Source organism: Aminobacter sp. P9b, from assembly GCF_045345995.1.
Lineage (GTDB): Bacteria > Pseudomonadota > Alphaproteobacteria > Rhizobiales > Rhizobiaceae > Aminobacter > Aminobacter niigataensis.
Window position 1 is genome coordinate 972,635 of the sequence record NZ_CP150082.1, and the last position, 57,076, is coordinate 1,029,710.

The 57,076-nt window shown below is 65.6% G+C and carries 52 protein-coding genes, 1 pseudogene and 1 riboswitch (2 of these 54 cut by a window edge); of the genes and pseudogenes, 24 read left to right on the forward strand and 29 right to left on the reverse strand.

What is annotated here, in order from left to right; genetic code table 11:
* From catA to WHT83_RS04925, 14 genes and pseudogenes are all read left to right on the forward strand, one after another.
* Positions 1-86, forward strand: the 3' end of a protein-coding gene (catA, locus tag WHT83_RS04860; RefSeq protein ID WP_406873123.1) for a catechol 1,2-dioxygenase. 841 nt of this gene lie to the left of the window's left edge; 86 of the gene's 927 nt are visible here — the last part of the coding sequence; its start codon lies beyond the left edge, outside the window; it ends in the stop codon at positions 84-86.
* 57 nt (positions 87-143) lie between these two features.
* A complete protein-coding gene (gene benA / locus WHT83_RS04865) occupies positions 144-1,514 on the forward strand; it encodes a benzoate 1,2-dioxygenase large subunit (protein WP_406873124.1) in 1,371 nt (456 codons plus the stop codon).
* An 89-nt stretch (positions 1,515-1,603) separates the two neighbouring features.
* Positions 1,604-2,095: a benzoate 1,2-dioxygenase small subunit gene (gene benB / locus WHT83_RS04870; protein WP_108605947.1), complete on the forward strand. Its 492-nt coding sequence runs from the start codon at positions 1,604-1,606 to the stop codon at positions 2,093-2,095.
* A gap of 22 nt (positions 2,096-2,117) precedes the next feature.
* Complete coding sequence (gene benC, locus WHT83_RS04875; protein ID WP_406873125.1) at positions 2,118-3,137, forward strand: benzoate 1,2-dioxygenase electron transfer component BenC; 1,020 nt, start codon at positions 2,118-2,120, stop codon at positions 3,135-3,137.
* On the forward strand, positions 3,134-3,922 hold the full coding sequence (gene benD, locus WHT83_RS04880) for a benzoate diol dehydrogenase BenD (protein WP_406873126.1): 789 nt from the start codon (positions 3,134-3,136) through the stop codon (positions 3,920-3,922). Before benC ends, benD begins: the two co-directional genes overlap by 4 nt.
* Positions 3,923-4,017: 95 nt before the next feature.
* On the forward strand, positions 4,018-5,358 hold the full coding sequence (locus WHT83_RS04885; RefSeq protein WP_406873127.1) for an MFS transporter: 1,341 nt from the start codon (positions 4,018-4,020) through the stop codon (positions 5,356-5,358).
* Between the two features lie 122 nt (positions 5,359-5,480).
* The gene (locus WHT83_RS04890) at positions 5,481-6,695 is read left to right on the forward strand and encodes an ABC transporter substrate-binding protein (protein WP_108605943.1); all 1,215 of its coding nucleotides are present in this window, start codon (positions 5,481-5,483) and stop codon (positions 6,693-6,695) included.
* Between the two features lie 50 nt (positions 6,696-6,745).
* The gene (locus WHT83_RS04895; RefSeq protein WP_108609603.1) at positions 6,746-7,618 is read left to right on the forward strand and encodes a branched-chain amino acid ABC transporter permease; all 873 of its coding nucleotides are present in this window, start codon (positions 6,746-6,748) and stop codon (positions 7,616-7,618) included.
* A gap of 1 nt (position 7,619) precedes the next feature.
* Entirely contained in the window at positions 7,620-8,621 is a 1,002-nt protein-coding gene (locus tag WHT83_RS04900; RefSeq protein ID WP_406873128.1) for a branched-chain amino acid ABC transporter permease, read from the forward strand.
* A complete protein-coding gene (locus tag WHT83_RS04905; protein WP_108605941.1) occupies positions 8,611-9,369 on the forward strand; it encodes an ABC transporter ATP-binding protein in 759 nt (252 codons plus the stop codon). Before WHT83_RS04900 ends, WHT83_RS04905 begins: the two co-directional genes overlap by 11 nt.
* Positions 9,366-10,079 carry an ABC transporter ATP-binding protein gene (locus WHT83_RS04910; RefSeq protein ID WP_108605940.1) on the forward strand — a complete coding sequence of 238 codons (714 nt, stop codon included), beginning with the start codon at positions 9,366-9,368 and terminating at the stop codon, positions 10,077-10,079. Before WHT83_RS04905 ends, WHT83_RS04910 begins: the two co-directional genes overlap by 4 nt.
* Positions 10,080-10,089: 10 nt before the next feature.
* The gene (gene pcaD, locus WHT83_RS04915) at positions 10,090-10,926 is read left to right on the forward strand and encodes a 3-oxoadipate enol-lactonase (RefSeq protein WP_406873129.1); all 837 of its coding nucleotides are present in this window, start codon (positions 10,090-10,092) and stop codon (positions 10,924-10,926) included.
* A gap of 151 nt (positions 10,927-11,077) precedes the next feature.
* Positions 11,078-11,962 (forward strand): annotated as a pseudogene (locus tag WHT83_RS04920) (aldehyde dehydrogenase family protein); the annotation flags it as partial.
* Positions 11,963-12,074: 112 nt separating this feature from the next.
* Entirely contained in the window at positions 12,075-12,413 is a 339-nt protein-coding gene (locus WHT83_RS04925; protein WP_406873930.1) for an aldehyde dehydrogenase family protein, read from the forward strand.
* A 64-nt stretch (positions 12,414-12,477) separates the two neighbouring features.
* Here WHT83_RS04925 and WHT83_RS04930 read toward each other — a convergent pair whose 3' ends face one another.
* The 23 genes from WHT83_RS04930 to WHT83_RS05040 form a co-directional block, all read right to left on the reverse strand.
* Entirely contained in the window at positions 12,478-13,236 is a 759-nt protein-coding gene (locus WHT83_RS04930) for an ABC transporter ATP-binding protein (protein ID WP_406873130.1), read from the reverse strand.
* Positions 13,233-14,174, reverse strand: a complete 942-nt coding sequence (locus WHT83_RS04935) for an iron chelate uptake ABC transporter family permease subunit (RefSeq protein ID WP_406873131.1) — start codon at positions 14,172-14,174, stop codon at positions 13,233-13,235. Before WHT83_RS04935 ends, WHT83_RS04930 begins: the two co-directional genes overlap by 4 nt.
* A complete protein-coding gene (locus WHT83_RS04940) occupies positions 14,167-15,132 on the reverse strand; it encodes an ABC transporter permease (RefSeq protein WP_406873132.1) in 966 nt (321 codons plus the stop codon). The genes WHT83_RS04935 and WHT83_RS04940 overlap by 8 nt, the downstream gene beginning before the upstream one ends.
* Positions 15,132-16,037, reverse strand: a complete 906-nt coding sequence (locus WHT83_RS04945; protein WP_406873133.1) for a siderophore ABC transporter substrate-binding protein — start codon at positions 16,035-16,037, stop codon at positions 15,132-15,134. The genes WHT83_RS04940 and WHT83_RS04945 overlap by 1 nt, the downstream gene beginning before the upstream one ends.
* 72 nt (positions 16,038-16,109) lie before the next feature.
* Complete coding sequence (locus WHT83_RS04950; RefSeq protein ID WP_406873134.1) at positions 16,110-16,955, reverse strand: sugar phosphate isomerase/epimerase family protein; 846 nt, start codon at positions 16,953-16,955, stop codon at positions 16,110-16,112.
* Positions 16,952-18,253, reverse strand: coding sequence for a DUF6005 family protein (locus tag WHT83_RS04955; RefSeq protein WP_406873135.1), 1,302 nt, complete (start codon positions 18,251-18,253; stop codon positions 16,952-16,954). The genes WHT83_RS04950 and WHT83_RS04955 overlap by 4 nt, the downstream gene beginning before the upstream one ends.
* Positions 18,250-19,521 (reverse strand): AMP-binding protein, encoded by a 1,272-nt coding sequence (locus tag WHT83_RS04960; protein ID WP_406873136.1) that lies wholly within the window; start codon positions 19,519-19,521, stop codon positions 18,250-18,252. Before WHT83_RS04960 ends, WHT83_RS04955 begins: the two co-directional genes overlap by 4 nt.
* A gap of 11 nt (positions 19,522-19,532) precedes the next feature.
* A complete protein-coding gene (locus WHT83_RS04965; RefSeq protein WP_406873137.1) occupies positions 19,533-21,245 on the reverse strand; it encodes an IucA/IucC family protein in 1,713 nt (570 codons plus the stop codon).
* Positions 21,229-23,010, reverse strand: a complete 1,782-nt coding sequence (locus WHT83_RS04970) for an IucA/IucC family protein (protein WP_406873138.1) — start codon at positions 23,008-23,010, stop codon at positions 21,229-21,231. The genes WHT83_RS04965 and WHT83_RS04970 overlap by 17 nt, the downstream gene beginning before the upstream one ends.
* A gap of 89 nt (positions 23,011-23,099) precedes the next feature.
* Positions 23,100-23,384, reverse strand: coding sequence for a DUF2218 domain-containing protein (locus WHT83_RS04975; RefSeq protein ID WP_406873139.1), 285 nt, complete (start codon positions 23,382-23,384; stop codon positions 23,100-23,102).
* A gap of 67 nt (positions 23,385-23,451) precedes the next feature.
* Positions 23,452-25,755, reverse strand: a complete 2,304-nt coding sequence (locus WHT83_RS04980) for a TonB-dependent receptor (protein WP_406873140.1) — start codon at positions 25,753-25,755, stop codon at positions 23,452-23,454.
* A 128-nt stretch (positions 25,756-25,883) separates the two neighbouring features.
* The gene (locus tag WHT83_RS04985; protein ID WP_406873141.1) at positions 25,884-26,855 is read right to left on the reverse strand and encodes a FecR family protein; all 972 of its coding nucleotides are present in this window, start codon (positions 26,853-26,855) and stop codon (positions 25,884-25,886) included.
* A gap of 114 nt (positions 26,856-26,969) precedes the next feature.
* Positions 26,970-27,473, reverse strand: coding sequence for an RNA polymerase sigma factor (locus tag WHT83_RS04990; RefSeq protein ID WP_406873142.1), 504 nt, complete (start codon positions 27,471-27,473; stop codon positions 26,970-26,972).
* A 387-nt stretch (positions 27,474-27,860) separates the two neighbouring features.
* Positions 27,861-28,769, reverse strand: a complete 909-nt coding sequence (locus WHT83_RS04995) for a TonB family protein (protein ID WP_406873143.1) — start codon at positions 28,767-28,769, stop codon at positions 27,861-27,863.
* Positions 28,766-29,227 carry a TonB system transport protein ExbD gene (exbD, locus tag WHT83_RS05000; protein ID WP_406873144.1) on the reverse strand — a complete coding sequence of 154 codons (462 nt, stop codon included), beginning with the start codon at positions 29,225-29,227 and terminating at the stop codon, positions 28,766-28,768. The genes WHT83_RS04995 and exbD overlap by 4 nt, the downstream gene beginning before the upstream one ends.
* 11 nt (positions 29,228-29,238) lie before the next feature.
* The gene (gene exbB, locus WHT83_RS05005) at positions 29,239-30,327 is read right to left on the reverse strand and encodes a tonB-system energizer ExbB (RefSeq protein WP_406873145.1); all 1,089 of its coding nucleotides are present in this window, start codon (positions 30,325-30,327) and stop codon (positions 29,239-29,241) included.
* Between the two features lie 219 nt (positions 30,328-30,546).
* Positions 30,547-31,578 carry a DUF6925 family protein gene (locus WHT83_RS05010; RefSeq protein WP_406873146.1) on the reverse strand — a complete coding sequence of 344 codons (1,032 nt, stop codon included), beginning with the start codon at positions 31,576-31,578 and terminating at the stop codon, positions 30,547-30,549.
* A complete protein-coding gene (locus tag WHT83_RS05015) occupies positions 31,575-32,363 on the reverse strand; it encodes an ABC transporter ATP-binding protein (RefSeq protein WP_406873147.1) in 789 nt (262 codons plus the stop codon). The genes WHT83_RS05010 and WHT83_RS05015 overlap by 4 nt, the downstream gene beginning before the upstream one ends.
* Entirely contained in the window at positions 32,363-33,364 is a 1,002-nt protein-coding gene (locus tag WHT83_RS05020; RefSeq protein WP_406873148.1) for a FecCD family ABC transporter permease, read from the reverse strand. The genes WHT83_RS05015 and WHT83_RS05020 overlap by 1 nt, the downstream gene beginning before the upstream one ends.
* Complete coding sequence (locus WHT83_RS05025; protein ID WP_406873149.1) at positions 33,361-34,209, reverse strand: ABC transporter substrate-binding protein; 849 nt, start codon at positions 34,207-34,209, stop codon at positions 33,361-33,363. The genes WHT83_RS05020 and WHT83_RS05025 overlap by 4 nt, the downstream gene beginning before the upstream one ends.
* An 11-nt stretch (positions 34,210-34,220) precedes the next feature.
* The gene (locus WHT83_RS05030; protein ID WP_406873150.1) at positions 34,221-36,266 is read right to left on the reverse strand and encodes a TonB-dependent receptor domain-containing protein; all 2,046 of its coding nucleotides are present in this window, start codon (positions 36,264-36,266) and stop codon (positions 34,221-34,223) included.
* Positions 36,263-36,465, reverse strand: a riboswitch (cobalamin riboswitch). It overlaps the preceding gene by 4 nt.
* A gap of 190 nt (positions 36,466-36,655) precedes the next feature.
* Entirely contained in the window at positions 36,656-37,459 is an 804-nt protein-coding gene (locus WHT83_RS05035; RefSeq protein ID WP_406873151.1) for a dimethylarginine dimethylaminohydrolase family protein, read from the reverse strand.
* A 103-nt stretch (positions 37,460-37,562) separates the two neighbouring features.
* Positions 37,563-38,408, reverse strand: coding sequence for an AraC family transcriptional regulator (locus WHT83_RS05040; RefSeq protein ID WP_406873152.1), 846 nt, complete (start codon positions 38,406-38,408; stop codon positions 37,563-37,565).
* A gap of 172 nt (positions 38,409-38,580) precedes the next feature.
* Here WHT83_RS05040 and WHT83_RS05045 point away from each other — a divergent pair, with 172 nt between their 5' ends.
* Positions 38,581-39,834 carry a cytochrome P450 gene (locus WHT83_RS05045; RefSeq protein WP_108605917.1) on the forward strand — a complete coding sequence of 418 codons (1,254 nt, stop codon included), beginning with the start codon at positions 38,581-38,583 and terminating at the stop codon, positions 39,832-39,834.
* A 15-nt stretch (positions 39,835-39,849) separates the two neighbouring features.
* The gene (locus tag WHT83_RS05050) at positions 39,850-40,170 is read left to right on the forward strand and encodes a 2Fe-2S iron-sulfur cluster-binding protein (protein WP_406873153.1); all 321 of its coding nucleotides are present in this window, start codon (positions 39,850-39,852) and stop codon (positions 40,168-40,170) included.
* A 39-nt stretch (positions 40,171-40,209) separates the two neighbouring features.
* On the opposite strand, the gene WHT83_RS05055 is transcribed toward WHT83_RS05050, so the two are convergent.
* Together WHT83_RS05055 and WHT83_RS05060 are read right to left on the reverse strand one after the other, a co-directional pair.
* Entirely contained in the window at positions 40,210-41,763 is a 1,554-nt protein-coding gene (locus WHT83_RS05055) for an alpha/beta fold hydrolase (RefSeq protein WP_406873154.1), read from the reverse strand.
* Between the two features lie 135 nt (positions 41,764-41,898).
* Positions 41,899-44,076 (reverse strand): malate synthase G, encoded by a 2,178-nt coding sequence (locus WHT83_RS05060; protein ID WP_406873155.1) that lies wholly within the window; start codon positions 44,074-44,076, stop codon positions 41,899-41,901.
* A 186-nt stretch (positions 44,077-44,262) separates the two neighbouring features.
* Here WHT83_RS05060 and WHT83_RS05065 point away from each other — a divergent pair, with 186 nt between their 5' ends.
* Positions 44,263-45,195, forward strand: a complete 933-nt coding sequence (locus WHT83_RS05065) for a sugar phosphate isomerase/epimerase (protein ID WP_183263198.1) — start codon at positions 44,263-44,265, stop codon at positions 45,193-45,195.
* Between the two features lie 129 nt (positions 45,196-45,324).
* On the forward strand, positions 45,325-46,731 hold the full coding sequence (gene puuE, locus WHT83_RS05070; protein WP_406873156.1) for an allantoinase PuuE: 1,407 nt from the start codon (positions 45,325-45,327) through the stop codon (positions 46,729-46,731).
* A gap of 202 nt (positions 46,732-46,933) precedes the next feature.
* Here the strand turns inward: puuE and WHT83_RS05075 are convergent, their stop codons facing one another.
* Entirely contained in the window at positions 46,934-47,644 is a 711-nt protein-coding gene (locus tag WHT83_RS05075) for a GntR family transcriptional regulator (protein WP_055982286.1), read from the reverse strand.
* A 346-nt stretch (positions 47,645-47,990) separates the two neighbouring features.
* Positions 47,991-48,758 carry an aspartate/glutamate racemase family protein gene (locus WHT83_RS05080; RefSeq protein ID WP_406873157.1) on the reverse strand — a complete coding sequence of 256 codons (768 nt, stop codon included), beginning with the start codon at positions 48,756-48,758 and terminating at the stop codon, positions 47,991-47,993.
* A 487-nt stretch (positions 48,759-49,245) separates the two neighbouring features.
* Here WHT83_RS05080 and WHT83_RS05085 point away from each other — a divergent pair, with 487 nt between their 5' ends.
* Genes WHT83_RS05085 through WHT83_RS05110 form a run of 6 tightly spaced genes read left to right on the forward strand, consistent with a single transcriptional unit; the run spans position 49,246 to position 55,678 of the window.
* Entirely contained in the window at positions 49,246-50,823 is a 1,578-nt protein-coding gene (locus tag WHT83_RS05085) for an ABC transporter substrate-binding protein (protein ID WP_406873158.1), read from the forward strand.
* A 12-nt stretch (positions 50,824-50,835) separates the two neighbouring features.
* Complete coding sequence (locus tag WHT83_RS05090; RefSeq protein ID WP_183263194.1) at positions 50,836-51,879, forward strand: ABC transporter permease; 1,044 nt, start codon at positions 50,836-50,838, stop codon at positions 51,877-51,879.
* Positions 51,876-52,730: an ABC transporter permease gene (locus WHT83_RS05095; RefSeq protein ID WP_318763035.1), complete on the forward strand. Its 855-nt coding sequence runs from the start codon at positions 51,876-51,878 to the stop codon at positions 52,728-52,730. Before WHT83_RS05090 ends, WHT83_RS05095 begins: the two co-directional genes overlap by 4 nt.
* 1 nt (position 52,731) lies before the next feature.
* The gene (locus tag WHT83_RS05100) at positions 52,732-53,748 is read left to right on the forward strand and encodes an ABC transporter ATP-binding protein (protein ID WP_406873159.1); all 1,017 of its coding nucleotides are present in this window, start codon (positions 52,732-52,734) and stop codon (positions 53,746-53,748) included.
* A gap of 2 nt (positions 53,749-53,750) precedes the next feature.
* Positions 53,751-54,569 carry an ATP-binding cassette domain-containing protein gene (locus WHT83_RS05105; protein WP_406873160.1) on the forward strand — a complete coding sequence of 273 codons (819 nt, stop codon included), beginning with the start codon at positions 53,751-53,753 and terminating at the stop codon, positions 54,567-54,569.
* A gap of 20 nt (positions 54,570-54,589) precedes the next feature.
* On the forward strand, positions 54,590-55,678 hold the full coding sequence (locus tag WHT83_RS05110; RefSeq protein ID WP_406873161.1) for a sugar phosphate isomerase/epimerase family protein: 1,089 nt from the start codon (positions 54,590-54,592) through the stop codon (positions 55,676-55,678).
* Positions 55,679-55,840: 162 nt separating this feature from the next.
* On the opposite strand, the gene tdh is transcribed toward WHT83_RS05110, so the two are convergent.
* Positions 55,841-56,863, reverse strand: coding sequence for an L-threonine 3-dehydrogenase (tdh, locus tag WHT83_RS05115; protein ID WP_406873162.1), 1,023 nt, complete (start codon positions 56,861-56,863; stop codon positions 55,841-55,843).
* A gap of 17 nt (positions 56,864-56,880) precedes the next feature.
* Positions 56,881-57,076: the end of a glycine C-acetyltransferase gene (locus tag WHT83_RS05120; protein ID WP_406873163.1), read on the reverse strand. 1,007 nt of this gene lie beyond the right edge of the window; 196 of the gene's 1,203 nt are visible here — the last part of the coding sequence; the start codon falls outside the window, past its right edge; the stop codon is at positions 56,881-56,883.

A 57,076-nucleotide genomic window follows, 5' to 3' on the forward strand; every position in this document is an offset into this window, starting at 1 on the left:
CCTCGATCGACTTCGACTTCGTGCTGATGCCTGAAGTGGAAGGCGTGACGGACACCGTGGTCGAGCGCGAACGCGTCAGCGCCTGATGTCGGATCGGGCGCGCCAAGCGGAGGCGGCGCGCCACCTTTGTGGAGGAATGCAACATGCTGGACTCAAACCTTGATCGGCACATCGAAGACAAGCTCGATGCGGCCGTCGTAGACGACCCCGCCACCGGCGCCTATCGCTGCCGTCGCGACATCTTCACCGACCCCGACCTGTTCGAGCTGGAAATGCGCCACATCTGGGAGGGCAACTGGGTCTATCTCGCCCATGAAAGCCAGATCCCGAACGCCAACGACTTCCTGACCGGCCATATCGGCCGCCAGCCGATCGTCATCTCGCGCGACAAGAAGGGCGAGCTGCACTGCTTCCTCAACGCCTGCTCGCATCGCGGCGCGATGGTGTGCCGCCACAAGCGCGGCAACAAGAGCACCTACACCTGCCCGTTCCACGGCTGGACCTTCTCCAACAGCGGCAAGCTGCTCAAGGCCAAGGACCCCGACGGTGCCGGCTATCCCGAGCAGTTCAACAAGAACGGTTCGCACGACCTGACCAAGGTGGCGCGTTTCGAGAGCTATCGCGGCTTCCTGTTCGGCAGCCTGAATGCCGATGTGCTGCCGCTCGAACAGCATCTTGGAGAAGCCGCCAGGATCATCGACATGATCGTCGATCAGTCGCCCGACGGGCTCGAAGTGCTGCGCGGCGGCTCGACCTATGTCTATGACGGCAACTGGAAGCTGCAGACCGAGAACGGCGCCGACGGCTACCATGTCTCCTCAGTGCACTGGAACTATGCGGCGACCACCAATCACCGCAAGGATGCGCTGGCCGCTGCTGCCGGCGTCGACGTCACCCGTGCCATGGACGCCTCGTCCTGGGCCAAGCAGGGCGGCGGCTTCTACTCCTTCGAGCACGGCCATCTCCTGCTCTGGACCCGCTGGAGCAATCCGGAGGACCGGCCACTTGCCGAGAAGCGCGGCGAACTGACCGAGAAGTTCGGCCAGTCCTGGGCCGACTGGATGATCGACCGTTCGCGCAACCTCTGCCTCTACCCCAACGTCTACCTGATGGATCAGTTCTCCTCGCAGATCCGCATGTACCGGCCCATCTCGGTCGACAAGACGGAAGTCACCATCTACTGCATCGCGCCCAAGGGCGAGGGTGCCGAGGCACGTGCCCGCCGCATCCGCCAGTACGAGGACTTCTTCAACGCCTCCGGCATGGCCACGCCCGACGACCTCGAGGAGTTCCGCTCCTGCCAGATCGGCTACCAGGCGCGGCAGGCGGCGTGGAACGACCTCAGCCGCGGCGCCACGCACTGGATCGAGGGCGCCGACGAAGGCGCCAAGGCAATCGGCCTCAAGCCGCTGCTGTCGGGCGCCAAGACCGAGGACGAAGGCCTGTTCGTCATCCAGCACAAATACTGGAAGGAAACGCTGGAGAAGGCGGTCGGCAAGAACCCGACTGACTGACGGCAACTGATCGGCGAGCCCGGCTCGCCGCCTTTCAAGCATCAAGCCCGCACGGCGCGGTCCGAGAACGGTCCGCGGAAGGAGACGTCATGACCATTTCACGCCAAGAGGTGGAAGAGTTCCTCTATCGCGAGGCCCGATTCCTGGACGACAGGCAGTGGGACGAATGGCTCGCGCTCTACGCCCCGCATGCCGAGTTCTGGATGCCGTCCTGGGACGACGATGAAACGCTCGTCGAGGACCCGCAGACCGAAATCTCGCTGATGTACTACCCGACCAAGCAGGGGCTGGAGGATCGCATCTTCCGCATCCGCACCGAGCGCTCCAGCGCCACCAGCCTGCCGGAGCCACGGACCATCCACCACATCTCCAATGTCGAGATCCTGGAACAGGATGCGGAGAAGCTTGAGGTCCGCTTCAACTGGCTGACCTTCAACTTCCGCTACAAGACCACCGATTCCTACTACGGGGCGTCATTCTACACGCTTGAGGTCGGCGACGGCGGGCTGAAGATCGCCCGCAAGAAGGTCGTGCTGACCAACGACTACATCCACCACGTCATCGACATCTACCACGTCTGAACAGGCCAGGGAGGATCGCGCCATGGCACACAGGATAGCTTTGAATTTCGAAGACGGCGTCACCCGCTTCATCGAATGCGACGGCAATGAGGTCGTGGCCGATGCGGCCTATCGGGCCCGGCTCAACATTCCGATGGATTGCCGCGACGGCGCCTGCGGCACCTGCAAGAGCAAGTGCGAGTCGGGCCGCTTCAGGATGGGCGACTACATCGAGGATGCCCTCAGCGAGGACGAGGCATCGGAGGGCTATGTGCTGACCTGCCAGCTTCGGCCGGAAAGCGATTGCGTCATCAGCATTCCGGCCACCTCGGCGCTGTGCAAGAGCGGACCGACGGCATTTGAGGCTGAGCTCGCCGACGTGCGCAAGCTTTCCGACACCACCATCGGCTTCACCGTCGCCCTCGACCAGCCGGATGCCCTGAGCTTCCTGCCCGGCCAATACATGCAGGTCTCGGTTCCAGGCACCAGCGAGAGCCGCGCCTATTCGTTCTCGTCCTGCGTCTCGGGCGGCCGTGCCGACTTCCTGGTCCGCAACATCCCTGGCGGACTGATGTCGACCTACCTGTCCAGCCAGGCGGCGACCGGCGACCGGCTCACGCTGCGTGGTCCCGTGGGTGCGTTCTACCTGCGCGAACTCCGCCGGCCGACGCTGTTCCTAGCCGGCGGCACCGGTCTCGCCCCCTTCCTCGCCATGCTCGAATATCTGGAAGAGCAGGGCGGCCCCGCTCACCCGGTCAGGCTCGTCTACGGCGTCACCCGCGACGTCGACATGGTCGAGGTCGAAAAGCTCGAGCGTTTTGCCGGGACGATGGAGGATTTCACCTTCGACGTCTGCGTGTCCGACACGGCGAGCACGCACAGCCTGACCGGTTTCGTCACCGACCATTTCGGCGCCGCCGATCTCAACGACGGCGAGGCCGACGTCTATCTCTGCGGCCCGCCGCCGATGGTCGACGCGGTCAAGGCGCATTTCGACAAGATCGGGGTCAAGCCTGCCGCCTTCTACCACGAGAAGTTCGTGGCCGCGGAGGCAGCGATATGAACGGCCGGGCGGAGCGTTTCGCCGGCAAGGCGATGGTCGTCACCGGTGCCGCCCAAGGCATCGGCCGCCAGGTGGCGATCGAGGCGGCGGCCGAGGGTGCGCATGTAGCGCTTGTCGACCGCTCCGAACTGGCCAGGGAGGCCGCAGCCGAGATCGTCGCCAGCGGCGGCAAGGCCGTTGCGATCCTGGCCGACCTCGAGAGCTGGCAGGGCGCGGCAGGCGCGATCGAAGAAGCGCGCACCGCTCTCGGGCGCGTCGATGTGCTGGTCAACAATGTCGGCGGCGCCATCTGGATGCGGCCGTTCGAGCATTTCGACGAGACGCAGATCGAGGCGGAGATCCGCCGCTCGCTGTTTCCGACCATGTGGTGCTGCCGCGCCGTGCTGCCGCTGATGATCGAGGCCGGCGGCGGGTCGATCGTCAACGTCTCGTCGATCGCCACGCGCGGCATCAACCGCGTGCCCTATTCGGCGGCCAAGGGCGCGGTCAACGCGCTGACCGTATCGCTGGCCATGGAGAACGCCGAGCGCGGCATCCGCGTCAACGCGGTCGCGCCCGGCGGCACGGATGCACCGGTGCGCCGCATCCCGCGCAATGACGCTGCCCAGGACGAACGCGACAAGGCCTGGATGCAGGCGGTGGTCGACCAGACCAAGGCCACCAGCTTCATGAAACGCTACGGCACGCTCGCCGAGCAGACCAACGCCATCCTGTTCATGGCCTCGGACGAGGCCTCCTACCTCACTGGCACCATCCTGCCGGTCGGTGGCGGCGACAGCGGCTGAAAACACGGCGACGCCGGGCAGCAAGCTCGCGCCGCCGACCCCACAGACAAAGGCCGGCGTTGCCGGCCGATCGACTTCCTACAGGAGAAATACACGTGCTCAATTCTAGACTGGACATTCGGCAGCTGCTCGACGAGCGGCCTGTGAGTGGCCTGCAGCTGCGGGTTTTCTTCCTGTGCTTTCTCGTCGCGCTGCTTGACGGTTTCGACACCCAGGCCATCGCCTATACGGGGCCTGCCATCGCCAAGGCCTTCGGCATGTCGCCCGGCGACATGACCTACATCTTCATTTCCGGCACGCTGGGCATGGCGCTTGGCGCCATGGGCCTCGGCATGATCGGCGATCGCATCGGCCGCCGCGTTGCCATCCTGGGTTCGATCGTGCTGTTCGGCGTCTTTTCGCTGGCCATCGCGTTTGCCCAGTCGCCGACCCAGATCGTGGCGCTGCGCTTCCTGACCGGCCTCGGCATGGGCGGTGCGACACCGGTCCTGCTGGCGATGGCCGCGGAATACAGCCCGTCGCGCCTGCGCGGTGCGGTGCTCACCGGCGTGCTCCTGGGCCTGCCGGCCGGCGCCATGGTCGGCGGCGTGCTCGCCGCCGGCTGGATGCCCGTCATCGGCTGGCAGGGCATCTACATCGTGGGCGGGGCGATACCGCTCGTCGTGCTGCTGATCTGCCTGGCGTTCCTGCCGGAATCGGCCCAGTTCCTCGCCTCGCGCGGCCGGCCCGAAGACATCTCCCGGGCTCGCAGTCTCGTCGCCCGCATCGCCGGCAAGCCGATTGCCGATGACACGACCTTCGTCGTGCCGCCTGCGGCCGGCAAGGGCTCGGTCAGCGCGCTGTTCACGCCGGAGTACCGCACCAGCACCATAGCGATCTGGGCCATCTATCTGTTCAACTGGATCGCCTGGTTCATGTTCCTGCTGTGGCTGCCGACGGTGTTGACCGGCATGGGGCTCGACCAGCCGACCGCCGCGCTGGGAACGGTCATCGTCAACGCCGCCTTCATCGTCTTCGCCATTCCGCTGTCGATCTTCCTGCCGCGCATCGACATCCGCCGCACGCTGACGGCGATGTTCATGATCGGCATCGCGGTCTGCGCCGGGTTGGCCCTGGTGAACACCAACTGGACCCTGGTCTTTGCGCTCGTCGCCGCAGCCGGCTTCGGCATCGGCGGCCAGCAGATCGCGCTGAACTACCTCATCTCCAGCACCTATCCGACCGAGCTGCGCGCCACCGGTACCGGCTGGGCGATCGGCATCGGCCGCACCGGCGCCATCGTCGGCTCGGCGGCGGGTGGCTGGCTGCTTCAGGCCGGAGGAACCAGCGGCTACTTCGCCGGTCTTGCCGTGCCGCTGATCCTTGCGGCTGTCGCTGTCGTGCTGGTGCGCACGCGCCGGCAGGCACCGGCCGAGGCCTTTGCCGGAGGCCATTGAACCATACCGCCGTGGGGCTCGGGCGCGACCCGGTCCCCACGTCGGATAGCGGCCGAGGCTGATGCGAGGGGGAGGCCCCGCACGACGACTGTCCAATGAAAAACAAAACGGAGGAGTACGACATGACCAAGTTCAAGCCGACGACGCAGACCATCGCCATGACGCGCAGGAATTTTCTCGGCGCAACCGCAGCCGGAGCCGCGGGCCTGGCCCTCGGATTCCCCAAGCCGGCAATCGCCCAGGGCGCGCCGCTCAAGGTCGGGCTGATGCTGCCCTTCAGCGGCACCTACGCCAAGCTCGGGCAGTTCATCGAAAACGGCTTCAGCCTCTATGTCGAGCAGAAGTCGGGCATGCTCGGCGGCCGCAAGGTGGAGTTCATCCGCCTCGACGACGAGTCCAAGCCCGAGACCGCGACCGACAACATGAACAGGCTGGTCAGCCGCGACAAGGCTGACGTCGTCATAGGCACCGTGCATTCCGGCGTCGCCATGGCGATGGTGAAGGTGGCGCGCGACACCGGCGTGCCTCTGATCATCCCGAATGCCGGCGCCGACGAGGCCACCGGCCCGCTCTGCGCGCAAAACATCTTCCGCACCTCATTCTCCAACTGGCAGCCGGCGCATCCGATGGGCAAGGTCGTCCACGACGACGGCCACCGCAATGTCGTGACCATCACCTGGCGCTACACCGCCGGCCAGCAGATGGTCGGTGCCTTCACCGAAGGTTTCGAGGCGGCAGGCGGCACGGTCGTCGACGCGCTGACGGTGCCCTTCCCGGAAGTGGAGTTCCAGGCGCTGATCACGCGCATCGCCACGCTCAAGCCCGACGCGGTGTTCGCCTTCTTCGCCGGCGGCGGGGCGGTGAAATTCGTCACCGACTATGCCGCTGCGGGCCTTAAGGGCAAGATCCCGCTCTACGGCACCGGCTTCCTGACCGACGGCACGCTGAAGGCGCAGGGCGACGCCGCCACCGGCATCCGCACTACGCTGCATTATGCCGACGATCTCGACATTCCGGCCAACAAGTCCTTCCTGTCCGCCTTCCAGGTCAAGACCGGCGAGGCAGGCGACATCTATGCCGTCCAGGGCTTTGACGCGGCGGCGCTGCTGGAGGCGGGCCTTGCGGCTACCGGCGGCGACGCTTCGGCGCGCGAGGCGCTGTTCGGTGCCATGGCAGGTGCCCGGATCGACAGCCCGCGCGGGCCGCTGAGCTTCTCGGCCGCGCACAATCCGATCCAGAACATCTACCTCCGCGAGGTCCGCGACGGGCGCAACGCGTTGGTGTCGGTCGCCGGCGAGGCGGTGCAGGACCCCGCTCGCGGCTGCCGCATGGCCTGAACGGCGGGCGCAACTGCGCCCGCTTGCCTCCTTCGGACATGGAGACCGTCATGGATATCGGCACTTTTGCCATCCAGCTCCTCAATGCCGTCCAGTATGGGCTCGTGCTCTTTCTCGTCGCGAGCGGCCTGACCCTGGTTTTCGGCATCCTCGGAGTGATCAATCTCGCGCACGGCGTGTTCTACATGCTGGGCGCCTATCTCGCCTGGTGGCTGACAGTGGCGACCGGTAATTTCGCCGTCGGCATCGTTGGTGCCTTCGCCATCAGCTTCGTCATCGGACTGGCACTGGAGAGCGTGTTCATCCGCAGGCTCTACGGCCGCGATCATCTCTCGCAGGTGCTGCTCAGCTTCGGCCTGATCCTCGTCGTCGACGAACTGCGCCAGATGGTGTTCGGCCGCGACGTGCAGTCGGTGCCGCTGCCGGAATGGCTCTCGGGTTCGCTGCCGCTGACCGACGTGCTGAACTATCCCGTCTACCGGCTCGCCGTCAGCCTGCTTTGCCTTGGTGTCGCGGTGGCCATCTTCCTGGTCATCCGCCGCACCAGGATCGGGATGGTGGTGCGGGCCGGGGCGGAGAACCGCGAAATGACCCGTGCGCTCGGCATCCCGTTCGACAGCGTCAACCGCTACGTCTTTGCCGTCGGCATTGCGCTCGCCGCACTCGCCGGTGCGGTGATCGCGCCGATTTCCACCGTCTATCCCGGCATGGGTGACGGCATGCTCATCCTGTCCTTCGTCGTGGTGGTTCTGGGCGGCATCGGCTCGGTGCCGGGCGCAGCCATCGGCGCGCTGCTGATCGGCCTGATCGACACCTTCGGCAAGGTGTTCATGCCGGAGCTGGCCGGAATCCTCGTCTACGTACTGATGGCCGTGGTCCTGGTGGTTCGCCCCACCGGCATCCTCGGCAAGCGGGAGGTTTGAGATGCACCCCCTGTCTTCACGTACCCATCTGGCGCTGCTTGCAGCCGTTGTTGCGGCGGCGATGCTTCCGGCGCTGGTCCCCGACTACTACGTCCAGTTCGCGGCCAAGGTGCTGATCCTCGGCACGTTGGCCATGGCGCTGAACCTCGCCGTCGGCTTCGGCGGTCTCGTCAGCCTCTGCCACGCCGCGTTCTTCGGCCTGGCCGGCTATGTCCTCGTGCTGGCGGCACCCGAATATGACGCGCCGTCGCTGCTGCTGACGCTTCCGCTTGCCGTTGGCGTCACCGTGCTCGTGGCGCTGGTCATCGGCGTGCTGTCGCTGAGGACGCGCGGCGTCTATTTCATCATGGTCACGCTCGCCTTCGGCGAGATGCTGTTCTTCCTGTTCCATGACACGCCGATCGGCGGCGGCTCGGATGGTCTCTTCCTCTATGTGAAACCGGTGCTGGCGTTCGGCGAGACGATCCTCCTCGACCTCGACAATCCGGTGACCTTCTACTTGGTGGCCTTGCTGATGACTGCCGGTTGCTGGTGGTTCATCCGGCACCTGCTGTCGACGCCGTTCGGCGATGCGCTGACGGCAGCGCGCGACAACGAGCGGCGGGCGCTTGCGCTCGGCATCCCGGTGTTCCGCGTCCGGCTCATTGCCTTCGTGCTGTCCGCAGCGCTGGCGGGTCTTGCCGGCTATCTCTCGGCCGCCCAGTTCGGCTTCGTCGCGCCGCAGATGCTCGGCTGGCATCTCTCCGCCACCGCCCTGGTGATGGTGGTGCTCGGCGGCACGCGCCGGGTCGCCGGGCCGCTCGCCGGTGCCTTCGTCGTGACCGGGCTCGAGGAGGTGCTGAAATATTTCATCGACGATTGGAAGCTGGTCTACGGGCTGATCGTCATCGCGCTTGTTCTGGTTGCGCCCGGCGGCCTGCAGGACCTTGCGCGGCTGGCCGGCTTCGGCAGGCGCGCCAGCACGCCTGCGCTCAAGCTGAAGGAGGCGAACAATGTCGGCTGACATCCTCGAAGCCCGTGGCCTCGGCAAGCGCTTCGGCGGGCTTGCCGCCTGCTCGGACGTTTCCCTTAGTGTCCGGGAAGGCGAAATCCATGCCGTCATCGGCCCCAACGGCGCCGGCAAGTCGACGCTCATCAACCTGCTGTCGGGAGACCTGAGGCCGACCGACGGCGCCATCCTGCTCGACGGCCGCGACGTCACCGCAAGCGGTCCGAACCAGCGCTGCCAGGGCGGCATCGGCCGCTCATACCAGAAGACCACGATCTTTCCCGAGCGTACTGTGTTCGACAACGCCCGGCTGGCTGCCCAGGCGACACGGCCCGGCGCCCTTGCCATGCGCTGTGACGGCAAGCGCCGTGCCGCCGTAAGTGAAGCGGCCCTTGCAGCGCTTGCCGAGGTTGGTCTCGAAGGTCGCGCCGACACCCCGGCTCGATCGATGAGCCATGGCGAGCAGCGGCAGCTCGAGGTCGCCATGGTGCTGGCGACCGCGCCCCGGCTGGTGCTGCTCGACGAACCGCTTGCCGGCATGGGGCACGCCGAGGCGCGCCGGATGACGGGACTGATCGCATCGCTGAAGGCGGGCAGGGGCGTTCTCTTGGTCGAGCACGACATGGACGCGGTTTTCGCCATCGCCGACCGGCTCACCGTCATGGCCGACGGCAAGGTCATCGCCTCGGGCACGGTCGAGGCCGTCAGGCGCGACCCGGTGGTGCGCGCCGCCTATCTCGGAGAAGCGGAGGAAGTCGCATGAACATGCTCCTGACAGTCGATCGGCTGGAGAGTTTTTACGGGCCGAGCCAGATCCTTCACGGCGTAAGCCTGGCCGTGAAGCCCGGCGAACAGGTGGCGCTCATCGGCCGCAACGGCATGGGCAAGACGACCTTGCTGCGCTCGCTGATGGGGCTGGTGCCGCGCGTCCAGGGAACCATCGACCTGAACGGCAGCTCGATCCGCGGCAAGAAGCCGGAGACCATTTCGCAGGCGGGCGTCGCCCTCGTGCCCGAGGGGCGCGGGGTCTTCGGCTCGCTCACGGTGATCGAGAACCTCACCATGGCGTCCCGCGCCGGCCGCGACGGCAAGCGCGGCTGGACGCTGGACCGCGTGCTGTCGGTGTTTCCGCGGCTCGCCCAGCGCCGCGGCAATGGCGGCCACCAGCTTTCCGGTGGCGAGCAGCAGATGCTGACCATCGGCAGGGCGCTGATGACCAATCCGGAGATCGTTCTCATCGACGAGGCGACGGAGGGGTTGGCGCCGCTGGTGGCGGACGAGATCTGGAAGACGCTCGCCGTCATACGCGGCGAAGGCATCGCCACTATCGTCGTCGACAAGGACATCAAGAACCTGTCGAAGGTCGCCGACCGCATGGTCGTGATGTCGAAGGGCGGCATCGAGTTCGACGGCACGCCCGCCGATCTGCTGGCGCAGCCCGAGCTTCTCGAACGCCATCTCGGCCTGCACTAGGGCGCGCATCATGTCCTTCGCCAGAACCAACGGCATCGTCCTTCATTATCGCCGTATCGGCCGCCGCGGCGGAGCGAGGATCGTCTTTGTCAATTCGCTCGGGTCGGACATCACGATCTGGGACGATGTCGCCGATGAACTCGGCGCCGATTTCGACCTGCTGTTCTATGACAAGCGCGGCCACGGGCTGAGCGAAGTGTCGCCGGCTCCCGGCGGCATCGCCGATCATGCGAACGACCTTGTCAGCCTGCTCGACCACGTCGGATGGGATAGCGCGGCCGTCTGCGGCCTGTCTGTTGGCGGGTTGATCTCCATGCAACTCGCGGTGCGCGCGCCGGCGCGGGTGAGCAGGCTGGTATTGATGGACACGGCGGCCAGGATCGGCTCGCTGGACGCATGGAACGTCCGCATCGACGCGGTGTTGCAGCAGGGCGTGGCGGCAATCGGCGACCAGATCATGGAGCGCTGGTTTTCGCCCGGCTTCCGCAACGGCGAGCCCGACGCCTTTGCCGGATGGCAGCGCATGCTGGAGCGCACGCCGGCCGCCGGCTACGCCGACACCTGCAGGGCGTTGCGCGATGCAGACCTGACCGAGACGATCGGCGGCATCTCCGCCCCGACGCTGGTCATCGCCGGCGCCGAGGATCTTTCTACCCCGCCTGAGTTGGTCGCCGACACGGCGCGGCGAATACCCGCAGCGGCTTTCCGCACGATTGCGGGTGCCGGTCATCTGCCGTGCATTGAGCGTCCGGTCGAAGTGGCCAGTCTGCTTCGCGAGTTTCTTTTCCAAGGACGGCGGCTCCACGTCGCCGAACAGGGCGGCCGAGTGGCCGCATACCAGGAGTGACAAGATGAACACGGCAGTCTCTTCCCAGGAGCTGAAGTTGATCCGCGGCGACCATCTCGACGGGACCATTTATTCGGGCGGCTGGAAGCGCACGACGCAAGCCGCCGACATCATCGAACCTGCGACAGGTTCCGTGCTTGGCCGCATCGGCATGGCATCCCCGGCAGACGTCGCGCAGGCGTCGGAAACCGCGGCGAAAGCCCAGAAGGATTGGGCCGCGGCAAGCTACGACACCAGGGCGGCGGTCATCCGCAAGGCCGCCGGCATGCTCGAGCTGCATTTCAGCGACGTGGTCGAATGGCTGATCCGCGAGAGCGGTTCGGCGCGCGGCAAGGCGGAGTTCGAGACGCAACTCAGCATCAAGGCGCTGAACGAAGCCGCCGCACTCGCCTCGCAGCCGCAAGGTCTCGTGCTGCCGTCGGAAGCCGGCCGGATGAACCTCGCCCGCCGCCGTCCGCTCGGCGTCGTCGGCGTCATCTCGCCGTTCAACTTCCCGCTCTATCTCGCCATGCGGGCCGTCGCGCCGGCGCTCGCCGTGGGCAATGCGGTTGTGCTCAAGCCAGATCCGCGCACGGCGGTCTGCGGCGGGCTGGTCTTTGCCACGCTGTTCGAAAAGGCCGGCCTGCCGGAAGGCCTCATCCACGTGCTGCCGGGCGCCGGCGACGCGGGTGCCGCGCTGGTTGCCGATCCGAACATCGCGATGATCCAGTTCACCGGTTCGACCAAGGCCGGCCGTATCGTCGGCGAGAATGCCAGCCGGCATCTCAAGAAGGTGTCGCTCGAACTCGGCGGCAAGAACACGCTGGTCATCCTCAAGGACGCGGACCTCGAGCTGGCGGTGAAGAATGCCGCCTGGGGTGCCTGGTTGCACCAGGGCCAGATCTGCATGTCGTCCGGCCGCATCCTGGTCGAGGCGCCGATCCTGGAGGCTTTCACCGAGGCGCTGGCACGGAAGGCGAAGAGCCTGCCTGTCGGCAATCCGGCGACGGACAACGTCGCGCTCGGCCCCATCATCAACAAGGCTCAACTCGATCACATCGACCGGGTGGTGAAAACCACGGTCGATCAGGGTGCCCGACTGATGGCAGGCGGTAGCTATGACAAGCTGTTCTACAGCGCCGTCCGTGCTCGCCGGTGTCAAGCCTGGCATGGCTGCCTTCGAGGAGGAGATCTTTGGCCCGGTCGCCTGCATCACCTCCTTCAGCGGCGACGACGAGGCGGTGGAACTCGCCAACCGCACCGAATACGGTCTGTCCGCGGCAGTGATCTCGCCCAACATCGGCCGCGCCATGGCCATCGGCGACAGGCTGCGCGCCGGCCTGCTGCACATCAACGACCAGACGGTCAACGACGAGGTGATCAACCCGTTCGGCGGCGTCGGTGCGTCGGGCAACGGCACCAGCATCGGCGGTCCCAGCAACATCGACGAGTTCACCCAGTGGCAGTGGCTGACCATCCGCAACACGCCGCCGGCCTATCCGTTCTGAATCAACGTAGGGATGGAAGGGGCCGCTCGTCGGCGCCTTCCATCCCGTAACGCGGTAACCCTAGCTAGCGGTGGTGCAGCACCAGCGGTGCGCCGCCGACGTCGATGACGTCCATGTCATAGCCGAAGACCTGGGCCAGCACGTCGGGCTGCAGCACCTCGGCCGGGGCGCCGTCGGCGACGATGCGCCCGGCCTTCATTGCCACGATGCGGTCGGCATAGACGGCGGCGTGGTTGATGTCGTGCAGAACAACGATGACCGTGCGCTTGTCCTTGTCGGCGGCGGCGCGCAGGTCGCGCATCAGCTGGCGGGCAAACAGCATGTCGAGATTGTTCAGCGGTTCGTCGAGCAGCATGTAGTCGGTGCCCTGGCAGAAGGCCATGGCGACCATGGCACGCTGGCGCTGGCCACCCGAGAGATGGTCGAGGAAGCGGTCGGCAAGGTCGGTCAGGCCGAATTGCTGCAACGCCGCCTCGATCAGCCTCAGGTCGTTGTCGTCGATGCGGCCGCGCTGGTGCGGAAAGCGGCCGAAGCCGACCAGTTCACGCACCCTGAGCCGGCTCGCCACGGCGGGGTCCTGGCGCAGGATGGCGAGCGTCTTCGCCAGTCGGCGGCTCGGCGTCGTGTCCACCGGCAGGCCGTCAACGGAGATGGACCCGCTTTGCAGCGGCTGCAGCCGGGCGATGAGCGACAGCAGGCTCGACTTGCCGGCGCCATTCGGCCCGACCAGTGCCGTCAGCCCGCCCTTGGGCATGGTCAGCGACACATCTTGCAGGATCTGCGTGTCGCCGAGGCGCAGCGAAATATTCTTGATCTCGATCATCGCTTGCTCGTTGTGATCAGCATGGCCAGGAACACGAGGCCCCCCACGAATTCGATGACGACGCCGAGTGTCGCCGCACCCCCAAGCACGTGCTGCAGCACCATCTGGCCGCCGAGCAGCACGATGATGGCAGTCAGCATCGCCGCCGGCAGCAGCAGGCGGTGGCGTCGGCTGTCGATGATGCGCTCGGCAAGCGCCACGACCAGAAGCCCGAAGAAGGTCACCGGCCCGACCAGCGCCGTCGATACCGCCACAAGCGCTGCGACCAGCAGCAGCAGACCGGCGAGCGCCCGGGTCCAGTCGACGCCGAGGCCGGTGGCGCTGTCGGCGCCAAGCGCGACGATGTCGAGCATGTGGCGCAGCCGCCAGATGATGGCGCCGGCTATAAGTGTCACGATCAGGCCGACGGCGACCAGATCCGGTCGCACGGTGTTGAAATCGGCGAAGCTCGAACCCTGGACGACGGCGAATTCGTTCGGGTCGATTACCCGCGCCATCAGCATGGCGAGGCTGCGGAACAGCACGCCGAGCACCACGCCGGTGAGAAGCAGTAGCCCGATGTCGAAGCGCCGCCGCAGCATCGGCAGGAACAGCATCAGCGCCATCGCCATCATCAGCACCGACTCGCCGGCGAATTTCAGCCGCGGGTCGAGCGCGACATAGCCGACGCTGCCGAGCGTCAGCACCAGCGCCATCTGGCCGAACAGGTAGAGCGCGTCGAGCCCCATGATCTGCGGCGTCAGCACCCGGTTCGCCGTCACCGTCTGGAACACTACTGTCGAGATCGCGATGGCCACGCCGACCTGTATCAGCGTCAGCAGGCGCACCGCGCGCAGTTCGAGCGCAAAGCCGATATTGCCGCGCAAGCCGACGGTCATGAAGGCGGCCGCCACGGCCAGCGCCACGGCGGCGAGGATCAGAAGCCGTTTGTCAGGCACGTTGCGCCCGCCCGAACAGGATCCACAGGAACAGCCCCGAGCCGACGACACCTAGCACGGTGCCGACGGGAATTTCGTAGGGGTAGCGGATGACGCGGCCGACGATGTCGCAGGCCAGCAGCAGCGTTGCGCCGGTAACCGCCACCCAGGGCAGGGCGCTTTTCAAATTGTCGCCCATCAGGCGGGACACGAGGTTCGGCACCACCAGCCCGACAAATGGGATCATGCCGACGACCACGACGGCGAGCGACGAAATCACTGCCACCATGACGAGGCCGAGCTGCACGATGCGCTGGTAGTTGAGCCCAAGCCCGACGCTGACCTCGCGGCCCATCGAGGCGATGGTCAGCCGGTCGGCCACCCACCAGGCCAGCGCCACCATGGCGGCGGTAATCCACAAGAGCTCGTAGCGGCCACGCAGCACGCCGGAGAATTCGCCGTTGGTCCAGACGTCGACATACTGCAGCAGGTCGGTCTGCCAGGCGATGAAGGTCACCGCCGCCCCGATGACGCCGCCATAGACGAGGCCGAACAGCGGGATGAGGAATGGCTGCGTCGGCGGCAGCCGGTGGGCGATGCCAAGGAAGATCGACGTGCCGGCAAGCGCGGTCGCACTCGCCGCGAGGGTCTTCGCCCCGATCGAGGCGGTCGGAAACAGCAGCGTCACCGCGAGCACGCCGAGGGCGGCACTCTGGCCCGTGCCGGTGGTGATGGGTTCGACGAAACGGTTGCGAACCAGTATCTGCAGCACGAGCCCGGCAATGGCCAGGCCCGCGCCGGTAAGCACCACCGCCACCGTCCTCGGCAGGCGGCTGACGAGCAGAAGTTCCAGCGCCCCGGCACCGGTTGCGATCCTGTCCAGCGACAGGTCGTCGACGCCGATGCACAGGCTCAGCGCAAACAGCCCGACGAGGCTGGTGGCGACCACCAGCCGGGCGTTGGGCACTGCCGCGGCCATCACTTCGCCTTGGCGAAAGCTTGTTCGATGGTCGAGAGCACGCGGTGCGTCGACTGCACGCCGCCAGCGGCGATGTAGAAGTCGGGCGACGGCAGGAAGATCACCTGCCCCTTCTTCCAGGCGGTCGTCTGCGCCACCAGTTCGTTGTCGAGCGTGGCCTTGGCGCCCTGGTCGCCCGAGCCGATGGCCGCGGCGCGGTCGAGCACGAGCAGCCAGTCCGGGTTGGCCTTGCTGATGAATTCGAACGAGATCGCCTCGCCATGGGTCGCCGTCTCGACATCGGCGACGGCCGGCTCGAGGTCGAGCGTCTTGTGCACCCAGCCGAAGCGCGAACCCGGGCCGTAGGCGGTGATCTTCGGGCCGTTGGTCATCAGGATCAGCGCCTTGCCTTTGCCCTTGACGGCCTGCCTGGCGGCTTCGACGGCGGCGTCCAGCTCCTTGGCGGCGGCGGCGGCCTCGTCGGGCTTGGCGAAGAGGTCGCCATAGGCGGCGAGGCGCGCCTTGGCCTGGGCCACGAGATCGTCGCCAGCCATGGTCATGTCGATGGTCGGCGCAACGCGCGACGTCGCCTCGACCTGCGTCGACGAACGGCCGCCGACGATCACCAGATCGGGCGCAAGCGCGTTCAATGCCTCGAGATCCGGCTCGAACAGCGTGCCGACGACCGTGGCGCCATTGGCGACATCGGCCAGTTCGGGCACGAACAGCTTGTCGGGGACGCCTGCCGGCTGGACGCCGAGTCGGGTCAGGGTGTCGATCGCGGCAATGTCGTAGACGGCGACCTTGGCCGGCACCTTGTCGATGGTCTTCTGACCGGTCGCGGTGGTGATTTCCACGGCCATGGCAGGTGCGGTGGCGATCGCCAGCGCAGCTGCAAGGTTGGCCAGCAGCCGAACATACTTCATCTCGTGTCTCCGTCCTGTGCCGTCGGCGTCGGGTTCATAAAACCTTCGCAGAATACTCTTCTTTGGCACATATCAGAAGCTGCCGGTGCGCAACAAGACGTTATCCCGACTTCTGAGGCGCTTTATTGCTTGCCGGTCGCTGCGCAGCACATTGAAGCAATCGTTGCCGAACCATTCGAGCGAGGCTTCGACCGCCGGGTCGTCGCGCAGCTGGCCGAGGAAGCGCTGATAGTCGACCTTGCCGTCGAACAGCGGCGTCATGCCTTCGCGGCTTCCGGCGGCGGCATAGACATTGGCTGGTTCGAACACCCGGAGGTCCGCGCGCGAGCGCACGTTCTTGAGGTGGTAGTGGCGGATGTGCGGCCGCATCGCGGCATGGGCGGCGACCGGGTCGTCCCCGCCCTCCCAGACATGCAGCGTGTCGAAATTGAGCTTGAATGCCGGGTGGTCGACCTCGGCAACCAGCCGGAGCGTCGACGAGCCGCAGTCCGCAAGCGTGCCCGGATGCGTTTCGGCCAGCAGGTCGAGGTCGAAATCGGCCGCGATCTCCGACATTTCGCGCAGTCGTGCGGTGATGATGCGCCTGACGTCGGCGGGCGTGTCGCGGCTGCCGCGGCTGCCGGCAAAGGTGCGGATCTTGCCGGCCCGCCAGTGCCGGGCGAGGCGGCACAGGTCGACGGTCTTCTTTCGCAGCGCCTCGCCATCGCCGTCGAGCGGCAGGTAGTCGCTGACCATCGGCACATAGAGCCCGAGCTCGGCGAGCCAGTCGGCGTCGCGATGCGGCTGGTAGGCAAGGTTGCGCGCATGCACGCCCCACAGCTCGATGCCCTGGAAGTCGTTGGCGCGGGCCCACCTGGCGATGTCCTCGAGCGAGGCGAGGTGATGGCGAAAGGTGATGGTGCAGAGCGAGATCTTCATTCGGCTGCTCCCAGCAGTTCGGTGGGTATGGTGTCGGGGATGCCTTTCATGGCGCACCATGCCTCGAAGGCCTCACCCAGCCTGGCCTTGATCCGCCTTTCGAGCCCGTCCAGCGTGTCGAGCCGACGGAAGACGTCGTCGGCCAGGCTGCGGTCGCCGGTCTGGGCCAGCTTCATGACGGCATAGTGCAGCGCCTTGAAGTCCTGGATCACCCGCTCGATCTCGTCGCACCAGTGGTCGAAGTCGGCATTGGCGAGCTTCATCTCGCGCCAGAAGAAGGCGAAGCCGTGCTCGTAGGCGTATTTGCGAATCGAGATGACGGGCACCTCGCGAAGTGCTGCGCCGAGATCGGCGAGCTCCGCCCCGTCTCGGCCTTCGAGATGGGCGGTAACGATGCGACGCACGCCGTCGACCAGCGGATTGTGGTCGGGCCGGTAGCAGGCGAGGAAGAAGTCGCGCAGGTCGGCGGCGGCGGGTTTCTGCGCCTCCAGCCGGTCGAAGATGTAGCCGCCGCCGACGGTCGGCTGGCGGATGGCGTGGATGACCTTGTCGCGGGCGATCTGGCCTTCCCAGCGGAAGTCGGGATCGTTGACCTGCCAGATCTTCGGATCGTCGGTCTTCTCGATCATCAGATAGTGCGGGAACGGGTTCTGGTTGAACTTGTTCTCCCGCTCCGGCAGGTGGAACAGGTCGAGCATCACCATCAGGTATTCGCTGTCGCGCTTGCGCTCGAGCAGGTCGAGCATGACGACGATGTTCTGGTCCTTCGACCGCGCCGGGTCGTACCATTCATGCATGGTCACGCCGTAGATCCGCTCATACCAGACGCGGAAGAAGTCGTGGTTGATCGACTTGTCGTGATAGGCGAGCTGCCAGCGCTCGGTGATGGCGAAGCCGGCGTCCCAGACGCTGAAATAGAACGGCCGCTGGTCGATCCCCGAGCGTTTCAGCGCGTCGCAGACGCTGCTGACGACGCAGTGCACCTTGATGTCGATATAGTCCTCGCCGTGCACGCCCTCGCCGGCCGGCTCGGGACGCGCGGCAGGGACACTGGCCTCGCCGGTGAACAGCTGCGCCAGTTCCCGCACCGTCTCGATGTCCTGGCGGTTGATCGCCTCCTCCGGCGCGGGCAGGCCGAATTCCAGTTCCAGGCTGAGGAAGATCTCGAGGATCAGCACCGAGTCGAGATAAAGGTCTTCGTTGAGCCGCGCCTCGGGGCTGAAACGGTCGAGATGGGCATGGTTCATGTGATCGCGCAGCACGGTGCCGATCGCTTCGACGACCTGTTCGGTGTTCATGCCGCGACCTCCCTGGCCAATGCCGTGAACTGTCCCGCGGCATGCTGCGCCGCCACCTCGCGGCGGCTGACCTTGCCGTTGGCCTGGCGCGGGATCGCATCGACCTGGACGATTTCCATCGGCAGCTGGTGGCTGGCGAGGTTTTGGGCGCACCATTGCCGCACGGCTGGGCCGTCCAGCCTTTCGCTGGCGCTGAACAGCAGGCCGACCCGCTCGCCGGCCAGCGTGTCCGCTTTGCGGAAGGCGACGGCGTCGGTGACGGCGGGCATCGACATCACCACGTCCTCGACTTCCCTGGGATAGACGTTGAGGCCGGAAACGTTGATGGTGTCGTCGAGCCGGGAGACGAACACCAGCATGCCATCAGGCCTGTAGTAGCCGAGGTCGCGGGTGGCGACCTCGCCGTTGGGGCCGCTGACGATCACTTCGGACGGTGCCACCGCGCTGTTGCTGCAGGCGACGCTGTGATGCGGCAGCACGAAGCCCATGTCGGCGGCGTCGGTGACGTCGGGATTGACCGCGATGCAGCCGGTTTCAGAGCAGCCATATTGCTGGAACAGATGCGTCGTCCGAGCCCGGACGCGCGCGAACCATGGCTCGGGCAGCACCGTGCCCGATGTCATCGCCGCATGCAGCTTCTCGCCTTCGGGCATCAGGCGCGCCAGCGTGTGCAGCACTGCAGGCGACGAGTAGAGCAATGGCCGCTCGATGTCGCGCAACGTCCGCAGCAGGTATTTCGGATTGCCGGTATCGACGATGATCGGCGTGCGGCCGCGCTTGAGCGCCACCAGTATGCCGCAGATCAGCCCGTAGGAATGCGTCGTCGGGCAGGCGATGAGCGGCGTCATCTCGTCGGACTGTCGGAACGTCGCGACATAGCTCGCCACCTCCGCATCGATATCGGCCCAGCCGCGGGCGATGCATTTCGGTGCGCCTGTGGTGCCGGAGCTCATCTGCAGCAACTGGCCCTGCGAAGCCGGCTCGATCTCGGTCGACAGCGTCTCTGCTTCGAGACTGTTGAAGTACAGCGCATGGCAGCCTGCGGCGACGGCCAGCCGGCGCGCCGCGGCGTGCGGCGTTGCCGGATGGATCGGGAAGACGCTGGCGCCGATGTTGCGGATGGCGAAGAACAGCGCCAGCCAGCCGGCTGTATCGCTGAAGCAGACGGCGTAACGCGCGCGCGCCTTGAGTCCGGCCTGGTCGGCGCTCCGCGCCACCATCTGCTCGAACTTCTGTCGGTCGTAATACCTGTCGTCGATCTGGAGCATCGATTTTCCCTTCAGGCGTCGGGGGTGGAAAGGGTGTTGGTCACGAAATGGCTCGAACGGCCGGTGTTGAGCTTGCTGGCAAGCAGGGCTTCGGCGGCGATCTCGGGACGGGCGAGGCCAAGCTGGGCCTGGCGCGCGCCGAGGTCGTGGACGGCGGCATAGTCGGCCAGCATCTGCCGGACCGTTTTCCAGAAGTCGGCTTCGCGCAGCCCGTAATGGGTCTGCAGCAGGTGCGAAATCTCGGCGAGGTTGAAGATGAACAGCGCGTCCGTCACCAGTTCGCCGAGAGTCTCGACGTCTTCCATCCAGTAGTACTGATCGGGCTGCGCTTCCCGGTAGGCCGCGTCGAGCGCCATGAAATCGGGCACCTTGCCGGGGTCGCGCAGGAAGTGGGGCACGTATTCGACGCTGTCGTGGAAGTCGCGCAGCACCAGCCTCACCGGCCAGCCGTCGCGGTGGACGAGCACCATGTTCTGGCCGTGTGCTTCGGTGGCGATGCCGTGCCCGACCAGCAGGTGCCACACCGGCAGGATGGCGACCTGCAGCAGCTGCCCGAGCCAGGCACGGAAGCCGTGGCGGCGGACCCACTCGTCGATGAACGGCTTGCCGTCGTGCTCGATCGCCATCAGCGCGTTGAACGGCACCGCCTGTTCGCCTTCAGCCAGTACCGAGGTGACGCTGCGGCGCCAGATCGCGGCAAGCTGGCCGGCGAGCGGCCCGTCGCGGCCGGCGATGATGCCGGCATATTCGTCGAGCACGGTCAGCGGGTAGGTCGTCGCAAACAGCGGATCGCCGGCAACGACGGTGCCAAGCCAGCGCGAAATCACCGGTGCGGTGCACACAGAATGCGGCTCGATCGTCCGCAGCGACGACGAGTTGCTCATGTTCATCGACAGCTTGACGTTCGCCGCATCGGGTCGATCCGCATTGAGCAGCGTTCGGATCGACTGGCTCGCCGTGTAACGGTCGCCCACGGTGCCGACGAAACGGGCCGTTTCGTCTGTCAGCCAAGGCACAAGCAGCGTGTCCTTGAGCGCCGTCCACTGCCACGGATGCAGCGGCACCAGCGCGAACTCGTCCCAGCTCAGGCCAAGCTCCGCCCGCCGCCGATCGATCTGGGCAAAGCCTTCTGCGCCGAGCTCGGCGGTCCAGAAGGCGGCTTCGTCTGCTGGCAGGCGCTGGCTTACCTCTTCGCGCCGCACCAGCAGCCAGGCGAGCTGAAAGCTGCTACCCTCTTCGGGGCCGAAGTCGCGGTGGTCGCTTTCGCTGAAACCCGTCCGCGCCTTGAAGCAGGGATGGTACGCATGGCCTTCGTGCAGCGCGCTCTCGAGCGCGGCGAAGCCGAGATCGCGGCGCGAGCCGTGCCGCAGGTTGCGGTCGTTCCAGCTGCAGTGGGCGAGCGTGCTCTGCAGCTCGCCGAGCAGCCGGCACTTGTCGTCTGCGGATGCCGGCAAGCTGGCGACCAATTCGTCCAGCGCAGCCGGGCGCCAGGTGCCATCGCTATCTTCGCTCTCGACAGAACCCGGCGCGATCCGGATGCGGCTGAACGCACCTTCAACGCCGGCGCAGCGAAAGCGCTTGCCCTCATGCGACCATGAGAAGGCAAGCTGGTCGCCGTCGTCGGCAATCGTTGCCGCGACAAGCTCTTCGAACAGCACGGCCTCGACCAGTTGCCTGACGACGCGCTCGTCGGGGCGGCCTGGCAGGTCAAGAGGCAAGGGCACTGCCATCTCCGTGGTAGAGGCCGGTTATGGCGGCGAAGAGCGGGTTGGGCTGGCGGGCGTAAAGCGAGCGCTCGTTGCTGGTCTGCAACTCGTCGACGTCGAACAGCCGGGTCATCAGGTTGGCTTTGAAGGCCACGGTCGGGCGGTCGAGCACGCCGCGGACGAATTCGCGCCCGACCGCGCTGGTCGTCCGCGACAACACCTCCAGCCGGTCCCGCAGCAAGCGCAGCAGGACCTCCTCGTCGATCAGGCCGTCATGTCCCATGCGGGCGACGACCGAGAAGATCTGGTTGACGATCAGGTAGTAGGCAAGGCGATCCTGGATGTCGCGGTCGTCATAATAGAGCGAGGCGATCTCGGCCGCTTCAGGCACATGCAGGCTGAAGCGGGCGCGATAGCGCTTGGAGAGGTAGAAGCCCTGGTTGTCGCGATAGTAGCTGGCACTGGGATAGCCCTGGCTGACGTCGAGCAGGCTGTTCTGCTGGTGCGCCTCGAGCGCCAGGCCGAAGTCGTCGTAGAGGCAAACCAGCGGGTCGAGCGCGCAGTCGAGATAGCGCTGGAACCAGTGTTTGCAGACCAGCTCCGGATGCGTCCCGTCGCGCAGGCACAAAGCCCTGATGATCCGCTCCAGCCGCGACTGTTCGCCCGGCAGCGGCTCGGCGGTGAGTGCGGCGATGGTGATCTTGCCGCGTCCCTTGCAGGCGACGAACGGGTTTTCGCGCAGGATCACCTCGAAGCCGCTTTCGCTGCGACTGGGCAGGTCGAGCGTGATGTAGGCCGGGTCGGCGATCACCTTGAAGCGGCCATCTTCGCTGCCGATGCCCGTGCGCTTGAGCAGCTTGGCCATGGCAACTCCAGCCTCCAGTTCCTTGCGGCTGTTGACCCTGAGCGAATTGGTGATGCGGACCGGCAGCGAGAATTTGAGCATCCATGGCAGGTCTTGATTGTAGACCGTGCGGACCGAAGACGTGGCCGTGAAAGCCGGGCCGGCGGGACCGACCAGTCTCAGCTTGCCGGCTGCCTGCAGTTCGCGGACGCCGACATCGAGCAGCAGCGCTTCGGCCTGCAGCGGGTGCATCGGCAGCAGCATCTCGCCGGGCCGCGTTTCGAGCCCCTCGGGGCCAGCCAGCGACGCGATAATCTCCGGCGCGGTCTCGGCGGCTGCCGACTTGTGGCTGACGATAGAGGCATCCGCGGCGAAGTAGACGAGCTGGAACCTGCCGTGCAGTTCGGGCGCATAGCTCGGCTCCTGCCACGAAGTCATGCCTTGCCGGCTCTTCGGCGTCGGGTGCAGCGAGTGGCCGAACACCAGCGACTGTTCGGCGGCGATGAAGCTGTCGTCGTCCGCGTTGGCATGATGTGCTTCGATGTAGCGCAGCGTCTGTTGGTAGCTTTGCAGCGCCCGGCCAAGCAGTTCGAGTTCGCAGCCGCGCATCGCGTCGCTGCGTTCGTCGTGCAATTGCCTGTAGGCTTCGTGAAGCAGCAGCTGCAGTGCGGCGAACGGTTCGCTGTGGCGCCAGCCGGCGTCGGCCGCCCGGCGGACCCAGGCCTGCCCGAAACGGTGCGGCCCGCACCGGGAATGCGACGCCAACTCGGCGCGCAGCACGAGTTGCTGGGCTGCCAGAACCCACTCGATGCAGTCGACGGGATCCTCCGCGCCGCTCCGGTGCTGGCTCACCCTGCCGGGCGAGATTTCACGGACATAGCAGTTCGCGAAATTCTGGAATGTCGCGTGTTCGGCAACCTGCCGCGGCGTGGGCTTCATCTGTCGTCACCATGTGGTTGGACCGACCGAATGCCTTGCAGCAGCTAGGTATCTGACGGATTTTATCGGAGAACGAAGGCTGGCTGGCCTCAGGCGTTCCACTGGATGGCACGCTCGGGTTCGCGGAAGGCGAAGCGGGCGAGATGGTCGTCGATGACTGCCTTGGTTCGCGCCAGCTGGTCGGCGTCGGACGCGTCCAGCCGGATCGTCAGCGCGGTGCCGTCGGCTTCCAGAACCGCATGGCCGAACGGGAAATGGCATTCGCCATGCCCATCGCCATGGGACACCTCGATCTTGTGGGCGAAGTGCTTGCACAGCTGGGTCAGGTACTTGGCGCCATGTTCGGTTTCGAACGTGCCCGACGATTGAACCATGGTTTCGTTCCCTGTCCGTCGTTGATTTCAACCGGGGTGCCACGGACAAGGCCCGTGGCCACCTGGTTCAGAACTTTGCGGTTGCGCTCAGGCGGAACGACCGGCCCGGCTCCAGCAGCGGTTTGACGTCGCCGAATTCCTGGCCATAGGTCGCCCTGCTGGCGTAGTCCTCGTCGAACAGGTTCTTCACCTCGCCGCGGAAAGTCAGGTTCGGTTTCGATGGCGGCTGGTACTCGACGAAGACGCTGACCACCTCGTGCCCCTCGATCTGCTTCGATCCGGCTGGCACCTTGTCGTAATCGAGGGCGATCTCGACGTCGCCGCCGACCGTCACGCCCCAGTCGTCGAAACGGTGCATTGCCGCCAGTGTGAAGATCTGGCCGACTGGCGTCACCAGGTAGTTGCCGAGGTAGGAATCCGCCGGGTCGCCATCGATGGTGACGTCGATGTTGACGTATTTGACGCTGGCGTGGCCCGAACCCCAGTCGTAGCCGGCGCCGAGCGTGAAGCCCTGGGAACGGACATCATGGGCCTCGATGGCCGTGGTCTTGTAGAGGGCGGCGCGGGCGTCGTAGATGTCTGTGCGGAAAATGCCGCCCTCGAGCGTGAAGCCCTGATAGGTGGCGACCAGTCCGGCCGTGAAGTTGTCCGAGGTTACCGGCTTCGGCCCGGCGCCATAGTCCCAGTTCGGATTGAAGTTGAAGTTTTCCGCCAGCGGCACGCCGGCCCAGACATGCGAATAGCCTGCCTTGGCGGTCAGGAAATCGGGCACGAGGTCGTATTCGCCGGAGATGTTGCCGCTCAGTCCGGCATTGCTCCACTTCTCGCCGGTGACCCCCTCGAACCACTGGTTGTCGCCACGCGCGCCAAAGGAAAGCCGAGTCCGCTCCCATGGCTCCAGCCGAGCCTGGGCGTAGAGGCCGACATTGCTGGCATGCTCTGTACCGGGTTCGAACTTGTCGTCGAGATCGGCAGTGTCCTTGTAGAAATCGAAGCCGGCGGTGATGCTGCCCATGTCGAGCGCGAAACGATTTTCCGCCTTGCCGTTGAAGCTCTCGGTCTTGCCGACACCGGCATAGGTATCCGACTCGGTGCTCGGCGCTACTGGTCTCGGGTAGATGAGCGTCTCCACCTGAGCGCTCGTATAGGCGATCACCACTTTCGGATCCCACCAGCCCTCGGGCGACTCATCGGTATAGGTGAAGACGGTGCTGCTGCGGTCGAGCGTGTAGTCGCGAATATCTGGTTCCCAGGGTTTTGGGGGAACGAGCTTGCCCATGTTCGCACGGAACGGCCGCGGAGCGTCGTCGCGCAGCTGCTCGTGGCTCAGCTCGAAGCGATGGCCGCTTTCCGCTTGGTAGGCAACCTTGCCGAGGCCGCTCAGCAGGTTGGCGCTGGTGCCGTCGATGACGCTGCCATTGCCGGCGGTGAAGTTGTCGCCCTTGGCAAAGTTCAGGTAGCCGAAATATTCGAAGCCGCCTTCCATGCCATAGGCCGACAGGCCTACCGTGGAGGTCTTGCTGTTGAAGTCGTAGGTTCCGGTGACGAGCCCGCCGATGCTCTTGCCCGGCTCGAGCAGATCGCGCGCGTCCTTGGTCTCGTAGGCGATCGCGCCGCCGAGCGCGCCTGGTCCGGCATCGGCCGGTGCAACGCCGGCGTCGACGCTGACGGCCTTGAGCAGCGATGGATCAATCAGGTTGGTCGCGTTGTGGTGGAACACCTTGTTGTTCTGCCGCGCGCCATCGACGGTCACCGCGAGATTGGTCTCCTCGATACCCTGGACATAGACCTTCTGCGACATCGGCAGGGAGCTGCCGACGGCAACCTTCGGCTCGTCGGCAAACACTTCCTGCAGGTCGACCGGGTTCTTCCGCGCCAGGTCTTGCGCCGTGATCTGGACGTTGTTGACCCCGCCTTCGCCGCCCTGGGCGTTGACGTCGATCGTGTTCAAGACGACCGCGCCGTTGGCCGCGACGTTGAGGCCACCTGTCGAAGCGCTTGCCGCCGCCGACTGGATCGACACCGTGTTGGGGCCTGTGAAGCGGTAGTTCAGGCCGCTGCCGGAAAGCACGCTGCCGAGCGCCTGTTCGGCCGAGATGTTGCCTGAGACTGAGGGCGCGCGGGCCGAGCCGATGTCGGCGGTGCCGAATGCGATCTGCAGGCCGGTCTGCGCGGCAAGCTGCTTCAGCGACTGCGCCAGCGGCTGTGCCGGCAGGTTGATGTCGTGCATCTGCGCCGACTGCGCATGGGCGGGAGCGTATGGTGCGGCTGTCACCAGCATGCCTGCGCCCAGCGCCGTTCCCACCAGAAGCCGCCTCAGCAGGCGCCCCGACGCCGCGCTGCCAAAATCCCTGTTGCTCTTGCCCGTCATGCTGGTCCCCAAAAAGCGTGGCGCACCCATCCACCGAGCGCCTTCGATGGTGTGACGCGCGACGGGGCCCGCCGCCTAAAGAGCTGTCTGCAATTTTTCTGAAATAAGTTGGCGCGAGTTCGTCAGGGTCAGGAAATGACGATGACGACGCCCGGCACCCGGCGCACCGTAAGTCCCTGGGTATGCGCCAGGGCTTCGATCGCCGCATGGGCGTCGCGTGTCAGGAACACGGCGGTGATCGGGCTCGCATCATGCGCATGGGTGGTGACCACCAGCCGCTCTGAAACGTAGCGGCCAAGCTCGGCGACGGCACTGCTGAACGGCCGGGCGTCGAACACCACGCGGCCGGTGCGCCAGGCGAGCTCTGTGTCGAGGTCGACATCCGAAGCCGGCTTGGGTGCGCCGCCGCTCAGGTAGCGGGTCTGCTGTCCGGGGGCGAGCGACACCAAGTTGGCGGCAGCGCCGGCATCTCCGCCGGTCACCGAAACGGTTCCCGTCGATACGGTGACCGTGACCTCGCCGGCGATCGAGCGCACGGCATAGGCACCGCCATTCGCGTCGCTGCTGCCGCCAAGCGCCGAGACGCTGAACGGCACGCCTGCGGCCGGCTTGACGGCGAATTCCGCCTCGCCGGCGAGCAGGCTCACCAGGCGTCGGCCAGGCTGGAAATCGACGGCAACGGAACTGTTGGTGTTGAGGAACATCGTCGAGCCGTCGGGCAGGGTGGTCGTTGCCTGCTCGCCCGAACTGGTGGCAAAGTCCGAGCGCATCCATGTGATGACACGCGGCGCGGCGACAGCTGCCACCGAGGCGGCAAGCGCGCCGCCGACAAGGAACGAGCGTCGGTTGACGGGTCGGCGCAGCTTCGGCGTCGCAACCGGCGCGGCAGGCGGGTTGCCGTCGTTCACGCCTTGCAGCAATTGCCAGAATTCCTTTTCGCGGGCGAATGCCTGCGCATGTTCCGGCGACTGCGCGCGCCAGGCGTGGAAACGGTCGAGCTCCTGCCGGCTGAGATTGCCGGCGGTCAGCCGAACGATCCAGTCACGCGCATCAAGTGCGACGCCTCGGTCGATCTCGGATCGTTCTTGCCCTTTGCCCATGCCAGTCACGCGCACGTGCCCGTTTGCTACGGGCACCCCAACCATCTTGCTATCATAGACACGCGAGACGGCACCACGCCTAAGCGTCATGGCAAAATAAATGTTGGCGCAGGACTAACCCTGGCTGTCGCGAAGCTCGGCCAGGCGCTCGACCACACGCCGGATGTGGTAATAGACGGCCTCTTCGCTGATGCCGATCTGGCGCGCGATCTCGCGGTGGGAAACGCCATTGATCCGGTTCATCAGGAAAATGCGCCGGCTCCGTTCGGGCATGTCCTGCAATGCCGCGTCGACGGCGCGCAGCATGTCGCGGCCCATCACGATCCGCTCAGGCGAAATCTCGTCGACCGATTGCCACAACAGGTCGTTGACCTCGGCGTCGATCTCGTTGCGCCGCTGCTGCTTGCGGAAATGACCGATGGCCGCGTTCTTGGCAGCCCGCATGGCGAAGGCGGCGTGATTGTCGATGGAATCGTCATGCCGGACATTGGACAGCCTGATCCAGGTGTCCTGGAGGATGTCTTCCGCGGTCGCGCTGCAGCCGACACTGCCGCGCGTCAAAGCCTCGATGCGGGGGCGCAGCGAGGCAAAGCTCTGAAGTAGCCTGGTGAGTTCCATCTTGCTCACTCTTCTTCACACCAGTTCGTGCTGGCAGGCCGATTCCCCTTGGAAACGGCGGCAACGCAGGCTCCCTAGGCGCTCAGAAAATGTCGTGCAACCCCAATGTCTTAGGGAAACGGGACGCCTGGATTAAAACCTTCCTATTTTTATCATGTTTAGTGTTTGATTCTGCTGCGCTAACTGCGGCGCGACCTGTCGCTCCGGCACGAATTGTCGCAGCACAATGTTGTGAGGGTGTGGCGAATTGGGCACAGCGCGGGCCGCAACCGAAAGGCGATCGCGGCGTTCCGTCGCTCGCCGGCGCTGCCGTGAACGGTCGGTCTAAGCCGAAATAGGAGAAATGCTGCCTGCCCGGTTCTCACGGCAATGGGCAGGCGCGCAACCTCAGCGCCTGAAGTCGATCGGCACGATGATGCTCGTCGGGACTGAGGGCGGCGGCGCCGGGATCGGCGACGACCGGCGCACGAGATTGACCGCGGCCTCGTCGAGGGCCTGGTCGCCGGAGGAGCTCACCAGCCTGACCGAAAGCACGTCGCCATTGGTGTTGAAGGAAAACCGGACGGCGACCGAACCACGGCTGCGCACGTTCTTCGGCTTGTGCCTGTTGAGGTGGGAGTAGACGCGCGACTGCCAGCGCGCCGGCGACATCGCCTTGCCGCCACCCTGGCCCGGCGCGGGTGCACGGGTGCTCTCGGAATTCTGTGCCGATTTTTGCGATGCCTGGCTGCTGGTCGTCGCCGGCTTCTTCTCGACCTTGGCCTGCTTCACCGGCTCCGGCTTCTTTTGCACCGGCTTCTTTTCGCGCACCGGCTTTTCCACCGGCTTCGGCTTCTTGATCTCCGGGCGCGGTTCGGGGATGGCCATCGCCACTTCCGGCAGCGGTGCTTCCACGATGTCGGGCACCACCTCTTCGACGGGCTCGGCCTCGGCGACCTCTTCCAGCGGCTCGGGCGTGTCTTCGGCGACTTCCTCCACGGGTTCGGTCACCGGCTCGACGGGGTCGGGCGTGATGGTTTCGGTCGGCTCCTCGACGCTTTCGGCAGCCTGGCTGTCGACGAGGTCGGTCGTATCCTGCGGCACCGCCTCCGGCGCCATCGCCGTCGGCGCAAGGTCGATCAGCACCGCCGATTGCGCCTGCATCTCGTCCAGCATCATCGGCGGCTGCCGCTGGACGTACCAGGCGCCGGCGACGTGGACGCTGACGATCACCATTGCGGCGCCCGACCAGAGCGCCAGTTCGCGGCGGCTCAGGCCGCCGAGGCCGAAGCCGAGATGCGCCGCCGCCGCCGTCATTGCGGCTGGCCTTCGGTGGCGGCCGGCGGTGTCGCCTGAACCTGTTCCAGCCCGACAAGTGCGATCTTGAGATAGCCCGCGCCGCGCATCAGGTTCATCACCTCCATCAACTCTCCATAGTCGACGCCGCGGTCGGCGCGCAGGAAGATGCGGCTTTCCTTGTCGCTCTTCGCCGCCGCGTCCAGCTCTTGTTGGAATGCGGTGCGGGCCACCGCGTTCTGGCCGATCGAGATGCTGAGGTCTTCCTTCAGGGTGACGTAGAGCGGCTCGTCTGGGCGGGGCTGGGCGGTCGCGGTCGACGCGGGCAGGTCGACATTGACGTCGACGGTGGCCAGCGGTGCCGCCACCATGAAGATGATCAGCAGCACCAGCATGACGTCGATGAACGGCGTCACGTTGATCTCATGGTTTTCCTGGAGGTCGTCGTCTTCGGCCGATTGTCTGATACCGCCTGCCATCAGACCCGCTCCTAGACCGCGACTGCCGGGGCGTGTCGACCGTTGGCCGGCGCGGCCACGGCGACCGCATGCGGACGCTCGTGCTGGCTGCGCTGCGGCTGGCGATCGAGATCGCGACTGACGAGGCGCTGCACGCCGGCTGCGGCATCGGCCAGGCCCTGGCGGTAGCCGGTGATCGAGCGGGCGAAGACGTTGTAGACCACCACGGCAGGAATGGCTGCGATCAGGCCGACGGCGGTGGCCAGCAGCGCTTCGGCGATGCCGGGTGCGACGACCGCGAGGTTGGTGGTCTGCGATTCCGAGATGCCGATGAACGAGTTCATGATGCCCCAGACCGTGCCGAACAGGCCGACGAAGGGCGCCGTCGAGCCGATGGTAGCAAGCACGCCGGTGCCGCGGCTGAGGCGGCGGCCGGCCTGCGCCTGGATGCGGATCAGGCGGGACTCGACACGCTCCTTGATGCCGGCGGGGTCGCCGTGGCCGAGGCCATGGCCAGACATCTCCATCTCTTCGACGGCCGCCCGCACCAGGACGCCGCCGATGCCAGCGTGGTCGCCGAGCGCCTGCGACGCGTCCTCGAGGCGGCGCGCGCCGAGAATGCCGCGTAGCGCCTTGGCGAGCCTGGCCTTGCTGCCGGCGATCTCCAGCGACTTGGCGAGCCACACGGTCCAGGTGATCAGCGAGGCGAAGGCCAGGCCGATCATCACGGCCTTCACCACCCAGTCGGCGGCCATGAACATGCCCCAGGGCGAAAGATCGTGCGGCAGCGTGCTGGAAGCTGCGGGCGCCTCGGTGGCTGCAGGAGCAGCGCCAATCGTATTGTCGAGCGGCGCCTCGACACCCATGGGCGTGGTGCTGGGCAGCCGGTCGCCGGTCGCAGACCCGGCATCCGCCGGCGAGGGCGATGCCGTGGGTGCCGCGCTCGGGGTGGCTGCCGCGGGTGCCGGCTGGACGGGCGCATTGCCCGGAGCTGCGTCTTGGGAGAACGCCGCTGTTGTTGATGCCACGAGACACATGACGGCGAGGATCTGCACGGATCGGCGGATCAGCCCTGGCTGGCCGGCCTTGCCTTCACGTCCGATGAGCCCACTGCCTAGCATCTCGAATCTCCGACTTCGAACCCTTCGACCGGTGGCTTCTGCGCATTTTGTCGGCCAGGTCGGGAGCCCACTAACATTCTTGACTTCTTTTATCAAGAAATCATCGGAAGGCCACATTCGTTTTTGTCCGTGGACGCTCCGGCATGCTTGCAGCCGCCACGTTGTTGGCAGGTAGGGCGGCTGCAAAACGCCGCCTGGTGCCTCGTGGCACTGTCGGCATCAGTGGCCGGGCGCGTCATCGTCTTCCGTTTTCGCAGCGGATTGCTCGAAGGCCGCCTGCCAGTCCGCAACGAGGCGGGCGAGCGCGGTGTTGCCGGAATGGGCGGCGAGGTGGGCCTTTTGGCGCAGTGCGATCCGCATGGCCGACCGGGCAAAGCGGCCCGAGGGCGCCTCGGTCTCGACCGGCGAAAGCCTGGCATCGAGTGCGTTGTCGACGTGTTTGCGTCCGGACAGCGCCTCAGCCGTGCCGAACCGGCTCATCATCTCCTGGAAAGCGCCGTGTAGGATCGGCTCGAACGGCCGGTCGCGGCCCAGCGGATCGATGACGGGGTTGCCGGGGTGAAGCGCGCCGAGCGGCAGCAGGCCCTCTGGGATCGGCGTGTTGGCCGAATGGGTGCGACCGCCCTTCAGCATCTTTGGCAGCACATGGGTATGTGGCCCTTCTGGCGACACCCCGCCAGTGTCGGGGCCGCCGATCTTCTGGTAGACCTCGACACGGCCGATATTGGTCAGCGCGACGCGATGCGGGTGCGTGCGCAGGATCGCGAGCATGGCCCCGTTTGCGGGATCGAACACCGAGCGGCCAAGATTGGCGCGCAACTCGACCAGCAGCTTCGGCTCGCTGGTGCGGATGCAGAAATCGCATTGCGGCAGCGACAGGCCCATGTCGAACAGGATGCCGGTCCGGTCGATGCCGCGGATGGCATTGTCGTCGGGACCGATCTCGGTCAGCACCGAACGGCCGCTGCGCCTGGCCCTCGCCTCGGGCAGGCACAGCGCCAGCGCCTGGCTCCAGCGATGTCGCCTGGGGCTCAGCGTCTCGTAGGCGACAGGCACCAGCCCGGCCACCATGCTGCGCTCCAGGCGGATGCCGCCGCGCCGTGTCGCCCGGGTCAGGAGCTGACGGTCGTCGATCACCGCGATCTCGCCGTCGTCCTGATGGAATTCGGCGATGGCACCGAACGTGCCCATGCTCCATCCGCTTCGCCAGTCCAGCAGGTGGTGGCGCAACAACTGTTCCAGATAACTCATGGCAGAACTCCGGTGGCGGCGACGAGATCGAGCGGCTGCACCACCAACCCGCCCGCGGTCTCGCCGAAGAAGGCCTCGACGCCGTAGACGGCGCGCAGCGTCTGGGCGGTGAGCACCTCTGCCGGTGGCCCGTCGGCGACGATCCGGCCGCCCTCGATCAGCAGCAGGCGGGTGCACCAGCGCGCGGCGAGCCCGAGATCGTGCAGCGAGGCGACGACGCTGCGTTCGCTGGCCGCCAGCTCGGCGAACAGGCGCATCAGCGCGATCTGGTGCGATGGATCGAGGCCGGCCGTCGGCTCGTCGGCGAGCAGCAGCGGCGTCTCCTGCGCCAGCGCCCGCGCGATCAGCACGCGCGCCTTCTCGCCGCCCGATAGCTCGGTCGCTGCCCGCTCGCGAAACCCGTCCACCTCCATCCGCCGCATCGCCCGTTCGATGGCTGCGCGGTCGGCTGCGGTGAGGGCAGAAAATCCCGGTCGATGCGGCGAGCGGCCGAGCGACACCAGCATTTCGACAGGAACGGCCCAGGCGATTTCACGCTCCTGCGCGACATAGGCCATATGCAGCGCGCGTTCCTTGGCGCTGGCATGGGTGGCGTCGAGCGTCCCGAGAGCGACTGCTCCCTCGGCCGGAATGAGCCCCAGAAGTGCCCGCAGCAAGGTCGACTTGCCGGCACCATTGGGCCCGATCAGGCCGATGAACTCGCCCGGCATCACCGAGAAGGAAACGCCGTGGAGCACAGGCCGTCTGCCCAGCGACGCCTTGAGATTTTGAACGTCGAGCAGCATCACGCGAGTTTCCTTCTCGTGCGGTAGACCAGCCAGAGGAAGAACGGCGCACCGACGATGGCGGTGAGCACGCCGAGCTTGAGATCGCGCTCCGGCGCGATGATCCGGACCAGGATATCGGCGGCAAGCAGCATGCAGGCGCCGCCCAGGGCGCTGGCCGGCAACAGCCGCGACGGCCTTGACCCGACCAGCGGTCGAAGCATGTGCGGCACAACGAGGCCGACGAAGCCGATAGCGCCTGCCACGGCTGTCGCAGCCCCTACCGCCGAGGCCGTGCCGAAGACGGCAAGCCACTGCACGCGACGCATGTCGATGCCCATGCTTGCCGCCGTCTCGTTGCCGAGGGTCAGCGCATCGAGTGCCCGGCCGAGCGCCGCCAGCATCAGCCAGCCCACGAGCATGAACGGCATGGCCAGCCAGACATGGGTCATCGATCGATCGGTCAACGAACCGAGCATCCAGAACGTGATCTCGAGTGCGGCGAATGGATTGGGCGACAGGTTGAGGGCAAGCGACGTCATGGCGCCGGCAAAGCTCGACACGGCAACTCCCGCCAGGATGATGGTGAGCGTACTGCCGCGCAGACCGGCGAGAGCTTGGACCACGACGACGGCAAGGACGGCGGCGGCCAGCGCCGACAGCGGCAAGGCGAGCGGGAAGATCGCCGCCAGGCCGGAATAGATGGTGATGACGGCGCCCAGCGATGCCGAGGCGCTGACGCCGATCAGCCCGGGTTCGGCCAGCGGATTGCGCAGATAGCCCTGCAACGCCGCACCGGAGAGACCGAGCGTTGCACCGACCATCAGGCCGAGCAGGGCGCGCGGCAGGCGGATCTCGCCCATGATCAGTTCGATGGCGCCTGCCTTGTCGGAGAACAATGCGGCGATGCTGTCGCCGAAGCCAAGGGCTGCCGGACCGACGGTGAGCGAAAGCAGGAACAGGATGGTGGCGAACGCAGCAAGGGCGCTCAGCACAAGGCCGTAGCGGGAGGTGTCGCTCATTGGACGCCGTCCTTGTCGGCGGCGTCGCGGAGCAGGCGCGCAGCCTCGAGCGTGAACGGCGCGCCGCAGATGGTGTAGCGCGCGGGGATCGGAACTGCGCTGCCTTGCCCGGCGATCGCCCGGTATGCCGGATGGACGAAATTCTCCTGGGCGAGCGCGGGCGCATCGTAGCGTTCGCCGCCGCCGGCGATGAGATCTGGCTGGGCCAGGACCAGCATCTCGAGCGGTAGCCGCGCGGTGCCGCTGAGGCCCAGCCTGTCGGCGACGTTGACGAGGCCGGAGAGCTTGACGACGTCGTCGACCAGCGTACCGGCGCCTGACGTGTAGCTGTTGGCATAGTAGGTGGCGACTGTCTTGTCCGAGGCCGGGCGGGCGGCGAGTTCGGCCACCCCGCGGTCAAGGTCGGCGACCAGCTCCGCCGCGCGCTCGCGCCGCTCCAGCACCTCGCCCATGCGCAGGATGTTCGACCTGATCTCGGCGATGGAATTGTCGGGCGCGAATTCTTCGACGCGGATGCCGAGGCGTCGCAGCAGGGCCACGGTCGACCGCGTGGTGTAGGTGCCGGCAAGCACCATATCGGGCTGCATCAGGAAGACCTCCTCGGCGAGGCCGTGGTTGACGACAAGGCCCCTGGCGCGCTCGGCGAGTACCGAGGTGCCAGGATCTCTCGCCAGATATGAGACGGAGTGCAGCTGTCCTTGCCCCGCCATCAGCATGGCCAACTGGTCGGTGCAGACATTCATCGAGACGACGCGCTTGGGCGGTTCGGCTGCAGCAGGGGCAGCCGCGAGCATTGTGCCCGTGAGGGCGAGCGGCAACGCCTGCAGCATACGATTGGTCGACATGTTACCTCCCATCAGAACACACGCGTGAAGCTCAGATTGAAAGTCCGGCCAGGCGCGCGATAGTTGGTGACGGTCGAATATTGCTCGTCGAACAGGTTTTCGACCGAGAACTTCAGGCTCGATTGCGCATCAAAGGTGTAGTTGGCGGCAAAATCCACCGTCACATACTCAGGCAGCTTGACGGTGTTCGCCGCGTCGGCGTAGCGCGCCGCGCCGTAGAGCAGCCTGGCGGTCAGGTCCAGGCTGTCGGTTGCGGCAAATTCCAGTTCGGCAGTCGCCTTGAAACGGTCGCGATAGGGAATGTAGCGACCATTGTCCTCGTTCTTGGGCGAACGGTAGTCGATCGACGCCTTGCCGCTCCAGCGGTCGCTGAATTCGTGCGTCACCGTCGCCTCGACGCCGGTCACCTTGGCGCGTGCGACATTGAACGGCAGGTAGGTCGGCGGGTTGGAGGCGATAGCGTCGGTGAGCCATGTCTGGTAGAAAGCGACGTCGAGCGTGGTCCGGTCGGTCGGCCGCCAGTTGAGGCCAAGTTCGTAGGACCTCGACTTTTCCGGCCTCAGGTTCGGGTTCGAATAATTTGGATAATAGAGGTCGTTGAAGGTCGGTGCGCGAAAGCCGGTGCCGTAGGAGGCGCGGGCGACCAGATCGGGCACGATCTCGAAGCTGGCGCCGATATTGTAGGTGGTGGCGCTGCCGAACTGTTCGTTGTGATCGTAGCGCAGGCCGCTGTCGATGGTCAGCGCACCATGTTCGACCGAATATTGCCCGAACACCGCCGCCAGATCGCGCGAGGTCACGTCGAAATCGACAGTCGAATCGACCTGTTCGCGATAGGCCTCGGCACCGCCGGTCACGACATGCCTGGCATCGCCGACCTCGAAGGTCTTTTCGGTCGAGGCGAAAATGCCGTAGCGCTTGGTGTCGAACTCGCTGTCGCCCGAAACGCCGTCTCGGAAATTGCTCGAACGATCGAGGCTGCTGGACAGCTCGACCGTCGATGACCAACTGTCCGAGTGCCTTAGCCGCGCGCCTGCCTTGCCGGCAAATGTGTCGGTGTCGACTTCGTTGCTGGACGGGAATGTGTCGTCGTATTGCGAACGGCCGCGGGCGAACAGGCCGTCGGCATAAAGCCTGCCCCAGCCATATTCCTTGGCGAGGGAGAAGTTGAGCGAGCCCTGCAGGAACCCGTCATCGTCGGGCTCATGGCCCCAGGCCAGCGGCGTGGTGAAGTCGTAGCCGCGCGTGCCGAGGATGCTGCCGCCGATGGAGTAGTCGACGCCACCCTCGCTGCGGCCGCGCATATCGGCGGAGACATAGCCTCCCCAGGGATGGGTGACGCCTGTCGTGATGCTGGCGCAGGCACTGCGGCCGTCGGCACACTGGCCACCCTGCTTGGTGATGATGTTGACGACACCACCGATGGCGTCGGCGCCGTACTGGGCCGAATGCGGGCCTTTGGCGATCTCGATGCGCTCGATCGAGGCAAGGGGAATGTTGAAGATCGAACTGGTGCCGCTGGTTGCCGAGGCGGTGCGGACGCCGTCGACCAGCACCAGCGTCTGCCCGGCCGACATGCCGCGCAGGTAGACGTTGGAGGAAGCTCCCTGGCCGCCATAGCCGATGATCGAAACCCCGGTGTAGCGCTTGAGCAGCGACGGCAAGTCGGGCGCCGCCGACTTCTTGAGTTCCTCCTCATCGATGACGGTGACCGACGACGTCGAGCGAACGAGCGCCGTCTCGCGTCGCAGCGGCGTGGTAACGACCAGCGGCCGAAGTACGGTTGCATTTTCGGCCGCGGGCACCTGCTGCGCCTGGGATTGCGTTGGAATTGCCAGCGCAATTGCGCCGGCGGCCAGGGTAAGTCTCAGCAATTCTGCCCCCAAATGGTTCGGTGGGCGCGACAAGCATCGCACCCGGTTTCCAAACCGCAGGCAAGACAGGTCGGCAGGCAGACTTTGGGACAAGATTGACCCGGCGGCCTTCCGCATGCGGCAACACTTTTCAATGTCACCGCCACGGGCGACCGCGCCTGACCACACCCCGTGGACAAGCATGGGTGACCGGAACGGGCAGGTCTCCTGACTTCCGTGTCATCGCCTTTTTCCGCCTTCCCGAACGCACGAATGCGTTCAGTGGCATGATGGAAGAGGCTCAACGGTTACAGTTGCGGGGGCAGTCGCGGATTTGGCCTTCGGCCTCACCGCGTTCCCTTTTCATCCACCTCTCGGTGGAACCGATTCCGGGGTCGAAACTAGACAGTCGGCGGAAGCCTTGTCAATTGGCGCATTACTGTTCGTCGCATCGTTGCCTGCCGATGTCGTATATGAACTGTGCTGTTGTCGCGATCTCTACATCGTGGTGAAGCTTGCGCTATACTTGCCCCATGCAATGCTGGCCCCGTGCGGGACGAGCTTCCCTCGAACTGCCGCCGCAACTTCGATCTCTAGAGCTGGCCGCGATGCCAGCGCAGCGACATGCAGGACAGGCCGGCGTCGATCTTGCCGATCTCGGTGGTCTTGAGCGCGACCACCTTGTAGCCGAGTTTGTCGAGCATCTCGATGGTCCGGGGGTAATCGGCCCCGACCATCACCACGTCGTTGACGCGCAGCGCATTGGCGGCGGGCTCCTCGCCCTCGGGGATGAGCACCTCGCGAAAATCCTTGAACACGCCCGAACGCGCCAGCCGCTTTGTCGACAGCATGGTCTCGCTGTCGAGCAGCGAACAGTCGCTCTTGAAATGCAGCACGCCTTCCGGCGTCTGCACGACCTCGCCCTTGCGTCCGAGCCTCGCCAGGCTGGCGATCAGGCCGCCAGCGCCGGCGCGGTCGGTGCGCGCCGAAAGGCCGATCATCACGCTTTTCGGCGTTGTCAGAACGTCGCCGCCATCGGCGAAGCCGGGCGCGGGCAGGTCGAGCACCGTCTCGAACATCTTTCGCAGCGTCGGTGCGATTTCAGCCGTTTCGTGGACCCGGGTCTCGGCGCCTGGACGGAGCAGGATCGCCCCTTCGGGAAACACCAATGCCGGGTCCTCGACGAAGATCGAATCCGGGAAGCTTTCCAGCGCCGGCAACACCGTCACCTCGACGCCAGCCGCGCGCAGGGCAGCGACATAGGCCGTATGCTCGGCCTTGACGCCGTCGAAGGTCGGGTTGCCGCGGTCATCGGCGCGCAGGCCGTTGACCACCGATCGCGCCGGCTCGCGCACAATGGCCGCTGTGAATTCGTAGACCGCTGGCTTGGACGTCATCTCGGTGCGCTCATGCTGGTGGGGCGAGGATTGCAGCCTGCCCGAAACGGCGTTGCATGTCGACGGGCAGGCAATGGGCCAGCGATCATGTCGTGCAGAGCCGCTATTGCCCCTGCGCGCGCCTGAATTCGCTCGGCGACTGGCCGGCGATGCGGCGGAAGTCGCGGCTGAAATGATACGGATCGGCATAACCGCAGCTCAGCGCCACGGCAGCGATCTTGATGTCGGGAGCGATCAGCAGGCGCTTGGCAAGGTTCATGCGCTCGTGGCGGATCCAGTCCATCGGCGTCGTGCCGGTTTTTTGCTTGAACTGCCGGTGCAGTTGCGAGGCGCTGAGGCTGGAGATTGCAGCCAGTTCCTCGATTGGCCAGTTGCGCGCGATGTCGGCGCGCACCTCGCGCATCACCCGCAAGACGCGTTCGCCCCGGTCTTCAGAGCTTTCCTGCACGCCGCGTTCGGCGACAAGCGTTTCGACCAGCTGGGCGACGACGGCGCTGGAAATGGCGTCGGTCGTCTGCCCACGCTGGGCGAGATTTTGGATGGCGCGTTCGAAGCCGGCGACACTGGTTTCGCCTGACGTGGCAAAAAGCGGATTGCCGGCGACGCGCAGGAACGAGAAGACGGCGTCGAGCCCGTGGCCCTCGATGCTCATCCAGAGATAGCGCCAGTGGTCGGCCTCGGGATGGCAGCCATGGGCATATTGCATCGACGTGTCCAGCCAGGCGATCGTTTGTGGCCCGGCCGCGACCCGGTTGCCGCCGATCTCTATCAGGCCGAGACCGGACAGCGTGCAGATCAGCGTATGGTGGTGAAACCGCCGCGAGACGAAGCCGTCGCGATGGCCGAAACGCGTGCGGCCGGCAACCAGGATCTTGTAGGGATAGGCGTCCGCATGCCGGCCCGGCGTGTGGAAGAAGATCGCGTTGCTTTCGTCGGTCTTGGTCGTCATTTTTGCGCAGGGGTAGGTTTGAAAGGGCCAGATCCATTGTATCTGCCTGCAACTCGTGATGCGAGTTTTATCCAGCAATGTGCGAGGGGCATGCATTCATCTCGCCGCCATTGCCATTAGACTGGATGGTGGCGGCATACTTGCTGCCCAAAATCCATGACTGGAGCGTTGGATGACCGCTACCCCAAAGGCAAGCGAACACGGCACGGCTTTCGAGCCATTGTCAGCCACCTTCGCCCAGAACCCCTATCCCGCCTATGCGGCGCTGCGCGACAAGGGCGAGCCGCAGTTCTTCGCCGATTTCGACATGTGGCTGGTGACGCGCTTCGACGATGTCGCAGGCATCGCCCGCGACAACGCGATGGTGCGCTCGCCCGAATTCTTCATGTCCGAGGAAGAGATCACCGAGCAGAAGCGCCTGCAGAACTGGCTCGACATGCCGCATCACCAGCGCTTCGTGCAGTTCTCCATGCTCGACAGCGACGGTCCTGTGCATGACCGGCTGCGCAAGCAGGTGTTTCGCGAGTTCACGCCGGCCTTCATCGCGCGCCAGCGCACGATGATCCAGAGCTTCGTCGACAGGCTCGTCGACAGCCTGATCGACAAGGGCGAGATCGACTTCGTCGAGGAGCTTGCTTCCCAGGTTCCGGGCCACATCATCGGCCGGGTGCTCGGCGTGCCCGACGAGGATTGCCCACAGTTGCGCGTCTGGTCGGAGCGTGTGGTGCAGTTCTTCGACATCGATCGCTCCGACGAGCGCAAGGCGCTGGCCGAGCAGGCAACGACCGAGTTCTACCACTATCTGCTCAAGCTGATGGCCGAGCGCCGCAAGGCCCCACAGGAAGACCTGATCACCCGCCTGATGGCGGCGCAGGACGCCGGCCAGCTCAACGAGGATGAGCTGGTGTCGACCTGCATGCTGATCCTGATGGCCGGCCATGGCTCGACCATCGACGTGCTCGGCTCGGGCATGCATGCGCTGCTGCGCTTTCCCGACCAGATGGCGCGGCTCAAGGCCGACCCCGGCCTGATCCACACCGCGATCCAGGAGATGTTCCGTTTCGAATCGCCGCTGCCCTTCTTCCACCGCTACGCGACGGCCGACTGCGTGGTCGGCGGCAAGTCGTTTCCGCGCGGCACCAAGTTCGGCCTGCTCTATGGTGCGGCCAATCGCGACCCGGCAGCCTTCGGCGACGATGCCGATGTCTTCGATGCCGGCCGCAACCCCAACCGGCACCTCGCCTTTGGTGGCGGCGCCCACTTCTGCCTCGGCAACCATCTGGCGCGGCTCGACATGGAGGTGATCTTCACCACCTTGCTCAAGCGCTTGTCGTCGGTTTCGCTGGTCGATGCCGAGCCGCAATACAAGCGCGGCCTGTCGGTACGCGGCCCCAAGGCGCTGCGCCTGGCTTTCACGCCTGCCTGATCCCGGAGATTTCTGATGTACCGCGTAACCTTCATCGACGCCGACGGACAGGCGACCGAACTCACAGCCCAGCAAGGCCAAAGTGTCATGTCGGTGGCTGTCGCCAACGGCATCGACCAGATCCTCGCCGAATGTGGCGGCTCCTGCGCCTGCGGCACCTGCCACTGCTATGTCGACGACAACTGGACCGAACGCCTGCCAGCGCCAGACGATTCCGAGCAGGGCATGATCGAATGCCTGATGAACCCGACGGAGCGCAGCCGCCTGACCTGCCAGCTCAAGATGTCGGAGGCGCTCGACGGGCTGGTCGTGCACCTGCCGCGGGAACAGTACTGAGGCCCGGATTCCCGAGCCTCTGCTGCGCCGCCCGTGCTTTCAGCCGCGCGCTGCGAGCCAGTCCCTGACGATCTCGACATCGGCCGCCTCGAATGCGTGACCGGACGGGATCGTGCGGGCGTCGACATTGGCGCCGGCGTGGCGCAGCAGGCCGGCGAGGTCAGGGCCGAAATTGCTGAACACGTCGACGTTGCCGGCAACGAGCAGGGCTTCGACATCCGACAAATCGGCGGCCGGAGGTTGCTCGAGCACCATGGCTGGCCGAAGCAGCACGGCGCGTCGGATCAGGTGCGGGTGCAGCAGCATGGTTGCGGCGATCATGTTGGCGCCGTTGGAATGCCCGAGGAAGACGAGCTTCTCGGGATCGATGCGGTAGGCATCCACGGCATCCTCGATGAAAGCGGCGAGCGCTTCGGCCTCCGACCTGATGTCGGCCTGGTCGAATTTGCTTGCTGAAAGGCGGCGGAACCAGCGCGGCGTGCCCTCGTCGGTGGCGCGGCCGCGCAGGGCGAGCAGTGTCGCGTGTGGTGCTGCCTTGGCCGCAAACGGCAGCAGGCTGGTCTCGTTGCCGCCCGACCCGTGCAGCAGGACGATGACGCTGCCGTCGGCATTTCCCGGCGTGTAGAAACGGTGGACGAAGGGCAGGTCGCGATAGATCACCCGCTCCTCGCCGGGCCAGGAGAACTGCGGCAGCATTGTCAGCAGCTCGTCGATCTTGTCGGCCCGCTCCGGCGGCACGAAGAGCTGCGTGCCCATCGTTTCGACCGGTTCGTCGATCGCCATGCCGGGACCGTCCGTCGCCAGTTCGAACAGGGTGCCGCCCGGCTCGCGGACATAGAGCGAGTAGAAATATTTGCGGTCGTGGACATTGGTGATGGTTGAGTTGCTGGAGGCGAGTTCGCCATGCACCCGCTCCACCTCGTCGGTGTCCCTGGCGCGAAAGGCGATGTGGTCGATGGTGCCGGTGCCCGGCGCGCTCGTCCAGAAACCCTTGGCATCCCTGATGTCGATGATGTCGCCGCTGTCGGAGACAAGGCGCCGGATGAACTCGGTGCTTTGCATCGGCTGATAGCCGAAATGCCGGGTGACGAAGCTCTCGGTCAGTTCCGGCACCTCGCTCATGATCGTGGCGCCGCGGATGCGCCGGATCGCGTGTTCGGCAGGCACGCCGCTGCCCTCCCAGATTTCGGGCGCCGCAAAGCCGCTGACGCCGACGAGCTTGACGATCACCCCGTCGGGGTCCTTGAGCCTGAGCGTTGGTTCGCCCATCTCGTCGACGGGGCCTGATATCTCGACATGGTGGGAGAGCGCCCGGGTCAGCCAGAAGCCGATGCTCGACGGTTCGATGGCGAGCGAAATCTCGCTCGGCTGGCCATGGCCGACACGCCCCCGGGCGCCATCCTCCCAAACCAGGAAGGTAATCAGCGAGCCCGGGCTGGCAGCACCGTCGCCGTAGAACAGGTGCAGCTGGGTGGCATCCTCATAGCCGCCGGTCTGCTTGACCAGCCGCAGGCCGAGGAAGCCGACATAGAAATCGACATTGGCCTGCACCTTGCGGGTGATGAGCGTGATGTGGTGGATTCCGGTGCCCATGATGCCCTCCCGGTCGATGCTGCGTCGACCGACATTTCACCAGCGTGCCGACCAGTGCAACCGACGATCGGACTTGCTCATGCAAAAAAGGCCCCGCTCGGTGAACGGGGCCTTCGGCAAAGATAACTTGCCTGATCAGGCGGAAAGCGCCTTGGCCTCGCGGCGGCGGGCATGCAGCACATGCTCGGTATAGCCGTTCGGCTGGGTGCGGCCGGTGAACACCAGGTCTTCAGCCGCCTTGAAGGCCGGGCTGTCGAAGCCGGGCGCCAGTGGCTTGTAGCCTTCCGTCGCGGCATTCTGTCTGTCGACCACGGTGGCCATGCGCTGCATCGTCTCGCGCACCTGCCCTTCGCTGACGATGCCGTGGTGCAGCCAGTTGGCGACATGCTGGCTGGCGATGCGCAGCGTGGCGCGGTCTTCCATCAGGCGCACATTGTCGAGGTCGGGCACCGTCGACACGCCGACGCCCTGGCCGACCCAGCGCACGACATAGCCGAGCAGGCCCTGCAGATTGTTTTCCAACTCAGCCTTGATCTCCTCGGCCGAGTAGCTGTGCGTTGCCAGCGGAATGGTCAGAAGGTCGGCGAGCGACGTCTGCTCCTTGCCGCGCAGCTGGTCCTGGACGGCTGCCACGTCGACCAGGTGATAGTGCATGGCGTGCAGCACCGCCGCCGTTGGCGTCGGCACCCAAGCCGTGCTGGCACCGGCGCCGGGGTGGGCGACCTTCTTCTCGATCAGTCCCGCCATCTGGTCGGGTGCCGCCCACATGCCCTTGCCGATCTGGGCGCGGCCGGGAAGGTTGCGGGCAATGCCGACATCGACATTGTTCGCCTCATAGGCCTTGAGCCAGGTCGCCGATGCCATCTCGGCCTTGCGCTGCATCGGGCCGGCTTCCATCGAGGTGTGGATCTCGTCGCCGGTGCGGTCGAGGAAACCGGTGTTGATGAACACCGTGCGGTCGCGCACCTTGGAAAGGCAGGCGGCAAGGTTGGCCGAGGTGCGGCGCTCTTCGTCCATGACGCCGATCTTCATGGTGTATTTGGGCAGGCCGACGAGTTCCTCGATGCGCTTGAACAGCGCATCCGACAGGCCGACCTCGTCGGGGCCATGCATCTTGGGCTTCACGACATAGACCGAGCCGGTGCGGCTGTTGCGCACGGCGTTTTCGCCGCGGATGTCCTGCGCCGCGCTCGCCACCGTGATGGCTGCGTCGAGGATCGCCTCGGGCACCGGGTTGCCGGCTTCGTCGAGCACGGCGTCGGTGAACATGTGGTGGCCGACATTGCGCACCAGCATCGTCGAGCGGCCGTGGAGCACAAGCTCGCCACCGCCGGGCGCGGTGAAGACACGGTCTTCGACCAGGCGGCGCGTGACGGTCTTGCCGTCCTTGGTGAACTCGGAGCTCAGGCTACCGTCCATCAGGCGCTGCCAGCTGCGGTAGACCGCAACCTTGTCTTCGGCATCGACGGCCGAGACCGCGTCCTCGAGGTCCATGATGATCGAGACCGCCGCCTCGATGACGACGTCGGAGAGGCCGGCTGCGTCGAGCGCGCCCACTGCGTGTTCGCGGTCGAACACCAGCTCGACATGCAGGCCGTTGTTGACCAACAGCACGCTCTTCGGCTCATGGCGCGGTCCGGTGAAGCCGGCAAGCTGGCCAGCCGACTTGAGCCCGGTCTTGCTACCGTCGGCGAGGCTCACCTGCAGCTTGCCGCGCTCGACGATATAGCTGGTGGCGTCGGCATGGCTGCCCTGGGCCAGCGGTACGGCCTGGTCGAGGAATTCGCGAACGCAGGCGATGACGCGGCTCGCGCGAACGGGATTGAAGGTCTTGCTGCGCTCGGCACCGTCGGTCTCGGCGATGGCATCGGTGCTGTAGAACGCGTCGTAGAGCGAACCCCAGCGCGCATTGGCGGCGTTGAGGGCGTAGCGCGCATTGGACAGCGGCACCACCAGCTGCGGGCCGGCGATGGTGCCAATCTCGGCGTCGACGTTCTTGGTCGCGACCTGATAGGCGTCGGCGGCCGGTGCGGGAACCAGATAGCCGATCTCGCGCAGGAACTGCTCGTAGCCGGCGGCGTCATGCCCCTGGCCCTTGCGGTCGCGATGCCAGGTGTCGATCCTGGCCTGGAGGTCGCCGCGTATGGCGAGCAGCTCGTGATGCCTGGGCGCGAGGTCGCGGATGATCTCGGCAAGGCCGGCCCAGAATGCTGCCGGCTCGAGGCGCGCCGAAGGCAGCACTTCGGTGTCGACGAAGGCGCGCAGCGCCGGATGGACTGAAAGGCCGGCGACGCTTTCATAGGTCTTGGTCATGGGGTGCTCCTTCGATACGCGCGAGAGGCGGGCAGTTCTGTACGATGCTGATGACAGCGATTGTATCCATTGACAAGCATTTTTTGATACAAGATAGTATCCAAGTGCCTAGATTGCCGGGGTCGTCGCGCATCCGATGCGCCCGGGCGGTCGCTGCGCACCCATTCTCTCCGGCGAGGCGGCAGCATGATCGGCATCATCAAGAGTTCATTGCCTGACGGACGCAGCCTGGCTGCGGTCGAGGCGTTGCAGGCTGCAAGCCAGTTGGGTCTGCAGGGACTGCTGTTCAACTCGCTGTTCGACATCAGCCCGACGCTCGATCCGGCCGAACTGCACGCCGTGCGCCAGGAGGCCGACCGGCTGGGGCTCGAAATCTCGTCGATGCTCGGCATCGTCAACCCGGCGCTGCCGGCGCGCAGCCAGCCGATCATCGATGCCGGTGCCGGCGACCTGGAAGCCGGTGTCAGGCGCCTGGTCGAACTGGCGGCAGGTATCGGCATCCACGACATGTTCTTCCTCATCGGGATGATCGAGGACCGCTTCGAGGCGCCGGTCTCCTGGCAGGCGCAGTTCGATCGGGTTACTGAAATGCTGGCGCGCCGCGCGCCGCTGCTGCGCCAGCACGGCTCGAAGCTGCTGCTCAAGACCCATGAGGAGATCACCACCCCGGAGGTCGTGGCCCTGGTCGAAAAGGTCGGGCCCGATGTACTTGGCATAGCCTTCGACCCGGTCAATGTGCTGTGCCGCCTCGAGGATCCGGTCGCCGCGGCAAGGCGCGTCGCGCCCTATGCCGCCCAGCTCTATGTCGACGACGCCGTGGTGCGGTTCCAGGAGAATGGCATCCGCCGCTTCCTCGCGCCGCTCGGCGAGGGTTTTGTCGACTGGGACGCGATCCTGCCGCTGATGCCCGACGCGAAGGTCTGGATCGAGATGCATGCCGGCCAGTTTGCCATGCCGGTGTTCGACTCGGACTGGCTGCGCATGCAGCCTGAAGTCGCACTGAACGAATTCGCCGCCGTGCTCGCCATGGCAGCCAAATTCGGCGCGCAAAAGGTGCCCTGGGACCAGGCCGATCGCGTCGCGCGGCTGCCGCAGGCCCTGCGCCGGCTGCTTCCGTGAAGACGCCCACGCAGAGACATTGGATACAATTCTTGCGGTGACCGGCCTCTGAGGCACGATGCCGCCGGGGCCTTCACACTCAATCATTTCGCGCGGCAGGCGGCCGCGCACCCAAGCCAGGAGACATTCATGCGATATTCCAGGGACATGCGCGGTTACGGCGCCAATCCGCCTCACGCCAACTGGCCGGGCGGCGCCCATGTCGCCGTCCAGTTCGTGCTCAACTATGAAGAGGGCGGCGAAAACAACATCCTCCACGGCGATGCGGCCAGCGAAGCCTTCCTGTCGGAAATCCCGGGTGCCGCGCAGTGGCCGGGGCAGCGTCATTGGAACATGGAGTCGGTCTACGAGTACGGCGCGCGCGCCGGCTTCTGGCGGCTGCACCGGCTGTTCACCGACCTCGACGTGCCTGTCACCGTTTATGGCGTCGCCACCGCCTTGATGCGCGCGCCCGAACAGCTGCGCGCCATGCAGCAGGCCGACTGGGAGATCGCCAGCCACGGCTACAAATGGGTCGAGCACAAGGACATGCCGGCCGAAGAAGAGCGCGGCCAGATCCAGGAGGCGGTCCGCCTGCACACGCTGGCCACGGGTTTGCGCCCGACCGGCTGGTACACCGGCCGTTGTTCGGTCAACACCGTCGACCTCGTCTCCGAGGAAGGCGGATTTGACTACGTATCCGACACCTATGACGACGACCTGCCCTACTGGCGCGAACATCAGGGCAAGGAACAGCTGATCATCCCCTACACGCTCGAAGCCAACGACATGCGCTTCGGCACGCCAAACGGCTTCAATTCGGGCGACCAGTTCTTTGCCTATCTCAAGGACACGTTCGACTATCTCTATGCCGAAGGTGCCGCCGGCCGGCCGAAGATGTTCTCCATCGGCCTGCATTGCCGCCTCGTCGGCCGCGCCGGGCGTATCGCCGCGCTCAAGCGCTTCATCGAGTATGTGCAGAGCCACGACAAGGTGTGGATCGCGCGCCGCATCGACATCGCCCATCACTGGGCGAGGGAACATCCCTACGCCAAGCCGACGCTGGTGCCGTCGAAGATGGACAAGGCCGGCTTTGTCGAAAAGTTCGGTCAGTGCTTCCGCAACGGTGCCCTGCTCGCCGAGCGCGCCTTCGACGGCGAACTGGGGCCGGTGAACGACAGCGCCTATGGCCTGTTCTTTGCGCTGCGTACGCAGTTTCGCGCGGCAAGCGCTGCCGAGAAGTTCGAGGTGCTGAAGGGCTATACGCCGCTTGATCCCCGCATTCTGGCCGCAAGGATCGTCGCTGACGAAAGCCAATCTGTCAGCCTCGATGTCATGACGGACGGCCAGCAGAAGCGATTGCTGGAACTGCTCCGCATCTACGAAACCAAGTTCGGGTTCGGCGCCATCTTCGTGGTGCGCAACTACACCACCGCCTCGCTGCTGGCGTCGCTGGAGGCGCGGCTGGATACGGATAGCGAGACCGAACTGGCCGTCACCTATGGCGAGGTCGAGCGGCTGGCCGAAATCCAGGTCGAGGCGCGGTTCGCGGAATAGCCCTGATTTTGTAGGTCCTTCGAGGCTCGCCCGGTGGGCGAGCTTCTCAGGATGAGGCCGTTGTACCTCACCGAAGCTGACCAACCTCGCGCTGTTTCCAGGCCGGGGCAGTTCCTAGACTGGGCAGGCCGCACCAACAGACCTCGTCCTGAGGAGCCCGCGAAGCGGGCCTCGAAGGACGCACCCACGTACCAGCCCCGTCTCAGGCGTAGCGCGACAGGATTTCGCTGAGATTGCGCTTGGTGCGCTTGGTCTGGCCGATATTGGCCTGCTCGAACACCTGCTGCAGGTGCTCTATGATCGCATCGGCGCTTGCCTTGGGATCGCGGGCCCTCAGCGCCTGCAGGATCGCGGCATGCTCATCGACGCTGCAGTCGGTTTCCTGATGGGTGCTGTGCTGCGCCAGGATCAGCGAAGTGCGCGAAATCAGCGACTTGAGGAATCCGGCAAGCACCTCGTTGCCGGCCATGTGCGCGGCGAGCAGGTGGAATTCGCCCGACGCCACGATGGCCGCGGTGTGGTCGCCGGCGTGTCGGATGGCGTGCTCATGGTGCAGGTGCTGTTCAAGGGCTGCGATCTGCTTGTCGGTGACGACGGTGGCGAGCTTGGAGAAGATCTCGCGTTCGATGGCATTGCGCGCCTCGAAGACCTGGCGGGCCTCGTCGGGCGTCGTGCTGGCGACGAAGGCGCCACGATTCTGCCGGAACTCGACCAGCGATTCGGTGTGCAGGCGGTTGAGTGCTGCGCGCACGATGGTGCGGCTGACGGAAAACAGCGAGCCGATCGATTCTTCGCTGAGTTTCGTGCCGGGCGTCAGCTCGCGCGCCAGAATGGCCCTGAATAGCGCCTGGTAGATCGCATCGATCTTCGATCCGGCTTTCTCGTCGAAGTCAGTATTCGCAGCTTTAGCCATTCCCTCACCAGCCGGTTTTGCACGGGCAGCATGCAACTATGCTACGTCTCAGATGCATCGCCACCGGGCGGAAGACAAGAAAAATGCGAGCCTTGCTTCGTTGTTCGTTATGTATTAGCCGGTGTCATGCGATGCAGCCGGCACGCCGCTGCCTGCCGTGCCTCCTCCACTGCAAGCCGACGCAGTGCCAGTTTGCATTGCGGTCACTCTAGCACATGTTTTCTAATACAATAGCGAAATCCATTGCGCGCAATCGTAAGGTGTTTTGAATACGATTTGAAAATGCGCTGCCTTCCGGCCCCCGCGCAGCATGGATGCAAAGGTCGTCGCGGCTGTTGGAAATCGATCAGCGTCCGGCGCAGCGGCGCAAGGGCGCGATGGCTGCGCCCCCGTTCAGTGCATGTGACAGAAAGGGCGACAGGCCGAGCGTTTCGGTGGCGCCGTTCTGCCCAGGGGTTGAGGCCGCCCGCGGCGTTGCTGCCAGGCGCAGTGCCTTGCCGATGGCAACACGATGCGGATCGAGGATCGGCACGCGTGACGACGCGATGATGCCGGGCAGGCTCGGGATCAGGCCGGCGCCGCCGAGCACGACACGGTCGGCGCCCAGCGCCTTTGCTTCATGTGCCAGGAAATCGGCAATCGCCGGGGTGTCGTCGGCGACGGACTCGATGGAGCGGATGCCGGCAATCTTGTCGCCGAGACCGAGCTTCAGCACCAGTTCGCCCAGCATTTCGCACCAGACGGTGCCATTGGTGGAAACCAGGGATGTTCCCGGCAATGCCGCCGCAGCCAGCAGGCCCGCTTCGGCAAAGCCGATGACCGGCAGGCCGGTCATCTCGGCGAGCGCCTCGCGGCCGGGATCGCCAAAACAGGCGAGCACGATCGCGTCGGGCTCGGCCCCTTCGGTCATCGCCTTGGCGGCCGCGTCGAGCACGGCGTGCGCGGCGATCGAAACCGCAACGCGCGTGGAGATGTAGCTGAAGCCGAAGCCTGCAGTAACGGTCTGGACTTTAGCTGCGCCCGCCGTCTCCTCGAGCACCAGCGTATCGATAACCTGGCTGACGTCGGCCGACGTGTTTGGATTGATGACGAGCAGGCGAGGCAGGCGATGCATCGGTTTCCTCTGGGAACAACGGACTTTAGCTGCCGACCCAGCCTTCACTCTCGGGGTGAAGAGAGGCGTTTGGCTGGATGACGCCCGCACCCATTTGCAGGGGCATGGTCGAACTGCAGTGCCAACTAGATATCATTGTATCACATCAACTGTAAAGTTTGTATCCAAAAATTGCGCACATTTTCGCCGGTGCTGCGCGCTGATTGCCTATTCTTTGGGCCGCGCCATACAGTCGAAAAAGCTTCGCCATGCCGCCGACGAGTCAGGTTCGGCATCGAAGAATTTTTGCCATTTGGCCATGCCGCCGGATTCGTTGACGGTCTAGGCCATTGATTTAGAAGTGTTTTACAGCGGAGCATTCATCTCTGCCTGATTTGCATCCGTCGCCCAAAATTTGTGTATCCACTGGGGAAAAAATCGGATACAAAAAGACAGGGAGCGCCTTTGCGAAAAGGCAGAGTCAATTCAGCATATGGGAGCGACAATCATGCATGCGTTTTTCCAGGCCTTTTCGGCGCTGTCGCACAGCCGGCGGCAGTTTCTGGCGACCGTTGGCGGCGCCGCACTCGCGATTTCGGTCGGCCTTGGCGGTTCGGCGGCATTGGCCGCGGACCGCGAGCACACGATCATCGTTGGCCTCGGAGGCCAGATCAACACGCTGGATCCGTTGCGCGCTGACTATAACCAGACCAACACCATCATCAGCGCCGTCTACGATACGCTAGTGACGTACGACGACACCAAGCTGGTCGGCAGCCTGGCCACCGAATACGCCTATTCGGATGACGCCAAGTCGATCACTTTCACGCTGCGTCCCGACGTGAAGTTCCACGACGGCACGGCGCTGACCGCCAAGGATGTCGCTTACACGCTCGATCGCCTGAAGCGCCTCGGCGCCGGCGTCGCCTCGCTGATCGACGGCTACGACTCGACCACGGTCACCGACGACACGCATCTCACTATCAATCTCACCAAGCCCAACACGCTGTTCCTGCCGTCGCTGAGCAAGATCTACATCCTCAATTCCGCGCTGGTCACCGCCAATGCGGCCGCCGACGACGGCCAGGGCTGGCTCCAGGCGCATGATGCCGGCTCCGGTCCTTACGTGCTGGGCGACCAGTCGCAGGCCGTGGTCATCGACCTGTTCCCAGGATATTGGGCCGCCGAGGCCGGCCGTCCCGAATCGATCGTCTTCCGCCGCATCGACGAAAGCTCGACGCGCCGCGACGAACTGCGCGCCGGCAACATCGACGTCGCCTTCGGCTTCGCCGACCGCGATGCGGCCGCCATGGCCACCGACCCGGCGCTGAAGGTGGTGCCGATCAACACCAGCTACCAGACCGAAGTCGTCTTCAACACCAAGGTCGGCCCGACCGCCGATCCCAAGGTGCGCAAGGCGCTGCGCATGGTCTACGACTATGCAGGCGGCCTGCGTGGCGTCCGCGGTGGCAACGGCAAGGTGGCCAATGGCCCGCTGCCTGCGCGCCTCGACTGCCGTCCGGAACTGCCCGAGGTGAAACGCGACCTCGAAGCTGCCAAGGCGATGCTTGCCGAGGCGGGCGCTGCCAACCTGAAGCTCAAGATGAACTTCCAGCCGGTGTTCGAGCTGCAGAAGCAGGAAGCGACGCTGTTCCAGTCCAACCTGCGCGAGATCGGCATCGACCTCGAACTCGAGCCGATCGCCTATCCGAACTACCTCGCCAGCCTGAAGGACCCGAACTCGATCCCGCAGATGATGCTGCTCGAGGACTTCGCCCAGTTCCCGGATGCCGGCATCATGCTGGTCAAGGGCTACAAGTCGGATGCCGTCGGCACCAACCGTACCGGCTACGCCAATCCGGAAGTCGACAAGCTGCTTGACACAGCACTCGCCACGGCCGACGACGCCAAGCGCTGCGACCTCTACAAGCAGGTCCAGACCATCCTCGACAATGACTCAGTGATGGTGGACATGTATGGTGTCTACAAGCCGGCCGCCTATCGCGTCGGCACGCTTGCCGACCTCAAGGCCAGCATGCTCGCCACGCCCGCCGAGCCGGCGGACTTCCGGCTCGCCAAGCCGTAAGCGAGGTCTGAGATGCTCGCGTTCCGCGCCTATTCCTGGTTTCTGTCCCGCCGTCTGGGCCTTGCACTGCTGACCCTTTGGGGGCTGGCTTCGCTGGTTTTCCTGATGATCAAGCTCATGCCCGGCGACGAGGCCCAGATGGCCGCCGGCGCGGACGCTTCCGCCGCACAGATCGAGGCGGTGCGTGAAAGGCTGGGGCTCGATGCCCCGGTCATCATGCAGTATTTCAGCTTCCTGGGCCGCCTCCTGCGCGGCGACCTGGGCACTTCCATCGTCACGCTCCAGCCTGTTTTGGCCGACCTGGAGAAGGTCCTGCCAAGCACGCTGGAACTCGTCTTCATCGCCATGCTGCTCAATCTGGCCGTGGCTATCCCGGCCGGCATCGTTGCCGCCTACCGCCAGGGCGGCGTCTTTGACGCGACCAGCCGCATCACGGCTGTCATGCTCGGCGGCATGCCCGCCTTCTGGCTGGCGCTGGTTCTGCAATATGTGCTGGGCAGCGTCTGGCGCGTGGTGCCGATCTCGGGCCAGCAGAGCTACGGCATGGCGTCGCCGATCGTCACTGGCGCACCGACGCTCGACGCGCTGATGGCGCTCAATTTCGGGGCCTTCTTCGACGCCCTGCACCACATCATCCTGCCGGCAGCCGTGCTGGCGGCGCTCTTTGCCACGCAGATCTTCCGCACCTTGCGTGCGTCGCTGCTTGGCGTCCTGCGCTCCGACTTCATCATGGCCGTGCGCGCCAAGGGTGCCACGGCCCGCCACATGCTGGTGCGCCACGCTCTGCCCAACAGCCTCAACCCGGTGCTGACGCTTTCGGGCACACAGGCCGGCGCGATGATCGGTTCGGCCGTGCTGGTCGAGACCGTCTTTGCCCGCCAGGGCATCGGCGCCTACATGTTCAATGCCGTCGCCCAGAAGGATGCCTTCGCTGTGCTGGGCTCGGTGATGTTCATCGGCACCGTCGTCTGCCTCGTCAATCTCGTCGTCGACATCCTCCAGCTTCTGGTCGACCCGCGCATCCGCGCCGCACAACTGGGGAGCCAAGGCCAATGACCGCCCCTGCCATCGCCCAGCCGGCAGCCCGCCGCAAGGAAGGCTTCTCGGCCTTCGAGATCTTTGTCTTCGCTCTCGTGGTGGCGCTGCTTTCCATCGCCGTCTTCGGGCCGCTCCTCGCGCCTGACAGCATCTACAGTTCCGACATCGCCAATTCGCTGATGCCGCCGAGTGCCGCGAACTGGTTCGGCACCGACGACCAGGGTCGCGACGTGTTCTGGCGCCTGATCGTCGGCGCCCAGACGACACTGCTTTCGGCCTTCCTGGTGGTGACGCTCTATTCCCTGATCGGCGTTACCCTCGCCACCGTCGCCGCCGCCGGCCCGCGCTGGCTCGACGAGGCGCTGATGCGCGTTACCGACATTGGCCTCGCGCTACCTGGCATGATCGTGGCGCTCGGCTTTGCTGCCGCCATGGGCGCCAGCCTGCGTTCGGCGGTCATCGCCATGGCCATCACCGGCTGGCCGATCACCGCCCGCATGCTGCGCGGCATCATGCGCCAGACGATGGAGCAGCCCTTCGTCGCCGGCGCCCAGGTGCTGGGCGTGTCGAAATGGCGGCTGATGACCAAGCATGTGCTGCCCAATTCGCTCGACGTCTTGATCGTCAAATGGGCCGGCGACATCGGCACCACGGTGCTGGTGCTGGCCAGCCTGTCCTTCATCGGTGTCGGCGCCCAGCCGCCGAGCGCCGAATGGGGCGCCACCATCGCCAGCGCACGCGGCTATGTCTCGACCGCCTGGTGGACCGTCGTCGCTCCGGGTGCAGCGGTTGCCATCACCTCGATCGCCTTCGGCCTTCTGGGCGACATCATCCAGGTCCGCCGCGATCCGTCCTTGAGGGGCAACTGAGATGAAGACTGTACATCCCCTGCCGGACGCAGCTTCCGTGGTTCCGGTTCGCCAGCCGCTCATCAGCGTCGAAAAGCTCACCGTCGACATGCCGCTCGGTCGCAGCGGGTCGAGTGTCCGCATCGTCGACGGCGTCGACTTCACCATCGGCGTTGGCGAGCGCGTCGCGCTTGTCGGCGAGTCCGGTTCGGGCAAGTCGCTGACGGCGCGCGCCCTGATGCGGCTCGACCGCCTCGCCAAGCTGTCCGGCCGGGTCGATTTCGATGGCACCGACCTGCTCAAGCTTTCCGACCGCGACATGGGCAAGCTGCGCGGCAGCTCCATCGCCATGGTCTTCCAGGACCCGATGAGTTTCCTCGACCCGCTGATGACCATCGGCGACCAGGTTGCCGAGACGTTGCGCATCCGCGGCGTCGGCAAGGCCGAGGCGCGCAAGCGGGCACTCGCCGTGCTCGACGAGCTTGGCGTCGACCGCGCCGCCGAACGGCTCGATGCCTATCCGCATGAATTCTCCGGCGGCATGCGCCAGCGCGTCGTGCTCGCCATGGCGCTGGTCGGCGAGCCGCGCCTGCTGATCGCCGACGAGCCGACGACCGCACTCGACGTGCGCGTCCAGGACCAGGTTCTCGACCTGCTCGACGACGTCTCGACGCGACGCGGCCTGGCGGTGCTGTTCATCACCCACGATCTCGGCGTCGTCGCCGGCTTCGCCGAGCGCGTCATGGTCATGTATTCGGGTCGCATCGTCGAAGACGGCGAGGTAGCCGGCGTCTTCGCCAAGCCGAGCCATCCCTACACGCAAGGGCTGATCAAGGCGGTGCCGCGCATCGACCAGGATCTCAACACGCTTTACGCGATCCCCGGCGCGCCGCCGCCGCCGCTGGCCCGGCCGAGCGGCTGCCCGTTCCACCCGCGCTGCGACCAGCGTTTCGACCGCTGCGGCGTTGATTTGCCCGCGCTGCAGCCGGTCGGCATGTCGCGTGTTGCCTGCCACCTGCTCGACGGGAAGGGTGCCTGATCATGCTCATGTCCATCGACAGCATCAGCAAGTCGTACAACGCCTTCCCGAACCCGCCGGCCAAGGTGCTGCACGACGTGACGCTCAACGTCGACACCGGCGAGGCCATCGGCCTGGTCGGCGAATCCGGTTCCGGCAAGTCGACCATCGCCAAGTGCATGCTGGCGCTGATCAAGCCGGAAGAGGGCGCGATCACCTATGACGGCATCGAAGTGATCCACGCCAGGGGCGAGGATCTCAGGCGCTTCCGCCGCGAAGTTCAGATGGTGTTCCAGGATCCTTACGGCAGTCTCAACCCGCGCATGACGGTGGAGGAGCTGATCGGCGAGGGCCTGCTGATCCACAAGCTCGAACCGACGGCAGCGGCACGGCGTGCCCGCGTCGCCGAGATGATGGAGATGGTTGGGCTCAACCCCAATGACATGGACCGCTACACGCGCTCCTTCTCCGGCGGCCAGCGCCAGCGCATCGCAATTGCCCGCGCCCTGGTGATCCGCCCGCGCATCCTCGTCTGCGACGAGCCGGTGGCGGCGCTCGACGTGTCCGTGCAGGCGCAGGTCATCAACCTGCTGCAGGACATGCAGAAGAAACTCAACCTCGCCATCGTCTTCGTGGCGCACGACCTCGCCGTCGTCCGCCACCTCTGCGAAAAGATCGTCGTGCTGCACAAGGGCAAGGTGGTCGAGCAGGGCACGCGCGAGCAGATATTCGACAACCCGCAGATGCCCTACACACAGTCGCTGCTGGCCGCCGTGCCGGTGCCCGATCCCGTTGTCGGCCGCGCCCGCCGTGCGGCGCGGCGCCTCGAAACCGCAAACTGACAAGACTAAGGAGACTGCCGATGCGTATCGGTGTCGATGGCCGCAAGATTCCCGAAGCCGCCAAGCGCGGCCCCGTGGCCAGCTTCGATCATGCCAAGGAATTGGGCATGGAGGGCCTGTTCTTCCGCACCGTGCTCGACATGAGCCCGACGCTCGATGCCGGCTATCTAGGCGAGATCAAGCAGCGCGCCAATGAGCTCGGCATGTATCTCGAAACCGGTCTCGGCAAGGTCAACCCTTTCGCCACGCCCGAGGCGCCAGAACTCAGGCTGATCGGCGACGGCGACATCGTGCTCGGCTTCCGCCGCATGATGGAGGCCTGTGCCGCCATCGACTGCCGCGAGCTGTGGGTGGCGACCGCCAACTACAAGCCGGCTTTCACTGGCCGCTTTGCCTATGACCGTTTCCGCACCGACGTCACCTGGCGCGAGCAGCTCGACGCCACGGCGCGCTTCCTCAAGAAGCTTGCGCCGATCGCCCGCGACCTCGGCATCCACATGAACCTCGAGACGCACGAGGAGATCACCTCCTTCGAGCTGGTGCGGCTGGTCGAGGAAGTCGGGCCGGATACCACAGGCATCGTCTTCGACACGGCGAATGTGCTGCAGCGCGCCGAGCATCCGGTGTGGGCAGCGAAGCGGGTCGCGCCTTACGTGCGCCAGACCCACATCAAAGACGCGCTGATCGCCTATGATGGCGAAGTGCTCGACTTCCAGATGCGTCCCTGTGGCGGCGGCGTGGTCGATTTCCGTGCCGTCATGCCGATCCTGGCCGAGGCCAACCCGCATCTCAACCTGTCGATCGAGAACTACGAATCCTTCTCTGACCGGCCGCGCAATCCACCCAAGATGATCATCGAGATCGCCGATCCGAAATGGCTCGAAGGCCATCCCGACCTGAGCGTCGAGGAATATGCCGACTACATGAAGATGGTGCAGGATTATGCCGCCCGCATCGCCAGCGGCGAAGTCATGGACCGCAGCAGCTTCGCCGCCTGGGCGGTGGAGAACTACCACTATGCCGAGACGGTCGCCTACATCAAGGACAGCGCCGCCCATGTCCGTGGCATCTGCGAGGAACTCGGCTTGCCGCTGAGCAAGGCCGCGTAGGTCAGCTTATCGAATGTAAGCAACAAACCCGCGGAAGGCAGCTTCCGCGGGTTTGTTGTTTCTGCCACGCATCAGATCCCCCTCACCGTATGAAGGCCGGAGATCTCATGAAAAAGGCCGCGCAGTCGGCGCGGCCTTTTGTTCAAACGTGGCGGCAAAAGCCTACCACTCGAGCACGATCTTGCCGGCCTCGCCGTTGGCGGCGTTGTGGAAGGCAGCCTGGTAGTCGTCGGCCTTCATGCGGCTGGTGATGACCTTGCGGATGTCGAGGCCGCTCTCCAGCATCGCCAGCATCTTGTGCCAGGTCTCGAACATCTCGCGGCCGTAGATGCCCTTGAGCGTGATCATCTTGAACACGATCTTGGCGAGGTCGATGGGGAAGGGCTTGGCCGGCACGCCGAGCAGGGCGATGCGGCCGCCCATCAGCGTGTGCTCGATCAACTGGTCGAAGGCGGCAGGCGAGCCGCTCATCTCGAAGCCGACGTCGAAGCCTTCGCGCATGCCGAGGCGGCCCATGGCGTCGCGCAGTTCTTCCTGGGCGACGTTGACGGGGGTGACGTCGGCCACCTGGGTGGCGAGTTCGAGGCGCTTCGGGTTGACGTCGGTGATGACGACATGGCGCGCGCCGCAGTGGCGGGCGACTGCCGCACCCATGATGCCGATGGGCCCAGCACCGGTGATCAGCACGTCCTCGCCGGCGACGTCGAAGGAAAGTGCCGTGTGTACCGCATTGCCGAGCGGGTCGAGGATGGCGCCCAGTTCGTCGTCGATCGAATCGGGCAGCGGCACCACGTTGAAGGCAGGAATGCGCACATATTCGGCGAAGGCGCCGGGCAGGTTGACGCCGATGCCTTGAGTCTCCGGATCGAGATGGTAGCGGCCGGCACGGCTGGCGCGGCTGTGCATGCCGATGACATGGCCTTCGCCCGAAACGCGCTGTCCGACCTTGAAGCCGCGCACATGCGAACCGAGTTCGACGATCTCACCGGCATATTCATGGCCGGTGACCATCGGCACCGGCACGGTCCTGGCCGCCCATTCGTCCCACTTGTAGATATGGATATCGGTGCCGCAGATACCGGTCTTGTTGACCTTGATCAGCACGTCGTCGGGGCCGACTTCCGGCACGGGCCGGTCTTCCATCCAGATGCCGGGTTCAGCCTTGGCCTTGACCAGTGCGCGCATGGGAAAACTCCTGAAAATCAGATGATGCCGAGCGACTTGCCGGCGTCGGCAAAGGCGTCGATGGCGAAGGTTATGTCCTGGTCGTCGAGGGCGGCCGACATCTGGGTGCGGATGCGCGCCTTGCCCTGCGGCACGACGGGATAGAAGAAGCCGGCGACATAGACGCCACGCTCGTCGAGCGCCTTGGCCATTCGCTGCGCCAGCACCGCATCG

Coding starts and splice junctions, on each gene's coding strand:
- benA (WP_406873124.1), top strand. CDS start 144: ATGCTGGACTCAAACCTTGATCGGCACATCGAAGACAAGCTCGATGCG.
- benB (WP_108605947.1), top strand. CDS start 1,604: ATGACCATTTCACGCCAAGAGGTGGAAGAGTTCCTCTATCGCGAGGCC.
- benC (WP_406873125.1), top strand. CDS start 2,118: ATGGCACACAGGATAGCTTTGAATTTCGAAGACGGCGTCACCCGCTTC.
- benD (WP_406873126.1), top strand. CDS start 3,134: ATGAACGGCCGGGCGGAGCGTTTCGCCGGCAAGGCGATGGTCGTCACC.
- WHT83_RS04890 (WP_108605943.1), top strand. CDS start 5,481: ATGACCAAGTTCAAGCCGACGACGCAGACCATCGCCATGACGCGCAGG.
- WHT83_RS04895 (WP_108609603.1), top strand. CDS start 6,746: ATGGATATCGGCACTTTTGCCATCCAGCTCCTCAATGCCGTCCAGTAT.
- WHT83_RS04900 (WP_406873128.1), top strand. CDS start 7,620: ATGCACCCCCTGTCTTCACGTACCCATCTGGCGCTGCTTGCAGCCGTT.
- WHT83_RS04905 (WP_108605941.1), top strand. CDS start 8,611: ATGTCGGCTGACATCCTCGAAGCCCGTGGCCTCGGCAAGCGCTTCGGC.
- WHT83_RS04910 (WP_108605940.1), top strand. CDS start 9,366: ATGAACATGCTCCTGACAGTCGATCGGCTGGAGAGTTTTTACGGGCCG.
- pcaD (WP_406873129.1), top strand. CDS start 10,090: ATGTCCTTCGCCAGAACCAACGGCATCGTCCTTCATTATCGCCGTATC.
- WHT83_RS04925 (WP_406873930.1), top strand. CDS start 12,075: ATGGCTGCCTTCGAGGAGGAGATCTTTGGCCCGGTCGCCTGCATCACC.
- WHT83_RS04930 (WP_406873130.1), bottom strand. CDS start 13,236: ATGATCGAGATCAAGAATATTTCGCTGCGCCTCGGCGACACGCAGATC.
- WHT83_RS04940 (WP_406873132.1), bottom strand. CDS start 15,132: ATGGCCGCGGCAGTGCCCAACGCCCGGCTGGTGGTCGCCACCAGCCTC.
- WHT83_RS04945 (WP_406873133.1), bottom strand. CDS start 16,037: ATGAAGTATGTTCGGCTGCTGGCCAACCTTGCAGCTGCGCTGGCGATC.
- WHT83_RS04950 (WP_406873134.1), bottom strand. CDS start 16,955: ATGAAGATCTCGCTCTGCACCATCACCTTTCGCCATCACCTCGCCTCG.
- WHT83_RS04955 (WP_406873135.1), bottom strand. CDS start 18,253: ATGAACACCGAACAGGTCGTCGAAGCGATCGGCACCGTGCTGCGCGAT.
- WHT83_RS04960 (WP_406873136.1), bottom strand. CDS start 19,521: ATGCTCCAGATCGACGACAGGTATTACGACCGACAGAAGTTCGAGCAG.
- WHT83_RS04970 (WP_406873138.1), bottom strand. CDS start 23,010: ATGAAGCCCACGCCGCGGCAGGTTGCCGAACACGCGACATTCCAGAAT.
- WHT83_RS04975 (WP_406873139.1), bottom strand. CDS start 23,384: ATGGTTCAATCGTCGGGCACGTTCGAAACCGAACATGGCGCCAAGTAC.
- WHT83_RS04980 (WP_406873140.1), bottom strand. CDS start 25,755: ATGACGGGCAAGAGCAACAGGGATTTTGGCAGCGCGGCGTCGGGGCGC.
- WHT83_RS04985 (WP_406873141.1), bottom strand. CDS start 26,855: ATGGGCAAAGGGCAAGAACGATCCGAGATCGACCGAGGCGTCGCACTT.
- WHT83_RS04990 (WP_406873142.1), bottom strand. CDS start 27,473: ATGGAACTCACCAGGCTACTTCAGAGCTTTGCCTCGCTGCGCCCCCGC.
- WHT83_RS04995 (WP_406873143.1), bottom strand. CDS start 28,769: ATGACGGCGGCGGCGGCGCATCTCGGCTTCGGCCTCGGCGGCCTGAGC.
- exbD (WP_406873144.1), bottom strand. CDS start 29,227: ATGGCAGGCGGTATCAGACAATCGGCCGAAGACGACGACCTCCAGGAA.
- exbB (WP_406873145.1), bottom strand. CDS start 30,327: ATGCTAGGCAGTGGGCTCATCGGACGTGAAGGCAAGGCCGGCCAGCCA.
- WHT83_RS05010 (WP_406873146.1), bottom strand. CDS start 31,578: ATGAGTTATCTGGAACAGTTGTTGCGCCACCACCTGCTGGACTGGCGA.
- WHT83_RS05015 (WP_406873147.1), bottom strand. CDS start 32,363: ATGCTGCTCGACGTTCAAAATCTCAAGGCGTCGCTGGGCAGACGGCCT.
- WHT83_RS05020 (WP_406873148.1), bottom strand. CDS start 33,364: ATGAGCGACACCTCCCGCTACGGCCTTGTGCTGAGCGCCCTTGCTGCG.
- WHT83_RS05025 (WP_406873149.1), bottom strand. CDS start 34,209: ATGTCGACCAATCGTATGCTGCAGGCGTTGCCGCTCGCCCTCACGGGC.
- WHT83_RS05030 (WP_406873150.1), bottom strand. CDS start 36,266: ATGCTTGTCCACGGGGTGTGGTCAGGCGCGGTCGCCCGTGGCGGTGAC.
- WHT83_RS05035 (WP_406873151.1), bottom strand. CDS start 37,459: ATGACGTCCAAGCCAGCGGTCTACGAATTCACAGCGGCCATTGTGCGC.
- WHT83_RS05040 (WP_406873152.1), bottom strand. CDS start 38,408: ATGACGACCAAGACCGACGAAAGCAACGCGATCTTCTTCCACACGCCG.
- WHT83_RS05045 (WP_108605917.1), top strand. CDS start 38,581: ATGACCGCTACCCCAAAGGCAAGCGAACACGGCACGGCTTTCGAGCCA.
- WHT83_RS05050 (WP_406873153.1), top strand. CDS start 39,850: ATGTACCGCGTAACCTTCATCGACGCCGACGGACAGGCGACCGAACTC.
- WHT83_RS05055 (WP_406873154.1), bottom strand. CDS start 41,763: ATGGGCACCGGAATCCACCACATCACGCTCATCACCCGCAAGGTGCAG.
- WHT83_RS05060 (WP_406873155.1), bottom strand. CDS start 44,076: ATGACCAAGACCTATGAAAGCGTCGCCGGCCTTTCAGTCCATCCGGCG.
- WHT83_RS05065 (WP_183263198.1), top strand. CDS start 44,263: ATGATCGGCATCATCAAGAGTTCATTGCCTGACGGACGCAGCCTGGCT.
- puuE (WP_406873156.1), top strand. CDS start 45,325: ATGCGATATTCCAGGGACATGCGCGGTTACGGCGCCAATCCGCCTCAC.
- WHT83_RS05075 (WP_055982286.1), bottom strand. CDS start 47,644: ATGGCTAAAGCTGCGAATACTGACTTCGACGAGAAAGCCGGATCGAAG.
- WHT83_RS05080 (WP_406873157.1), bottom strand. CDS start 48,758: ATGCATCGCCTGCCTCGCCTGCTCGTCATCAATCCAAACACGTCGGCC.
- WHT83_RS05085 (WP_406873158.1), top strand. CDS start 49,246: ATGCATGCGTTTTTCCAGGCCTTTTCGGCGCTGTCGCACAGCCGGCGG.
- WHT83_RS05090 (WP_183263194.1), top strand. CDS start 50,836: ATGCTCGCGTTCCGCGCCTATTCCTGGTTTCTGTCCCGCCGTCTGGGC.
- WHT83_RS05095 (WP_318763035.1), top strand. CDS start 51,876: ATGACCGCCCCTGCCATCGCCCAGCCGGCAGCCCGCCGCAAGGAAGGC.
- WHT83_RS05100 (WP_406873159.1), top strand. CDS start 52,732: ATGAAGACTGTACATCCCCTGCCGGACGCAGCTTCCGTGGTTCCGGTT.
- WHT83_RS05105 (WP_406873160.1), top strand. CDS start 53,751: ATGCTCATGTCCATCGACAGCATCAGCAAGTCGTACAACGCCTTCCCG.
- WHT83_RS05110 (WP_406873161.1), top strand. CDS start 54,590: ATGCGTATCGGTGTCGATGGCCGCAAGATTCCCGAAGCCGCCAAGCGC.
- tdh (WP_406873162.1), bottom strand. CDS start 56,863: ATGCGCGCACTGGTCAAGGCCAAGGCTGAACCCGGCATCTGGATGGAA.